We start from the raw sequence: 56,146 nt of genomic DNA, 5'->3' as shown, positions 1-56,146 counted from the left end.
CCCTGCACGATTGGCAGTCCATTGGCCGACCAGCAGCCCGACATCGCCGTCACGCCCGGAATGACCTCGGTCGGGTATCGATGCGCAAGGCGCACATGCAGGTGCATGTAGGAGCCGTAGAACAGCGGGTCGCCCTCGGAGAGGATGGCAACGGTGCGGCCCTGGTCGAGATGGTTGGCGACCCGGGTCGCCGACTCTTCGTAAAAGCCGGTGATCGCCGCCTTGTAGTCGTCGCTGTCCTTGTCGATCTCGGTGGTGACAGGGTAGACCAGCGGCAACTCGATCCAGTCCGGCCGGTGATGTGCGCCGACGATAGTGCGGGCATTGCCGTTGGCACCGCGCTTGGAGAAATGCGCCACCACATCGGCTTCAGCCAGCGCACGCACTGCCTTCAGCGTCATCAGTTCGGGATCGCCGGGGCCGGTGCCGACGCCGATCAGGCGGCCTTTTGCCGGCGCGCTCACAGGCCCGGCCTCGCCAGCGAATTCAGCGCCGCAGCGGTCATGGCGCTGCCGCCCAGCCGGCCACGAACGATCGCGAACGGCACGCCGTAGGAATGCTCGGCCAGCGCATCCTTGGATTCGGCGGCGCCGACAAATCCAACCGGCATGCCGATGATGGCCGCCGGTTTCGGCGCGCCGTCGCGCAGCTTCTCCAGCAGGTAGAACAGCGCCGTCGGCGCATTTCCGATCGCCACCACCGCACCCGCGAGCCGGTCGGTCCACAGGTCGATGGCCGCAGCCGAACGCGTGTTGCCGATCGCCTTGGCGATGTCGGCAGTGCGCGGATCGCGCAGCGTGCAGATCACGTCGTTGCCGGCTGGCAGGCGGGCGCGGGTGACGCCATGCGACACCATTTCGGCATCGCACAGGATCGGCGCACCGGCCTTGAGCGCGTCACGCGCGGCACTGGCGAAATCGGGCGAGAACACGAAATGCCTTGCCGCCTCGACCTGGCCGCAGGCGTGGATCATGCGGATGGCGATGTCGGCCTCGGCCTCCGAGAAGCGCGACAGGTCGGCCTCGGCGCGGATGATGGCAAAGGAACGCTCGTAGATGGCGTTGCCGTCATGGATGTAGTCGTAGGCGGCCATACTCAATCCGTACCCAATCTCGCGAAGGCGTCGGTGATCGCCGCGTCACCCAGCCGGGCGAGGCAGGCGGCCACGGTTTCATTGCCGTGCCTGGTGCTGCCGGCCAGCGCGGCGACGCGGCCAAGGCCGCGTGCGGCTTCATATCGCGGGCTGTATCGGTGCGGAAGAGCCTTCGCCGTCCCGTCCACGACAAGTCCGGCTCCGTTTTCGCCGCCGACCAGCGTAAGCGCTGCCGTCGCCGGGTGGGCGCAGCCCTTGGCGCAGCCGGAAACATGCAAGGTGAAAGAGCCGTCGAGCAGAGCGGCGTGATTGGACGCAACCGTTTCGGCGATCTCGCGCGTCACGATCCGGCCGGAGGCGCAGGCGGGCTCGCCCGGGCAAGCCGCGATATGCAGGCGCGGATCGCCTGCTTCGGTCACGAAGCCGAGTCGATTGGCGGCCTGCTGCAAACCGACACGATCTTGTTCGCCAAGCCTCAGGAACAGCAGGGTGCGTCGCGGCGCAGGGCGGATTTCGTCAGCGCCGCGTGCATGTGCTTCCAGGCAGAGTTTTGCGATCGTTTCCGCAGGCATCGAGCCGAAGGGCAGGGCGAAGCCGACGGCGTGGGCGTCGTTGGTCAGGGCAAGGATTCCGGTGGGGGCAGAATCGCTTCGACGGCTTTGCTGATGTGCCGGTGCAACGCCTTCGGCGGGCAGGAATGCGGCGCCCAAGTCGCGTGCACGGCCTTCCTGCCCGATGGCGGCAATGGCCTGAAGGATCGTCAGAACCCTATCGCATGCGTCTGCGTCATCCAGCAAAGCCAGCGGCCGTGCGGTGGCCGCGGTGCCGCCAATGGCAAGATGCCATCTCGCTTTGCTGTCGTTCCGCGTCGCGACGAGCCGGATGTCGGCCAGAATAGCGTCCAGGCCGATGGCACCGCCGCCGTCGACGACAACAGAGACTTTCGGGCCGAGCCTTTCGGCCAGGTCGGTTTTTTGGATCGCCTTGCGCAGAGCTTCCGCGAGCGGGCGTGGATCGGCAATCTCCTGCACATCCAGCCCAGCCAAGGGGCCGGTCTCGACCGGAACGCCCGTTCGCACGGCGATGTCCAGTGCATTCACATCGGCTGCGAGTTTTCCGGCGCTTGCAGCAGTCAGGCCACGGATCTGGATGGAGCCGCGCGCGGTGACTTCCATGATGCCGTTGCCGTGCCGCGTGGCGGATTCCGAGAGTCCGATCAGTGCCTTGGGAGAAAGTCCTCCAGCAACAGGGTTGAGCCGCACCAGCAGCCCGTCGCCGGTCTGCATCGGCGTCGACAGAGCGGGGCAGGCGCCGCGGCGCTGGAAGGCGTTCATTCCGCCGCCTCCGCTCCCTTCGGCGCATTGCCCCGGGCTTCGGCGATCAGGGCGGCCAGATCGTCGTCGACCGAATTGCGCAGCGGGTGCCACAGTCCCCGCCGTCGGGCCGACTGGAAGCGCTCGGCGATGAAGCTGGCGGCTTGCGGGTTTTCGGCCAGCAGGAATGCCCGCACCGCATCGTCCCCGAGATAGGCGTCGTGCACGGCGCCGATCAGGTTGCCGGCGATGGCCTGCGTCGTCTCGGCAAAGCCGATCAGGCGGTCGACCGTTTCAGCGAATTCCGAGGCGCCGCGCGGTCCGTGCCGCATCTGGCCCTCGATGAACCGGCGGTTGATGGCGCGGGCCCGCACCACACGGGTAACGGCTTCCGACACCGAGCGCGGCCTGGGTTTGGCGGGATCCGTGGTGTCGAGGACGATGACGTCCGCGCTCTTGCCGAGCGCTGCGACGGCAGCGGAGAAGCCGCCGATGAACGCGACATCGGCGGAGCCTTCAAGGATGTCGCGGCCGGGGTCATCGCCGGTATGCACAAGCAGGTCGGCTTCCGCGATGCGACCGGCAAATGCCCCCGGCGCGGCAGAACCTTCGCCTTCGGCGCCGCCATAGGCGTGCGAGGCGGCTTCCAGATAGGCTCGACCGAGTTCCTCGCGGCTTTCCCATTCTCCGCCGGCAAGCATCGCCTCCAGCCCGGCACCGTAGGTGCCAGGCGAGGAGCCGAAGATGCGCGGCTCGACCCGACCTGCCGCGCGTGTCGCCGCGGCAAGCGGGTTTTCGCTATCGTCCTCATCGCGCTGCGCCACCGCGCGTGCCGCAGCGTCGATCAGGGCGATCTGGGTGGGGAACATGTCGCGGAACAGGCCGGAAATACGCCAGGTGACGTCGACACGTGGCCGTCCGAGCGTGGCCGGTGGCAACACTTCGATCCCGGTGACGCGACCGGTGGCGGCGTCCCACTGCGGGCGGCAGCCCATCAGCGCCAGGCCCTGCGCGATCTCCTCGCCCCCGGTGCGCAGGGAGGCAGACCCCCACAGGTCGATGACCAGGGCGCGCGGCCAGTCGCCATGACCCTGCATGTAGCTGACCACGATCTCGTCGGCGGCCGCCTTGCCGAGATCGAAGGCGGTCGGCGTCGGCATGGTCCGCGGGTCGGCGGTGAACAGGTTGCGGCCGGTGGGCAGGACGTCTATGCGGCCGCGGGCAGGCGCACCCGCCGGGCCGGCGGCGACATGGCGGCCATCGAGGGCCGCGAGCAGCGCCGCCTTTTCGTTGGTTGCGCTTTGCAGGCGCAATGCGTCGGTTTCGCCGTCCTCGGAGCGGCCATAGACGTGCAGCCCGTCCTTGACCGCGAAGTCCTTGAGGTCACACAGCCAGGCGTCGATGCGGCGCAGCGCTTCATCGGGCGCATCGGTCTTGGCGACGCCGGCCTCCGCTGCGAGGCCGGTTTTTGCGGCCGTTTCGACGATCAGCCTGGCCAACCGGTCGCGGCGGCGGCGGTCGAGCCCGTCGGCCTGGGCGTATTCATCAACCAGCCGTTCGAGCTCCTGCTGGTGATCGTCCAGGCCGGCACCGGTCAACGGCGGCGGCAGATGACCGAGTGTGACCGCCGCGACGCGGCGCTTGGCTTGCGCAGCTTCGCCGGGATTGGAAACGATGAACGGGTAGATCACCGGCAGTCCGCCGGTGACGATTTCTGGAAAGCAATTCGGGCCGAGGGCGACGGTCTTGCCGGGTAGCCACTCCAGCGTGCCATGCGCTCCGACATGAATGATCGCGTGTGCGCCGAGTGATTTCTGCAGCCACAGGCCGAAGGCAACCAGTTCGTGACGCGGCGGCAGCGTCGGATCGTGATAGTCGGCGCGACGGTCCGCGGAGCGGCCACGATCGGGTGCCAGCGCCACGGTGACATTGCCGAAGGTCGCTGCGCGGAACGGGAAAGGGGATCCGCCGGCTTCGCCCCAGGCGTCGGATACGGTCTGGCGCGCATCTGCCGGCAGGTCACTGGAAAGCGCAGCGTAGTCGTCGGCCGCCAGGCGCTGGCCTGCCTGTCCCAGAAGGTCGAGCAGCCGGCGTGGGGATTCAGGAATCTTCTCAACGAAATAGCCGGCATCGTTAAGGTCGTGCAGCATGGCGAGCACGGAGGAGGGTACGTCGAGACCGACGGCGTAACCGGTACGGCCTGGCGCACTCGGATAGTCGGGAACAAGGATGACAAGACGCCGTTCGGCCGGGGCCGCCTGCTGGAGCCTTATATGCGCTGCGATACGGTCGGCGACACGCTCGACACGATCGGGCTCCGGTCTGTTGGCGAAAGCACGAAAGGCGAGTGCGGTGTCCGCCTCCAGTTCGGCCTTGAAGGAAATGGCGCCGGCCAAGATGCGGCCATCCAGCTCCGGCAGCACGACATGCATGGCGAGATCGGCCGGGGCCAGGCCGCGCTGGTTGGTCTCCCACGCATCGCGCCGTGTGGTGGCGACGATGACCTGGAACACCGGCACGCCGGCGCGGTCGAACAGGGTCTCGGCGCCTGGCTCTGCGCTGGACGCAAACGCAGTGGCGGTAACGATGGCGGCAGGATTGAGCATCCTGAATGCCGCTTCAACAAACGCAACGGCGTTTTGGTCCTTCAATGAAGAGACGAAGATCGGCACCGGAGCGAGATTTTGGCGGTAGAGTGCGTCACATAAGGCGTCTATCGGTGCCACATCGGCCGCCAGCAGCATCGAACGGTAGAAGATTATTGGTACGACGGGAGCGAATTTATGGTCGCCTCCGTTGTGCCGGATCCGAAACCCCTCCAGCCTACCGACAATCTCCCCCGTTAAGGGGGAGACTGCGGTGAGAGGGAGGGGGTTGGAGGCCGAGACGTAAAATCCGGCCTTGGGCACTTCGACCGGTTGGCTCACGGCGACATTGCGGCCGCAATGTCCGGCGAGGCGTTGGACCAGTGCCGTCATGTTGGCCGGCCCGCCCTGACGAAAATAGGCGAGCAGGGCGGCAAGCTCGTCCGCAGGCAGGGTGGAAGCTTCGGTGAGGCGCGGATCCTCGTCGTGGGACTCGCCGGGCAGCAGCGCGAGCTTGATGCCTTTGGCGCGGGCAGTCGCGGCAAGCTGGTCGCAACCGTAGCGCCACCAGTCGTAGCCGCCGAGGATACGCACCAGGATCACCTTGGCATGCTGTGCGACGCTGTCGATCCAGAGATCGACCGACATGGGATGGCGAAGGTCGCGAAGCGCTGCCAGCCGCATCGAGGGCAGGCTGCCGGCATCCGCCTGCCAGGCGGACGCCAATCCGGCCAGATCGCTGTCGGTGAAAGACAGCGCCACCATCTCCGCCGGCTGCTGGCGCAGGTCGACCGGCTCGGCGATATCGTCGAGCGAGGCGGAGGTGGTGGTCAGTATGTGCAACGTTTATCCTACCAGGATCTTCTCGATGGCCGGGCGGTCGAGGCCCTTCAGCCCGATCACCACCAGCCGCGATCGGCGGTCGTCTTCGGCCGTCCAGGCGCGATCATAATAGTGGTTCACGCGCGGTCCAACCGCCTGCAGCAGAAGCCGCATCGGCTTGGCGTCGACTTCGACGAACCCCTTCACACGCAGCACGTTTTCCTTGTCTGCCGCTTCCGCGACACGCCGGGCGAGATCTTCCGGATTGGCGACGGCAGGAATCTCGACCACGAACGTGTCGAAGTCATCATGCTCGTGGTCGCCCATGCCGTCATGATGGCTCTTGCGGTTCTCTATATCGTCTTCGACGGCGAGGCCGAGCCCAAGCAGCACAGAGGGATCGACCTTGCCCTGAGCCGTCGGCACCACCTTGACCGCGCGTGAGATGTGCTCGCTGAGCACGGCGTTGGCGCGTGCAGCACCTGCCTCGTCCAGCAGGTCGTTCTTGGACAGGATGATCAGGTCGGCGCAGGCAACCTGGTCTTCGAACACTTCTTCGACCGGGTCGTCATGGTCGAGTGAGTCGTCTGCGGCGCGCTGAGCGGCCAGCGCATCCATGTCGGAGGCGACGCGACCTTCGGCCAGCGCGGGGCCGTCGACCACGGCGACGACGCCGTCAACGGTGACGCGGTTCTTCACGCTCGGCCATTGGAAGGCCTGCACGAGCGGCTTTGGCAGCGCGAGGCCGGAAGTTTCGATCAGGATGTGATCAACCTTCGGTGTGCGTGCAAGGATCTGGTCGAGCGCCGGCACGAAATCGTCGGCGACCGTGCAGCAGATGCAGCCATTGGCGAGTTCAACGATGTTTTCTTCCGGACAGCTGTCGACGCCGCAGCCTTTGAGGATCTCGCCGTCGACACCGACATCGCCGAATTCATTGACGATCAGCGCCAGCCGCTTGCCCTTTGCGTTTTCGAGGATGTTGCGGATGAGTGTCGTCTTGCCGGCGCCGAGGAAGCCGGTGACGACGGTGCAAGGCACGCGGGAAACGGAGGCGGTCATGTCTGGTCCTTCAGTATTGCAAGGGGAGGGATGCGCGCGACGAGGCCGCGCTTGAGCGAATCGGGACGGCCCCGCCATGGGATCAGGCCATCCTGCGATGTTGCGAAAAGTTCCGCTCCGGTGACGAGATCGGAACCCGAGTCGATGGTCAGGTCACCGAAGACATAACTCCAGCAGCCGTCGCGCAGCAGTGCGGCCGAAAGCCGGCGCTTGCAGTTACCGAGGCACTCGACGGTGCGGACATCGATGGTCTGGCGATCGTCAGCGGCGGCGCGGGTGGCTTCGGCCAGCCGCGCGCCGGCGCGGGGATGGCTATCGGAGCCATTCTCGTCACGGCAGGACGAGCAGACGATGACAGTGACCGGGGCGGTCCCAATAGCCGCTGTCACACTCTCCGTCTCAGCTGAAAAACTGCCGTCGCGATCCAAATCAGGCTCCTTGCCCGGGACACCCGCCAGGCGTTGGGGTTCTGTTGAGACGGCAGGTCTCCTGGCTCGCGGGTCGGTGCCTTGGTGCCGCCTTCCCGGGCATTTCCCAGTGGCTATCGGCCTTGGCTCGCCGCTCACAGTTGCGGGGACAGCCGCGGAGTTGAGGCTGTTGCCCCGCACCGCATTCCCTCTTCGCTCCTCCTGGTGAAGGGAGGAGACCGTCTTTGCCGGATTTAGGCTTGGGCAGGTCACGCTGTCAACGCGTGGTTACGGCGGATCACGTCGCAACTCTGTTGCTCAAACCGTGACGCAATCCCGGCTGCGAGGTTCGATGTGCAGGTTGGCTGCCAGGAAATCGATGAAAAGCCGGGTTTTGGCCAGTGGCAGCCGGGCTGCCGGCCAGACGATGTGGACCGGGACCGCTGGTTGTTCGAAATTCTCCAGGATCACTTCGACCGCGCCGCTGTCGACGAGATCCTGGATCTGCCAGAGTGGCACGCGCCCGATACCCAGGCCGGTCGCGACCGCCGCATGGCTGGCGGCTGCGTTGTCGAGATGCAGCCGGCCGTTCACTTTGACGGTCAGCGGCTTGCTGCTGTCCAGGAATTGCCAGGCGCCGGCATCGCGATCGGTGTTGCGGAAAACGCATGGATGTTCTGCCAGTTCGCTCGGATGGCGGGGCCGGCCATGTTTGCCGAAATAGGACGGTGCGCCGAAGACGACGCGGCGCATGGCGCCGAGCCGGCGTGCCTTCAAGTCGGAATCGGGCAATTCGCCGATGCGGATGGCAAGGTCGATCCCTTCCTGGGCAAGATCGACGAAGCGGTTAGACAGGCTGAGTTCGACCTCCAGCTTGGGGTGCAACTCCATGAAACGGGCGACGACAGGGATGAGATAGCGTGGCCCGAACAGCTCTGGTCCACCGATCCTGAGCAGCCCGGAAGGCTCTGCGCTGCGATCGCCGGCTTCCACCTTCGCCTCAGCGATTTCCTGAAGTGCTGGCTTCACCCGGCGGTAGAAGTCATATCCCGCCTCGGTGGGCTGGGCCCTGTGGGTGGTGCGGCGCACGAGTTCGACGCCGACACTCTTTTCGAGAGCCGCCAGCGAGCGGCTGATCGCCTGGAGAGAGCGGCCGAGATGTCGCGCGGCGGCCGAAAGATTGCCGCGTTCGACGATGGCCAGGAAGGCTTCGACGTCACCAAACCGATCCATGGTGTTTTTCCGATTTCCGGGAGACCGTATCACGGATCGATCGTCTACCAATCGATAAGTGGGAGACCGATGTTCCGGGCATGGAGTTCGCCAAGAAAGGAAAACCGATGTCTGACATGAACAGGAAAACCGTGCTCGTGGTCGGCGCCTCCGGCCGCAGCGGTGGTTACGTCGCTGCGGAGCTTGCCCGTCGGGGTGTCATCGTGCGGGCGCTGGCGCGCACCGAAGCCGCCGGGCAGGCGGCGCGAGACAATGGCGCCTCGGAAGTCGCGAAGGGAGACCTGCGTGACGCCGACAGCCTCGACCTCGCGCTGCCCGGTGTGGACGCGGTCTACCATGTCGGTCCGCCTTTCGTGGCGGACGAACCAGCACTCGGTATCGCCATGATCGATGCAGCGAAACGGGCAGGGGTTGGCAAATTCGTATTCTCGTCGGTCATTCATCCGGCCAACGGGCTCGCCAATCATGCCAGCAAGCTATCGGTCGAAGAGGCATTGCTGCGCTCCAATCTCGACTACACCATTCTTTACCCGGCAACGCTGTTCCAGAACATTGCGCCGGCCTGGCCGGCGGTCATCCAGAACGGCGTCTTCGCCGAGCCATTCTCCAATACCGTGCGGCTGGCCCGTGTCGACTATCGTGATGTCGCCGAAGTGGCTGCCGAGGCGTTGACGGGTGACCGGCTCGCCTGTGGCTCCTTCGAGCTGGCTGCCGATGGCATGTATAATCGTGTCGAGATCACCGCCCTCATGAGCGCCGTGCTTGGACGGACGGTCGAGCCGCTGCAGCTCAGCTTCGAAGAGTGGGCAGAAATCGCCAAGCCGCCTTTCAAGGGCGCGTCGCTGGCGCAGCTGGCGCGTGTGTTCGCGTCCTACACGGAATTCGGGTCTGCCGGAAACAGCCTGACCCTGCGGGCCATTCTCGGGCGGGAGCCGCGCACGTTGCGGCAGTATTTCGAAGAGCTTTCCCGCGCGGAGCCACACCCATCGCCGTGGGCTTGATTGGTCTGCGTCAGCGACAGGCTGACCGAAATGACGGCCGCAGCGGCCGTCATACCAGTTGCAGGATTCGGTCGACCGTAGCCTCGACCGGACCACTCGAATCGATCTCGTGGTCAGCGGAGTCCCGAAGCAGGGGCTCGATCATTTCGACCAGTTCGGCAATCTTGCGGCGTTCTTCGCCGGCATGGCCATAGCCGCCGGTTGCGCGTGCCGAAACCCGTCGCATGATCGTATCGATCGGGACCGAGAGCAGCACGATACTGTCGATCAGCGGGAAAAGCTCCTCCATGTTTTCGGCGCAGCCGCTGATGAAAAGCACGCTGTCGCGGGGTTCGGAAAGCAGCCCCCGCACCTTGTCCAACTGCCAGACCCAGTCCTTGCCATCCCCGGGTGTCAGCGCGTCGTCGAGAGCAGCGTCGATCCAATGCGACCAGTCCGGCGTATCGAGGTCGTAGGCCGCGTAGCCGCGGGCGGCGAGAGCCCGGATCGTTGCCGACTTGCCGGTTCCGGACATGCCGGTGATCAGAACGCGTTTCATACGGGACCCTCGGATTGCGGGTCGGCTCAGAGGCCGAGTGCCAGAGGTTTGCGCATGTAGATGACGTCGCTTTGCGATTCCTGCTGGCTGATGACGTATCCCAGTCGCTCATAGAGAGCGACATTGGCCTCGAAGGCGATGTTGGTGTCCAGATGGACTTCGGCGCGACCGGCCTGCTGCGCCATGTGTTCGGCATGGCGGAGCAGCAGCTTGCCGAGACTTCTGCCCTGATAGGCGGGCAGCACACAGACATTCTCGATCCACAGATGATCGTCTTCCAGTCTGGTCTCGATGAGCCCGGCGATGTCCGCTCCCAGATACAGCAGCGTGAACTGATGTTTCCTCAGTGCCTCTTCGTAGTTGGCTTTCATCGGGCTCGGCTCACGTCCGATCACCGGAATCCATTTCGCGTAAGCCGCATGCATGATGTCGCGGATCAAGGCCGCATCCGCCGTGGTTGCAGTTCGAAATTGCGGGACGGGTTCATGCTGCATGGGGAAGGCTTTCGGTCTGTTGCGCGCGGCGGCTGAGATAGCAGGAGATGGCGACGATGCCACTGGCGTGTGACCCGTAGCCAGCCGCCAGAAGAAATTTTTCCCTGGCCATGTCGGAATGCGAAACACTGCTTCGTCTTATCGTCAGCGTTACCGAAAACGCATGAGACAACCAACGGAGAACCTCATGTTCCGCGCATTGTTAGTTGCCGCTGCCTTTCTCCTCGCCAGCCCGGCGTTTGCCGGGTCCGCACCCGTCGGAGACCGCGTCGAGGTCAATGGCATGAAAGTGTATTACGAGGTTTCGGGCGAGGGCGAGCCGCTGGTCGTCCTGCACGGCGCCTACATGAACATTCCGTCGATGGGAGAGATCATCCCGACACTGGCCAAGACCCACAAGGTCTATGCACTGGAATTCCAGGGACACGGCCGCACAACCGACATCGACCGGCCGATCACCTACCCCAATCTCGCTGATGATGTTGCCGGCTTCATGGACAAGGTGGGTCTTAAGAAAGCCGATGTGTTCGGCTATTCGATGGGTGCAGCCGCAGGCCTGCAACTGGCCATCCGCCATCCCGAAAAAGTCAACAAGCTGGTTGCCGCGTCGGCCGCTTATGACGCCAAGGGCTGGCAGCCCGAATTCACCGCCTTCATCCCGCAGATGAACGTCGAGATGTTCGTCAACATGCCTTTTGCTGCCGAATACAAGAAGCTTGCCGCCAACCCGGACGGTTTTCCGGCGCTGGTCGCCAAGCTGATCCAGCTCGAGAAGGAACCGATGGCGTGGGAAGCCGATGTGAAAGCGCTGAAGATGCCCGTGCTGATCATCAGCGGCGATGCCGACGTGGCGACGCTCGAGCATTCGGTTGCACTGTTCCGGCTGCTTGGCGGTGGCGCCATGGGCGATATGGGCAAGCCGCTCGCCGGGTCGCGCCTGGCTGTCATGCCGGCAACCTCGCACACGGCCGTCATCACTCAGCCGGCGCTGCTCTCAGCCTTCATGGAACCATTCCTGAAGGGCGAAACACCCAAGGGCATGTTCCAGTAAACGGGACAGAGCCTGACGGAGAAGGAGGCGCTACTAGCGCCTCCTTTGCGTTTGTCAGGCGGCTTTCACCGCGTCGGCGACATTGGCGAGCGCCGGACCGAGATCGCCGGCAGGCGTGATTTCGATGCGTTCGAGGCCGAGCCAGGCCTGCATCAATTTCAACTCCTCGAACAGTTCGGCTGCGGTTTCCGGCGGTGCTATCGGCTCAGCATAGGCGGCATGCACGCGCAGCACGCTGGCTGGCCGGTCGGCCTTGAGGTCGATACGCGCCACGATCTTCTCATCATAGAGGAAGGGCAACACGTAGTAGCCGTACTGTCGCTTGTCGGCGGGCGTGTAGATCTCGATGCGGTAGCGGAAATCGAACAGGTTCTCGGCGCGGCTGCGCTCGAACACCAGCGGATCGAAGGGGGCGAGCAGGGCGCGCGCTTCGACCTTGCGTGGCTGGCGTGCGTCCTTGTGGAGATAGGCGGGTTTGTCCCAGCCTTCGACGCGGACGGGGATCAATTCACCGTCTTCGACCAGTTCTTCCAGCCGTCCCTTGGTGTCATGCGGCGCGAGCCGGAAGTAGTCGCGCAGACAGGAATAGGTCGCCACCCCATGCGCTCGCGCCGACAGGCGCAGCAATTCGCGGTGCGCGTCCTCGGGCGAGGGGACAGGCATGTCGCGCACGGCCTGCGGCAGCACGCGTTCCGGCAGGTCATAGAGACGCTCGAAACCTCGGCGTGAATGGGTGGTGATGCGCCCGGCCCAGAACAACCACTCGAAGGCATGCTTAGCGGTGCTCCAGCCCCACCAGCCGCCATTGCCCTTGTGGCCTTCGATTTCGGAAGCGGCGATGGGGCCGCGTGCTTCGACCTCCCGGTAGATCTCCTCGATCATGGACGTGTTCTGGCAGCCCCACTTGGCGAGGCCCAGATACATTTCCTCGCCGCGCCCGGCGCGTTCCATGCGCCAGCGCATGAGGGGATAGGTCTCGACCGGCAGCAACGAAGCCTCATGTGCCCAGTACTCGAACAGCTGGCGCTTGCGGCCCGGCGTCATCGCCTCGTCAAGCATGGACATCGGGTAGGGGCCGAGACGCGAATAGAGCGGCATGTAGTGCGCGCGCACCACCGCGCTGACGGAATCGATCTGCAGAAGGCCGGTGCGCGAAAGCACACGCCCGAGGTGGCGGCGGTCGGGTGTGCCAACTGGTCGCGGGTCGGCGAAGCCCTGTGCTGCAAGTGCGATGCGGCGAGCCGTTTTGAGCGAGATCCTGTCTTTCATCCTGACGACATTTTGACTGTTGCGACGAGCCGATGCTGGCGGCGATTCCACTCATGCTAGCAGGGTTTGGCCGCCGATCCTGTCAGGAGAGAAAAGTGGAGTAAAAAGTGAAGGAAATCAAATGGGAGCTGATCGGACCAGTTTTGCTGGAAGAGGCGTCCACAGTCGCATTTTGAACAAGGTTTGACTTGCTTCGCCGAATGCGCTGCGCTAACCGTCGCCGCATTGCAGCATGGGCCCGTAAATCGGTTCAGCGGTTGAACCCACGTGCTTCCGCCCTGGGGTCTTGTGCTGTATCAGGTGGATAAGCCACCAACGGAAAGTCGCAGCATGAACGCACTCCTCAGTTCGTACCTGCCCATCGTTCTCTTCATCGGTGTGGCGCTCGTCGTAGGCCTTGCCCTTATCGTGGCACCATTCCTGGTCGCCTACCGCAATCCGGACCCGGAAAAGCTGTCGGCCTACGAGTGCGGTTTCAATTCCTTCGACGATGCCCGCATGAAATTCGACATCCGCTTCTACCTGGTGTCGATCCTGTTCATCATCTTCGATCTGGAAGTGGCCTTCCTGTTCCCGTGGGCGGTGTCCTTCGGTCAGATCGGCATGCTCGGCTTCTGGTCAATGATGGTGTTCCTCGGCGTGCTGACCATCGGCTTTGCCTATGAGTGGAAAAAAGGAGCGCTGGAATGGGATTGAGCGACAGTTCCGGCACGCTCGTCGCGCCAAAGCCGAAGGGCATTCTCGATCCGAACACCGGCAAGCCGATCGGTTCGGAGGATCCCTTCTTTCTGGACATCAACAACGAGCTTGCCGACAAGGGCTTCCTGGTCACCTCGAGCGAGGCGCTGATCACCTGGGCGCGCACCGGCTCGCTGATGTACATGACCTTCGGCCTGGCCTGCTGCGCGGTTGAGATGATCCACAGCGCCATGCCGCGCTATGACAGCGAGCGCTTCGGCATCGCGCCGCGCGCTTCACCGCGCCAGTCGGATGTGATGATCGTCGCCGGCACGCTGACCAACAAGATGGCGCCTGCACTGCGCAAGGTCTACGACCAGATGCCGGAGCCGCGCTACGTCATCTCGATGGGCTCCTGTGCCAATGGCGGCGGCTATTACCACTATTCCTATTCGGTGGTGCGCGGCTGCGATCGCGTCGTGCCGGTCGACATCTATGTTCCCGGCTGTCCGCCGACTGCTGAAGCGCTGCTCTATGGGCTGCTTCTTCTGCAGAAGAAGATACGCCGCACCGGCACGATCGAACGGTAAGCGATCATGAGTGAAGCTCTCAACAACCTTGCAGCCCATATCAAGGACAAGCTCGGCGCCACGGTGCTCGACAGCGTTCTTGCCTATGGCGAATTGACCGTGCTGGTTGGTGCTGCGGATGTGGTCAAGGCGGCAACCTTCCTGCGCGACGACGCCAAGTGCCAGTTCATCTCGATCATTGACGTGTCCGGTGCCGACTATCCGTCGCGGCCGCAGCGCTTTGATGTCGTCTATCACCTGTTGTCACCGAAGCAGAATCTGCGGATCCGTCTCAAAGCGCATGCCGATGAGGAGACGGTGGTTCCGTCCGTGACCGGTGTCTGGCCAGGTGCCGACTGGTTCGAGCGCGAGACCTACGATCTGTACGGCGTGCTGTTTTCCGGCCATCCGGACCTGCGTCGCATCCTGACGGATTACGGTTTCGACGGCCACCCGCTGCGCAAGGACTTCCCGCTCACCGGTTTCGTCGAGGTGCGTTACGACGACGAAGCCAAGCGCGTGATCTACGAGCCGGTGGAGTTGAAGCAGGAATTCCGTAGTTTTGATTTTCTCTCGCCCTGGGAAGGCACGGAATACGTGCTGCCGGGCGATGAAAAGGCGAAGCAATGACCGGCGGCGAAGCGGCTGGCGGCTCGATCATGCGCAAGGTGCTCTGGCTGGTTCTGGCCGGTGTCGCTGCGTATATCGCGGCTCAGCTCGTGAAGGCGCTCTAGGCAGCAAGGTCTGTAAATCAAATGGCTGAGACCTCAGTTCGCAACTTCAATATCAACTTCGGCCCGCAGCATCCGGCCGCGCATGGCGTTCTGCGCCTCGTGCTGGAGCTGGACGGCGAGGTGGTCGATCGCGTCGATCCGCATATCGGCTTGCTGCATCGCGGCACTGAAAAGCTGATCGAGCACAAGACTTATCTCCAGGCTGTGCCTTATCTCGACCGGCTCGACTATTGCGCCCCGATGAACCAGGAGCATGCTTTCGCGCTTGCCGCGGAAAAGCTGCTCGGGATCGAGGTGCCGAAGCGCGGCCAGTTGATCCGCGTGCTGTATTCCGAGATCGGCCGCATCATGTCGCACATCCTCAATGTGACGACGCAGGCCATGGACGTCGGTGCGCTCACCCCTCCGCTTTGGGGGTTCATCGAGCGCGAAAAGCTGATGGTGTTCTATGAGCGCGCTTCCGGTTCGCGCATGCATGCTGCTTACTTCCGTCCCGGTGGCGTGCATCAGGATCTGCCGAAGCAGCTGATCGAAGACATCGGCCGCTGGATCGATCCGTTCCTGAAGTCGATCGACGATCTCGACGCGCTGCTCACCCCCAACCGCATCTTCAAGCAGCGCAACGCCGACATCGGCGTCGTTTCGCTGGCTGATGCCTGGGCCTGGGGCTTCTCGGGCGTGATGGTGCGCGGTTCCGGCGCTGCCTGGGACCTGCGCAAGTCGCAGCCCTATGAGTGTTATTCCGAACTGGAATTCGACATTCCGATCGGCAAGAACGGCGACTGCTACGATCGTTATCTGATCCGCATGGAAGAGATGCGTCAGTCCGCACGCATCATGCGCCAGTGCGTCGATCTGCTGCTCGGCAAGGAGAGCACCGGTCCGGTGTCGAACATCGACGGCAAGGTGGTGCCGCCGAAGCGTGGAGAGATGAAGCGTTCGATGGAAGCGCTCATCCATCACTTCAAGCTGTATACCGAAGGGTATCGTGTTCCGGCCGGCGAGGTCTATGCCGCCGTCGAAGCGCCGAAGGGCGAATTCGGCGTTTTCCTGGTCTCAGACGGCACCAACAAGCCTTATCGCTGCAAGCTGCGCGCGCCTGGTTTCGCGCATCTGCAGGCCATGGATTTCCTGTGCCGCGGCCACATGCTGGCCGACGTCACCGCCATCCTCGGCTCCCTCGACATCGTGTTCGGAGAGGTGGATCGGTGAGACTTGGCGCGCTACTGGCAGTCAACGTTGCAGCGGTGCTCGCCCTGCCGTCACTGGCGGGCGCACAAGGTTCCGCTGAGTCTGTTGCTGCCTTGGTGGACGAGGGGTTCTTGCCGGTTGCAGTCGGCGATCTCATCATGGAACGGCGGATAATTCCTGCCATGGATACTGAGATATTTGTTCACGGTGATCCGCAATGCTGGGGAAGCGGGGGCGAGCCCATATTCATGGCTTCGGTATATGGCTCGCTGCGCGACTGCGACGTGGCGGATGTATCGGTTCGTTACGGAAAATTCATGCGCATGGTTCGTGGCGCGGAAGAATATGTTTGTGTCAACGACGGCGCCAGCAGGTGTTATCGCGTGTCCGAGCAGAAAACAGGTAAGCAATAGGCCATGTCAGTCCGTCGTCTCGCAGATGCAAGCGTCCAGCCAGCTTCCTTCGCCTTCAACAAGGCGAATACGGCGTCGGCCAGGAAGTGGATCGCAAAGTACCCGAAGGGCCGCGAACAATCGGCCATCATCCCGCTCCTGATGCTGGCGCAGGAGCAGGAAGGCTGGGTCACCAAGGCGGCGATCGAGTCGATCTGCGAAATGCTGGGCATGCCCTATATCCGCGGGCTGGAAGTCGCGACTTTCTATACACAGTATCAGCTGAAGCCGGTCGGTACCCGCGCTCACATCCAGGTGTGCGGCACAACGCCCTGCATGCTGCGCGGCTCCGAAGAGCTGATGGATGTCTGTCGCTCGAAGATTCATCACGACCAGTTCCACACCAATGCGGACGGCACGCTGTCGTGGGAAGAGGTCGAGTGTCTCGGCGCCTGCGTGAACGCACCGATGGTCATGATCTTCAAGGACACCTATGAGGACCTGACGCCGGAGCGGCTCGCAGAGATCATCGACGAGTTCGAAGCGGGCAAGGGGCATTCGGTGCCGGTCGGCCCTCAGAACGGCCGTTATTTCTCGGCGCCCGCCAGCGGTTTCATCGCACTGGCCGACGAGAAGGCGATCCTCAAGACCACGCGCGACAAGGCGACCAAGGCGGCCGCACGCACCGCCAAGGAAGCACCTGCTGTTGCGGCCGAGCCGGCGAAAGCCGCCGCTGTGGCACCGTCCAATGCCGCCAAGCCGAAGACGGATGCCATCGAGACCAGCCCTGCTGTGAAGACGCCATCCAAGGTCAAGGTCGCGCCGGCAGCCGAAAAGGCTGCGAGCGTCAAGGCGCCGAAGGCCAAGGTCGAAGCCAAGCCAGTGGCGGCCAAGGCAGGGACCGCAACTGCGGCGAAGACAGCGCCGGCCAAGCCTGCCAAGAAGGAAGCCGCACCTGCCAAGCCTTCGCTCGAGGACAAGAACCGCCCGAAGGGCATCGCGAAGCCGGCCGCGGTCGACGATCTCGAGCTGATCTCCGGTGTCGGTCCCAAGATCGCAAAGACGCTGCATGAACTCGGGATCTTTACCTATGCCCAGGTGGCATCGTGGAAGAAGGCCGAGCGCGAATGGGTCGATGGCTATCTTTCCTTCCACGGCCGCATCGAGCGCGAGGACTGGGTGAAGCAGGCCAAGGCGCTCGCCAAGGGTGGCGTCGAGGAATACATCCGCGTGTTCGGCAAGAAACCGGTCTGAGGGACGAAAAATGCTTCAGGACAAAGACCGCATCTTCACCAATATCTACGGCCGTTTCGACCAGTCGCTGCAAGGCGCCATGGCGCGCGGGCAGTGGGATGGCACCAAGGCTATCATCGACAAGGGCCGCGACTGGATCATCAACGAGATGAAGGCGTCCGGCCTGCGTGGTCGTGGCGGCGCTGGCTTCCCGACCGGCCTCAAATGGTCGTTCATGCCCAAGCAAAGCGATGGCCGTCCGAGTTATCTCGTCGTCAACGCCGACGAATCCGAGCCGGGAACCTGCAAGGATCGCGATATCCTGCGCCACGATCCTCACACGCTGGTCGAGGGGTGCCTGCTTGCTGGCTTCGCCATGGGCGCCGTTGCAGCCTACATCTATGTGCGCGGCGAGTTCATCCGTGAACGCGAGGCGCTGCAGCGCGCAATCGACGAGGCCTACGAAGCCAAGCTGATCGGCAAGGGCAACAAGAACGGCTATGATTTCGACGTCTATGTCCATCATGGCGCAGGCGCTTATATCTGCGGCGAAGAGACCGCGCTGCTGGAAAGCCTGGAAGGCAAGAAGGGCCAGCCGCGCTTGAAGCCGCCATTCCCGGCCAATGTCGGCCTTTATGGCTGCCCGACCACGGTCAACAACGTTGAGTCGATCGCCGTCGCGCCGACCATCCTGCGCCGCGGCGCGGCATGGTTCTCCTCGATCGGCCGCCCGAACAATGTCGGCACCAAGCTGTTCATGCTGGTCGGTCACGTCAACACGCCCTGCACGGTCGAAGAGGCCATGGGCATCACTTTCCGCGAGCTTGTCGAGAAGCATGGCGGCGGTGTGCGCGGCGGGTGGGACAATCTGCTCGCGGTCATCCCGGGCGGCGCTTCATGCCCGGTCATCAAAGGACCGGACATTCTCGATGCGCCGATGGATTTCGACGGCATGCGCGAGCTGAAATCCTCCTTTGGCACCGCTGCTGTCATCGTCATGGACAAGTCGACGGATATCGTGAAGGCGATCGCCAGGCTTGCCTACTTCTTCAAGCACGAGAGCTGCGGCCAGTGCACGCCATGCCGTGAAGGCACCGGCTGGATGTGGCGCGTGATGGAGCGGCTGGTCCGGGGCGAAGCGCAGAAGCGCGAGATCGACATGCTGCTCGATGTCACGAAGCAGATCGAGGGTCACACGATCTGCGCGCTGGGCGATGCTGCGGCATGGCCGATCCAGGGGCTGATCCGCAATTTCCGCCCGGAGATCGAGCGCCGCATCGACGAGTTTACCCGCAACGCACACCGTGCCGAGCCGGTGCTGGTGGCGGCCGAGTAAGGAACAACGCAAGAAACGGAGACCGGGGCGAACCCGGTCTTGAAGGAAACGGCTGAAAGCAGGGCATCAGGAACGAAACGGCTTAGGAGCGAGCCAATGTCGATGTTTCCCATACCCGACGCAGTGCCTGACAGGAACGAATTCGAGAAGATGACCCAGGATCTGACCAGGATGATGCCGCAGGAGATGGCCAACGCCGTCAACCTGTTCGCGCATCCGGTCGCCGGAGCCGTCGCGTTTTCCGCGCTTGGCTTCGGTCTGGCCAGCCACGCCTTTGGTGTCTGGGTCGGCGCGCTGACCGGCGCAGCCGAGATGTCGCAACGTCTGATGCAGCCGGTGCTGGACGATTTCCCGGGTGCTGCGGCGAGCTTCGCCGATCAGGACAAAACCGCGGCCGCCAAGGCTCCGGCGGCGCGCGCGCGTGCGACCACCAGCAAGCTTATCGCCGAGGCGCAGTCCGTTGCCGGGAAGGTAGCGGAACCGGTTGTCGATGCGATTGAAGAAGTTCAGGCCACAAAGGCCATCGTGGTTGAAGAGCCTGTCACTCCGGCCGCAGTGGCTGAGCTGATGCCGGAAGACTTCAGCAAGCCGGCCACCATCGAGAAGCCTGCGGCTCCGGATGATCTCAAGGCGATCACCGGTGTCGGTCCGAAGCTTGAGAAGGTTCTCAACGACCTGGGCATCTGGAGCTACGCGCAGATCGCGGCGTGGACTCCCGCCGAGGTTGCGTGGGTGGATGACTATCTCGGTTTCAAGGGCCGCGTCGAACGCGATGGCTGGTTGAAACAAGCGGCGACCCTGGTCGCCAATACGGGCAACTGAGCGAAGGAAAGGCGACGGCGATGCAGGTCCACGACACGCGCGACATGCTCGCCGTTCGCAACGCATACGAAGCGGCTCAGGCCGCCAGGAGCAATTGATGGCAAAGCTCAAGGTCGACGGGAAAGAGATCGAGGTACCCGACCACTACACGCTGCTGCAGGCAGCGGAAGCGGCGGGCGCGGAAGTGCCGCGTTTCTGCTTCCATGAGCGGCTGTCGATCGCCGGCAACTGCCGCATGTGCCTGGTCGAAGTGAAGGGCGGGCCGCCCAAGCCGCAGGCTTCCTGCGCCATGGGCGTGCGCGACCTGCGCCCTGGCCCGAACGGCGAGCCACCGGAAATGCTGACCAATTCGCCTATGGTCAAGAAGGCGCGCGAAGGCGTGATGGAGTTCCTGCTCATCAACCATCCGCTCGATTGCCCGATCTGCGATCAGGGCGGGGAGTGCGACCTGCAGGACCAGGCGATGGCCTTCGGTGTCGATTCCTCGCGCTTCCACGAGAACAAGCGTGCGGTCGAGGACAAATATATCGGCCCGCTGGTGAAGACGGTGATGAACCGCTGCATCCACTGCACGCGTTGCGTCCGCTTCACGACGGAAGTTGCCGGCATTTCCGAACTCGGCCTGATCGGTCGCGGCGAGGATGCCGAGATCACCACCTATCTCGAACAGGCGATGACCTCGGAGCTGCAGGGTAACGTCGTCGACCTGTGCCCCGTCGGTGCACTGACCTCTAAGCCCTTCGCCTTCACGGCGCGTCCGTGGGAGCTGACCAAGACGGAATCGATCGACGTCATGGACGCGGTCGGCTCGGCGATCCGCGTCGACAGCCGGGGCCGCGAAGTCATGCGTATTTTGCCGCGCGTCAACGAAGCGGTGAACGAAGAGTGGATCTCCGACAAGACCCGCTACATCTGGGACGGCCTGCGTACACAGCGCCTCGATCGGCCTTATGTTCGCAAGAACGGCAAGCTGGCTCCGGCGACTTGGGCGGAAGCCTTCGACGCCGTGAAGGGCGCCGTTGCCAAGGCTGCGCCTGAGAAGATCGGCGCCATCGCCGGCGATCTCGCTGCCGTCGAGGAAATGTATGCGCTTAAGCTGCTGGCTCAGTTGCTCGGCTCCGCCAGCATCGACTGCCGCCAGGACGGCACCGCGCTCGATCCATCGCTCGGTCGCGCCAGCTACATCTTCAACCCAACCATCGAAGGCATCGAACAGGCTGACGCCGTGTTGATCGTCGGCGCCAACCCTCGCTTCGAGGCTTCGGTTCTCAATGCCCGCATCCGCAAGCGCTGGCGCGCCGGCAATCTGCCGGTCGCCGTTATCGGCGAGGTCGGCGACACCCGTTACGACTACGAGGCGCTCGGCGCCGGCCCCGATACACTGAAGGATCTCGCCGAAGGCAATGGCAAGTTCTTCCAGACGCTGAAGAAGGCTGAACATCCGCTGATCATCGTCGGCCAGGGCGCGTTGTCGCGTTCGGATGGTGCTGCCGTGCTCGGCCAGGTCGCCAAGCTTGCCCAGGCGGTCGGCGCGGTGAAGGACGGCTGGAACGGTTTCGCGGTTCTGCATACCGCGGCAGCCCGTGTCGGCGGCCTCGATATCGGCTTCGTGCCGGGCGAGGGCGGCAAGGACACAGCCGGCATCCTGAGCGACAGCGACGTGCTGTTCCTGCTCGGCGCTGACGAACTCGACATGAGCAAGGCCTCCGGCTTTGTCGTCTATATCGGCACCCATGGTGATGCCGGTGCACACCGCGCCGACGTCATCCTGCCGGCCGCAGCCTACACGGAAAAGTCGGGCACCTACGTCAACACCGAAGGCCGCGTGCAGCAGACGAATCGCGCCGGTTTCGCGCCTGGCGACGCCCGCGAAGATTGGGCGATCCTGCGCGCGCTGTCGGATGTGCTCGGCAAGAAGCTGCCTTTCGACTCGCTGGCGCAACTGCGACAGAAGCTCTATGGCGAACATCCGCATCTTGCCCGCATCGACCAGATCGCTGCTGGCGACGCCGGTGATGTCGCCAAGGCTGCGAAGCTCGGTGGGCGCCTCACCAAGGCAGCCTTCACGTCGGCTGTGACGGATTTCTATTTGACGAACCCGATCGCACGCTCTTCCGCAGTGATGGCCGAATGCTCGGCGCTCGCAAAGAACGGCTTCAGGCAGGCAGCGGAATAAACCATGGACAGCTTCTTCTCCTTCTACGTGCTGCCAGCGCTGATCATCCTGCTGAAGTCGCTGGCACTGATCGTGCCGCTGCTCGTCATCATCGCTTTCCTGCTCTATGCCGACCGCAAGGTCTGGGCGGCTGTCCAGTTGCGGCGTGGTCCGAACGTGGTTGGCCCATGGGGACTGCTGCAGTCCTTCGCCGACCTGCTCAAATTCGTGTTCAAGGAGCCGGTCATTCCGTCCGGCGCCAACAAGGGTGTGTTCCTGCTCGCCCCACTGGTTTCGGCCGTTCTGGCGATTTCGGCCTGGGCCGTCATCCCGGTCAACGCCGGCTGGGCGATTGCCAACATCAATGTCGGCATCCTCTACGTCTTCGCCATCTCCTCGCTGGAGGTCTATGGCGTGATCATGGGCGGCTGGGCCTCGAATTCGAAATATCCGTTCCTTGGCGCACTGCGCTCGGCGGCGCAGATGGTGTCTTATGAAGTGTCGATCGGCTTCGTCATCGTCACCGTGCTGCTCTGCGTGGGTTCGCTGAACCTTAGCGATATCGTGCTGTCGCAGCAGGACGGTCTCGGCACCAAGCTCGGCATGCCCAATACCTTCCTCGACTGGCACTGGCTCAGCCTGTTCCCGATGTTCGTCATCTTCTTCATCTCGGCCTTGGCCGAGACGAACAGGCCGCCTTTTGATCTGGTCGAGGCTGAATCCGAGCTCGTCGCCGGTCACATGGTCGAATATTCGTCGACGCCGTTCCTGCTGTTCTTCCTCGGGGAATATGTGGCGATCGTGCTGATGTGCGCACTCGCCACAATCCTGTTCCTTGGCGGGTGGCTGCCGCCGTTCGACTTCGCACCCTTCACCTGGGTGCCAGGCGTGATCTGGTTCATCCTCAAGGTCTGCCTGATGTTCTTCTTCTTCTCCATAGTGAAGGCATTCGTGCCGCGTTACCGCTATGACCAGCTGATGCGGCTGGGCTGGAAGGTGTTCCTGCCGATCTCGCTGTTCATGGTCGTCGCAACCGCGGCATTCCTCAAGATTACGGGATGGGCATGATGGGTGCTCTCGCTCAAGCCGCCAAGGCGTTGCTGCTGAAGGACTTCGTCGGGGCGTTTTTCCTGTCGATGCGCCAGTTCGTGGCACCGAAGGAGACGATCAACTATCCGTACGAGAAGGGGCCGCTCAGCCCTCGCTTCCGCGGTGAACACGCGCTGCGCCGTTATCCCAACGGTGAGGAACGCTGCATCGCCTGCAAGCTGTGCGAGGCGATCTGCCCAGCTCAGGCCATCACCATCGAGGCTGGTCCGCGCCGCAACGACGGTACCCGCCGTACCGTTCGCTACGACATCGACATGGTGAAGTGCATCTATTGCGGCTTCTGCCAGGAAGCCTGCCCGGTGGACGCGATCGTCGAGGGGCCGAATTTCGAGTTCGCGACGGAGACGCGCGAAGAACTCTACTACGACAAGGAAAAGCTGCTGGCCAACGGCGATCGGTGGGAGCGCGAGATTGCGCGCAACATCTCTCTGGACGCGCCGTACCGGTGAGTTTTGACAAGTGGACGTGCCGCAACGGCTCGTCTAAGGACAACGCGGTTTCGCGACCGGAGGCGGAGCGAAACCGAACTGAATGGGGCAGGGCGTCAGCCAGGCCCAACAGGAACCCGGGGGAACCCCAATGTTGAACGGACTAGAGGCGGCTTTTTTCTACCTCTTCGCCTTTATCGCTGTGGCGTCGGCCTTCATGGTCATTTCGTCACGCAATCCCGTGCATTCGGTGCTCTTCCTCATCCTGACCTTCTTCAATGCGGCCGGGTTGTTTTTGCTCACGGGTGCCGAATTCCTGGCAATGATCCTGCTCGTCGTCTATGTCGGCGCGGTCATGGTGCTGTTCCTGTTCGTCGTCATGATGCTGGATGTCGACTTTGCGGAACTGAAGAGCGGCGCTTTGCAATATGCGCCGATCGGCGCGCTGGTGGGGCTGATCCTGGCAGCCGAACTGATCGTCGTGCTTGGCGGCTATACCTTCGCTCCGCAGCTCGCAACGACAGTGGCGCAAAAGACGCCTGACCTCGCCACCCGCACCAATACGGCGGCGCTCGGCGACATCCTCTATACGGACTACCTCTATTACTTCCAGATCGCCGGCTTGGTGCTTCTGGTGGCCATGATCGGCGCGATCGTGCTGACACTGCGCCACAAGCCGGGCGTCAAGCGCCAGTCGATCGCCGAGCAGGTCGGCCGCACGCCGGCAACGGCCATCGAAATCAAGAAAGTCGAGACGGGGAAGGGCATCTGAGATGACCGTCGGCATCGGACATTACCTCACGCTTTCGGCGATCCTGTTCACGCTCGGCGTGTTCGGCATCTTTCTGAACCGCAAGAACGTCATCGTCATCCTGATGTCGGTGGAATTGATCCTGCTCGCGGTGAACATCAATTTCGTCGCCTTCTCGGCGGCGCTGGGCGATCTCGTTGGCCAGATCTTCGCGCTGTTCGTGCTGACGGTGGCGGCGGCTGAGGCGGCGATCGGTCTTGCCATCCTGGTCGTCTTCTTCCGCAACCGCGGTTCGATCGCGGTTGAAGACGTGAACATGATGAAGGGTTGAGCGAAGCTATCATGTATCAGGCAATCGTCTTTCTCCCTCTCATCGGCTTCCTGATCGTCGGGCTGTTCGGCAATTCGCTGGGCGCCAAGGCATCGGAATACATCACTTCGGGTTTCCTGGTGATCTCGGCAGTTTTGTCCTGGGTGGCCTTCTTTACGGTCGCGCTGGGGTCGGGCGAAGCCTTCACCGTGCCCGTCTTGCGCTGGATCCAGTCCGGTGCGGTCGACGCCTCCTGGGCGCTGCGCATCGATACGCTGACCGCGGTCATGCTGGTGGTGGTCAACACCGTGTCCGCCTTGGTGCACATTTACTCGATCGGCTACATGCACCACGATCCGAACCGGCCGCGTTTCTTCGCCTATCTGTCGCTGTTCACCTTCGCCATGCTGATGCTGGTGACGTCGGACAACCTGATCCAGATGTTCTTCGGCTGGGAAGGCGTCGGTCTGGCGTCCTATCTGCTGATCGGCTTCTGGTACAAGAAACCGTCCGCAAACGCTGCCGCCATCAAGGCGTTCGTCGTCAACCGCGTCGGCGACTTTGGCTTCGCGCTGGGCATCTTCGGCGTCTACATGCTGTTCGGCTCGGTCAACCTGTCGACGATCTTCGCCAATGCGGCTTCGTTCGCGCCGGCCGGCCATGATGCTGCCGCCGCCGCGACCGCGCATGGTGAGACCGTTCTGACCTTCCTCGGCTATGCACTGGACAAGGGTGCCGCGCTCACGGTCGTCTGCCTGCTCCTGTTCATGGGTGCCATGGGCAAGTCGGCACAGGTGCCGCTGCACACCTGGCTGCCGGACGCCATGGAAGGCCCGACGCCGGTTTCGGCGCTGATCCATGCCGCGACCATGGTCACCGCCGGCGTGTTCATGCTGGCGCGCCTTTCGCCGCTGTTCGAGCTGTCGCATACGGCGCTCACCGTGGTGACCTTCATCGGCGCCATCACGGCCTTCTTCGCGGCGACGGTCGGTCTGGTCCAGAACGACATCAAGCGCGTGATCGCTTATTCGACCTGCTCGCAGCTCGGCTACATGTTCGTGGCGCTCGGCGTCGGCGCCTATGGCGCGGCGATCTTCCACCTGTTCACGCACGCCTTCTTCAAGGCGCTGCTGTTCCTGGGCTCGGGCTCGGTCATCCATGCGATGTCGGACGAGCAGGACATGCGCAACATGGGCGGCATCCGCAAGCTGATCCCCACCACCTACTGGATGATGGTGATCGGCACGCTGGCGCTGACCGGCGTCGGCATCCCGGCGACGGTTATCGGTACCGCCGGCTTCTTCTCGAAGGACGCCATCATCGAAAGCGCGTTCGTCGGCCACAACTCGGTTGCGATCTTCGCTTTCACGCTGCTGGTCATCGCGGCCTGCTTCACCTCGTTCTATTCCTGGCGACTGATCTTCATGACCTTCCATGGCAAGCCGCGCGCCAGCCATGACGTGATGCATCATGTGCATGAATCGCCGCCGGTGATGCTGATTCCGCTGTTCATCCTGGCGGTCGGCGCGATCGCCGCGGGCTTCCTGTTCCATGACTACTTCATCGGCGAAGCCTATGCCGAATTCTGGAAAGGCTCGCTGTTCACGCTGCCGGACAACCACATCCTGCATGACATGCATGGCGTGCCGACGTGGGTGAAGCTGGCGCCTTTCGTGGCGATGGTGGTTGGCTTCCTGGTTTCGTGGAAATTCTACATTTCCTCGCCCCAGATTCCGGTGACGCTGGCCCAGCGCCATCGGGGGCTTTACGCCTTCCTGCTCAACAAGTGGTACTTCGACGAGCTGTATGACTTCCTGTTCGTGCGGCCGGCCAAGCGCCTCGGCTACTTCCTGTGGAAGAAGGGCGATGGCGTGGTCATCGACGGCCTCGGGCCTGATGGCGTCTCGGCCCGCGTGGTCGACGTCACCAACCGCGTGGTCAAGCTGCAGACCGGCTATCTCTATCACTATGCCTTCGCCATGCTTATCGGCGTGGCGGCACTCGTCACCTGGATGATGCTCTGATGACCGACTGGCCAATTCTCTCCACGGTCACCTTCCTGCCGCTGGTCGGCGCGCTGCTGATCCTGTTCATTCGCGACGACAGCGATGCAGGACGCCGCAACGTGCGTGCGATCGCCCTGTGGACGACCATCATCACCTTCCTGGTGTCGCTGCCGATCTGGATCTACTTCGACAATTCCAATCCCGGCTTCCAGTTCGTGGAGAAGACGTCCTGGCTGGATAGCGGCATCTCCTATCACATGGGTGTCGACGGTATCTCGATGCTGTTCGTCATCCTGACGACCTTCCTGATGCCGCTCTGCGTCCTGGCTTCGTGGGGCTCGGTGGAGAAGCGCGTCAAGGAATACATGATCGCGTTCCTGATCCTGGAAACGCTGATGATCGGCGTGTTCTGCGCGCTGGACATCGTGCTCTTCTACGTCTTCTTCGAGGCCGGCCTGATCCCGATGTTCATCATCATCGGCGTGTGGGGCGGTAAGCGGCGCGTCTACGCCTCGTTCAAGTTCTTCCTCTACACGCTGCTCGGCTCGGTGCTGATGCTGCTGGCCATCATGGCGATGTTCTGGCAGGCCGGCACCACCGACATCCCGACGCTGCTGACGCACAACTTTCCGGCCAACATGCAGACATGGCTATGGCTGGCCTTCTTCGCGTCTTTCGCGGTGAAGATGCCGATGTGGCCGGTGCACACCTGGTTGCCGGACGCGCACGTCGAGGCGCCGACAGCCGGTTCGGTCATCCTGGCCGGTATTCTGCTGAAGATGGGCGGTTACGGCTTCCTGCGTTTCTCGCTGCCGATGTTCCCGCTGGCTTCCGAGTTCTTCGCGCCGATGGTGTTCACGCTTTCGGTGGTGGCCATCATCTACACCTCGCTGGTGGCGCTGATGCAGGAAGACATCAAGAAGCTGATCGCCTATTCGTCGGTCGCCCATATGGGCTTCGTCACCATGGGCATCTTCACGATCAACCAGGAGGGCGTGCAGGGCGCGATCTTCCAGATGCTCAGCCACGGCCTTGTATCGGGCGCGCTGTTCCTGTGCGTCGGCGTCATCTACGATCGCCTGCACACCCGCGAGATCGCGGCCTATGGCGGCCTGGTCAACACCATGCCGAAATACGCCACGGTGTTCCTGATCTTCACCATGGCCAATGTCGGCCTGCCGGGCACCAGCGGTTTCGTCGGCGAGTTCCTGACCATGCTCGGCGCCTTCAAGGTCAACACATGGGTGGCGTTCTTTGCCGCCACCGGCGTCATCCTGTCGGCCGCCTATGCGTTGTGGCTCTATCGCCGCGTCATCTTCGGGGCGCTGACCAAGGACAGCCTGAAAGGCATGCTCGACCTGTCGGCCCGCGAAAAGGTGGTGATCTACCCGCTGGTCGTCCTGGTCATCTTCTTCGGCGTCTATCCGGCGCCGGTGTTCGACGCCACGGCCGCCTCGGTCAAGTCACTCGTCACCAACGTCACCGCATCCATCGGCTCCGCGCAGACCGCGGCGGCGCACTGAGTAGAGCATCATGACCCCGGATCTTATCTCCAGCCTTTCGCTCACCACGCCGGAGCTGATCATCGCCATCGGCGCGCTGGTCCTCCTGATGGTCGGCGCCTATTCGCGCGAAGCCTCGAGCGGGGCCATCACCGGGCTTGCGGTTGCGATCCTGATCGTCGCCGGCGGCTGGATGCTGTTCGTTTCGGGGGAGGGCAATGCCTTCGGCAGCGCCTTCGTGCAGGACGCGTTCGCCCGCTTCATGAAGCTGCTGTCGCTCGTCGGTTCGGCGGTCACGCTGATCATGTCGGTGCGCTTCGCCAAGGCCGAGCGTTTCGACAAGTTCGAGTATCCGGTGCTGATCCTGCTGTGCACGCTCGGCATGATGTTGATGATTTCGGCCAATGGCATGATCGCGCTCTACCTCGGTCTCGAGCTGCAGTCGCTGGCGATCTACGTGCTCGCCGCCATCAACCGCGACAATGTCCGCTCGACCGAAGCTGGCCTGAAATATTTCGTGCTCGGCGCGCTGTCGTCCGGCATGCTGCTCTACGGCATCAGCCTGGTTTACGGCTATACCGGCAACGTGTCCTTTGAAGCCATTGCCTCGGCACTGGGGCAGGGCGAGCGCCAGCTCGGCCTGGTGTTCGGCCTGGTCTTCGTGCTGGCCGGTCTCGCCTTCAAGATTTCGGCGGTTCCGTTCCATATGTGGACGCCGGACGTCTATGAAGGCGCTCCGACCCCGATCACGGCCTTCCTGGCCGCTGCCCCGAAGATGGCTGCAATGGCGCTCATCGTTCGCGTGACGATGGGGGCATTCGAGCCGATCGCCAAGGACTGGCAGCAGATCATCGTCTTCATTTCGATCGCGTCGATGGCGCTTGGTGCCTTCGCGGCCATCGGCCAGACCAACATCAAGCGCCTGATGGCCTATTCGTCGATCGGCCACATGGGCTATGCACTGGTCGGTCTCGCCGCCAATTCCGAAGCCGGCGTGCGTGGCGTTGTCATTTACATGCTGATCTACCTGGTGATGACGCTCGGCACCTTCGCCTTCATCCTCGCCATGCGTCGCAACAATGAGAATGTCGAAAAGATCAGCGATCTGGCCGGCCTCTCTTCGACCAATCCGGCCATGGCCACCGTCCTGACCATCCTAATGTTCTCGCTGGCCGGCATTCCGCCGCTCGCGGGCTTCTGGGGGAAGTGGTACGTGTTCCTCGCCGCCATCAACGCCAATCTCTATGCGCTGGCGATCATCGGCGTTCTGTCCTCGGTGGTGGGCGCGTTCTACTACCTGCGCATCATCAAGCTGATGTGGTTCGATGAGCCCGTCGGCGGTTTCCAGCCGATGGCTGGCGAACTGCGCCTGGTGCTTGGCGTTTCCGGTGCCTTCGTGCTGTTCTATGTGCTGATCGGTGGCTCGATCAGCACATACGCTGAAGCCGCAGCGAAGACGTTCTTTTGATGGGATTTGCGCTGGCGCCGACTGCGGCTTCCCAGGGCTTTCGCCTCGAAGCGCATGACAGCGTCGGCTCCACAAATGCGCTGGCGCTGGAGCACGCCCGTGCTGGCGATCCCGGCAAGCTCTGGGTTGTTTCCAGGAAACAGGAAAGCGGACGCGGCCGACGCGGCCGCGCCTGGGCGACGCTCGAAGGCAATCTCGCCGCTACGCTGCTTTTGGTTGTCGAAGGTGAACTGCGCACCGCCGCTACGCTCGGCTTCGTCGCCGGGCTGGCGCTGGCCGATGCGCTTGATGCCGTCGTGCCCAAGGGGCGTATCGCTGTCGCGCTCGACGGTGCGAGTGCCGGACGTAACCGTTTCGAACTGAAGTGGCCAAACGATGTTCTGGCTTCCGGCGCCAAGCTTTCCGGCATCCTGCTGGAATCGACGTTGCTGGACGGTGGTCGGTTTGCAGTGGCGATCGGTATCGGCGTCAATGTTGCCGCGCATCCCGAGGGGGTGCCTTATCCGGCCACATCGCTGAGAGCTCTGGGAGCGACTTGCGATGCGGAGACGCTGTTCCTGGCACTGTCTGATGCCTGGAGCGAAAACGCTGGACTGTGGGCCGACGGACGCGGTCTTGACGCGATACGCCAGCGCTGGCTCGAGCGGGCTGCAGGGCTGGGCGGTGAAGTTGCCGTCAGGATCGACGGCGATGTCGTGCGCGGCACATTCGAGACCATTGACGAGGACTGTCGTTTTGTGATCCGCGAAAGTGGAGGACGCATGATAACGGTTGCGGCCGGTGACGTGCATTTTGGCGCGGTGGCTTCAGCCTCAGCACAATAGAACTCCGCGGCGCGGCCTGCGCGCATGCTGGAGCGAAAAGGAGAAATTGGATGGCGAAAGCGGATAACGCCGAACTCGTGTTCGTGCCGCTGGGCGGTGTCGGCGAAATCGGCATGAATTTCGCCCTCTACGGTTTTGGCCCGGCCAACAACCGTGAGTGGATCGTCATCGACGTTGGCGTCACCTTTCCAGATCCTGCCCATCCAGGTGTCGACCTGATCCTGCCGGACACTCGCTTCATCGAAGACAAACTCGCCAACCTGCGCGGCATCGTCATCACACACGCGCATGAGGATCATTATGGCGCGCTACACGACATCTGGCCGAAGCTCAAAGTGCCGGTATGGATGACGCCATTCGGCGCCGGTCTTCTGGAGGCCAAGCGCCAGGGGGAGGCGGATGCGCCGAAGATACCGGTGACGATCTACCGGGCTGGCGAGAAATTCACCGTGGGTCCATTCGAGATCGAGGCGATCCCGGTTGCGCATTCGATTCCCGAGCCGATGTCGCTGGCGATCACCACGCCGGTCGGCACGGTGATCCACACCGGCGACTGGAAGATCGATCCGGCGCCGTCGATCGGACCGAAGACCGACGAAGCGCGTTTCCGTGCCTATGGCGACAAGGGTGTGCTCGCGCTGGTGTGCGATTCCACCAATGCGCTGCGGGACGGGGATTCTCCTTCCGAGCAGGAAGTGGGCGCAAGCCTGAAGACGCTGATCGAAGAAGCGAAAGGGCGTGTCGCCATTTCCACCTTCTCGTCCAATGTCGGGCGCGTGGTGGCGATCGCCCGTGCTGCGCGCGATGCAGGCCGTCAGGTTCTGGTGCTTGGCCGCTCGCTGAAGCGCGTCATCGATGTCTCCAGCGAACTTGGCTACATGGACGGGCTTCCGGAGTTCATCGGGGAGGAGGACTATGGCTTCATCCCACGCGAGAACCTCGTCATCATCTGCACCGGCAGCCAGGGTGAGCCGCTGGCGGCTCTCGCCAAGCTGTCGCGTGACGAAATGAAGTCGGTTGGGCTGACCGCCGGCGACACGGTGATCTTCTCGTCCCGCACCATTCCCGGCAATGAGAAGGCGATCCTGGAGATCAAGAATCGCCTGATCGACCTCGGCATGAAGATCATCGAGGACGGCGACGCGCTGGTGCATGTGTCTGGCCATCCGCGCCGCAGCGAGTTGAAGCGTATGTATGAATGGGTGCGGCCTGAGATCGGTGTGCCGGTGCATGGCGAGGCCGCGCATCTGGTGGCTCAGGGTTCGCTGATGTCGATGTCGGGAATCCGCCAGGTGGCGCAGGTGCGCGACGGCGACATGCTGCGGCTCTATCCTGGAGCAGCCGAAGTTGTCGATCAGGTGCCGTATGGCCGCGTTTACAAGGACGGCAAGCTGGTCGGCACCGACGAGGCGATGGGCATCCGCGAGCGGCGCAAGCTTTCCTTTGCCGGCCATGTCGCGGTCAATGTCGTGCTGGACGACAAGTATGAACTCGCCGGCGATCCCGACCTCGTTGCCATAGGGGTTGCGGAGGCTGACGCTGCTGGCGAGCTGCTGGAAGACATCATGCTCGACGCGGCTGTCGGCGCGGTCGACTCCATTCCGCGCCAGCGTCGGAAAGACCTCGACCTGGTCCAGGAGTCCGTGCGCCGTGCCGTGCGGGCTGCCGCCAATGAGACCTGGGGCAAGAAGCCGCTGGTGACGGTGTTTGTGACGCGCTGAAAACAAAGTAGGCAATTGGCAGGCGGTATCCGACACTGATGGCTGTATGTCAGCTGCTTTGGAGTTTCCATGCTGGGACGACTGAACCACGTAGCAATTGCTGTACCGGATCTGGCTGCGGCCAGCGCCGTTTATCGCGACACGCTGGGTGCCAGGACAACGCAGCCACAGGCGCTGCCTGAGCATGGTGTGACGGTGGTGTTCATTGACCTTGGCAACACCAAGGTCGAGCTGCTTGAACCGCTTGGCGAGAATTCGCCCATTGCCGCCTTCCTGGAAAAGAACCCATCCGGTGGCATGCATCATGTCTGCTACGAGGTCGACGACATCCTGGCAGCGCGCGACCGGCTGAAGGCCGGCGGAGCACGCGTGCTGGGTGATGGCAACCCGAAAATCGGCGCGCATGGCAAGCCTGTGCTGTTCCTGCATCCGAAGGATTTCGCCGGCACGCTGGTGGAGCTGGAACAGGCATGACCGGGGGAACCATCACCACCTGGGACTGGATCTCGATGGTCGCGGTCTATTTCGTGGTCTGGTGGATCACATTGTTCGCCATCTTGCCGTTCAGTTTCCGCCGGCAGGACGAAGAGAACGAGGTCGTGCTGGGAACCACGGCGAGCGCGCCGAAGAAACCCAGATTTCTCTACATCATCATCTGGACGTCGATCTGGGCCTTCATTGTGCTGGGAGGCTATTACGGCGTGACCATCGGGCTTGGCTGGACCGTCGACGACATTCCGCAGATCCTGCCCAAGTTCGATTGAGTGCTTAGCCGGGAGATCCCGGTTGGTTCCAGGACAACAGTGCTTCCCGTTCGGCGCGTGATCTGGCCATGCTGGCGCGCGCGGCCGCGACGACCGATGCCGACGAATTCTCGGGAAGGCCCGCACCGAAAGGTGGTTCCGGGGCGTATTCCAGCGAGAGTTGGATCGTCTCGGCTTCCTCTCGGCCGATGAGTTCGGCGATGACCGTCAGCCCGAAGTCGATACCTGATGTTACGCCGCCTGCCGTAATCAGCGCACCGTCTTTGACGACGCGCGCCTTGGTTGGAATTGCGCCGAAAACCGGAAGAAAGTCCATTGCATTCCAGTGCGTCGTCGCACGCCGACCCGAGAGGAGACCGGCCCGGCCGAGAACGAGGGCCCCGGTGCAGACCGATGTCACAAACCGTGCCGCGGCTGCCTTGCTGCGGACGAAGGCGAGCGTTTCCTCGTCCGTCAGCAGGGGATTGACGCCTGAGCCGCCGGGAACGCAGAGAACGTCGAAATCCGGAGCGTCAGCGAATGTCGTATCCGGTTTCAACCAGAGCCCGGTTGTAGCACGCAAGGGCTGCAGGTCCTTCCAGACGAGGTGAACCTCCGCGTCCTTTGCGGAAGCGAACACTTCATAGGGGCCGGTCAGGTCGAGCTGCTGGACCCGTGGAAAGCACAAAATCCCGAAGCGCAATGCCATTTGTCCTCCTGGAGCGGTCGATGGTTTTCAGGGAGACTGGACCGGGACCGTCTCGTGGTTGCGGCTGTCTCAACCGGAAACGCCACACGCTTTCCGGGCTGCTCGTATTGACGATTTGATCGTAGTTCGGGAAAACTGGCGCGTGTGCCAATTATCGCTCGTTTCATGCCAAATCTTGTTGCCCATCGTGTGGAAATCCTGGCCTTCCCGAACGCCCAGATCCTGGATGTGACAGGGCCGGCTCAGGTTTTCGCGACGGCGAACGACTTGATGCCTGCCGGGGCACCCAAGCCTTATGAGATCGTGGTGACGGCAGCGGCGGCGGAAGTCACCACAAGCTCCGGCATAACGTTGCGGGCCGCGCCTTTGTCGCTGCAATTCCCATATCCTGCGACCTTGATTGTCGCCGGGGGATATGGCGTCAACAATGCTGCGCGGGACGTTGTGCTCGTCGATTGGGTCAAACAGCGTTCCGCATCGGCGAAACGAACCGCGTCGGTGTGCAGCGGTGCCTTTCTGCTTGCCGAAGCTGGGCTTCTCGATGGCCGCCGCGCTGTCACGCATTGGCAGCGCGGCGACGAGTTTGCCGCACGCTTTCCGGCGGTCGAGCTCGAGCGCGATCCCATTTTTGTGCGCGATGATGCGGTCTGGACGTCTGCCGGCATCACGGCGGGTATCGATCTGGCCCTGGCGATGGTCGAACACGACCAGGGGCATCGACTGGCGCTGGCAGTCGCGCGGCAACTGGTCGTCTTCCTGAAGCGCCCCGGGGGCCAGAAGCAATTCAGTTCGGTGCTTGCATTCCAGGAGGCGGACGAGATGTTCGAAAGCCTGCATGGCTGGATTGCCGCCAACCTCCATCGCGATCTGTCGCTGGCCTCATTGGCCGACCAGGCCGGCATGAGCCTGCGGTCATTTTCGCGACACTACCGCCAACGCACCGGACATACGCCTGCGCGTGCGGTTGAAACGATCCGGTTCGAGACTGCGCGGCAATTCCTGGAGGACGGAGCAAGTGTAGCTCGCACCGTCAGGCGATGCGGTTTCGGTTCGCCGGAAACGATGCGCCGCGCCTTCCTGCGAAATCTTGGCATCGGTCCGAATGCATATCGCGAGCGTTTCCACGGGTAGATATTCGGCTAAGTGGAATGCTGCGCCGCAGCATCAAATTCTCGGCCGATGGTTTCGAACCGGCGCCTGCTATCGCAGCAGTGCTGAAACCGGTGAAAATGACATCGTCGTGACGGTTGTATGACTGCGTCCCGATCAATGTGGAGGAGCGACGGAGCGGGTGGTTTTGTTTCGCTTTGGGGTAGATGAACCTGAGTAAAACAGGAAGGAAAAGGCAGGATATTTTACCGCCAAAAGGACGATGCCGGACCTGATCGTGTTTGATGTTCTACCTTACTGGAAAACTGCAATCTGCTGATTGCACAAAAAAAATGCAAGGCACGAAGCCTTGCAATTTAAACGCGTCCGATCTGCTTTCCGTTTCCGGCGGCTGCGAGTTACCGCGCCTAGATCGCATCCTCCCAAGACTTTGACCGCGCAGGAGAACAGGTCTTTAACCCGTCCTCTCGGTTATGTTGTCACAGTAGAACAGCGCGCATGAAAATGTCACGTTAAATTTTACGTCTAAACGTACTTTCCTGTGCTGCATTGCACAATAAAACGGCTTGGCTTGCTTAAGGAAAGAACAGCGATTACCAGCGCGCACTTGCCACGGACGCGCGGGTTTCCATTCCGCCATGAAATGGCTATGAAGCCCTTGCATTGAAGCCTTCCATGCGTCGATTCCGGCGCGGCCTTCCTCATTTACGGACCAGCCCATGCGTTTGTCGCGCTACTTCCTGCCCATCCTGAAAGAGAACCCCCGCGAGGCCGAGATCGTCTCGCATCGCCTGATGTTGCGTGCCGGCATGATCCGCCAGCAGGGGCAGGGCTCCTTCACGATGCTGCCACTGGGCAAGCGCGTGCTCGACAAGGTCTGTGCCATCATCCGGGAAGAACAGAACCGTGCCGGCGCTCTGGAAATCCTGATGCCCACCATCCAGTCGGCGGAGCTGTGGCGTGAGAGCGGCCGCTATGACGCCTATGGCAAGGAGATGCTGCGGATCAAGGATCGCCAGGACCGCGAGTTGCTCTACGGCCCGACCAACGAGGAGATGGTGACGGAAGTCTTCCGTTCCTACGTCAAGTCTTACAAGGACCTGCCGCTCAACCTCTACCACATCCAGTGGAAGTTCCGTGACGAAGTGCGCCCGCGCTTCGGGGTCATGCGTGGCCGCGAATTCCTGATGAAGGACGCCTATACGTTCGACCTCAACTACGAGGGCGCCAAGGCTGCTTACTACCGGATGTTCGTGTCCTATCTGCGCACCTTTACCCGCATGGGCCTGAAGGCGATCCCGATGCGCGCCGATACCGGCCCGATCGGCGGCGACCTTTCCCACGAATTCATCATTCTGGCGGAGACCGGCGAGAGCCAGGTGTATTGCCACAAGGATTTCCTGTCGCTGCCGGTACCGGGCGAAAACATCAACTATGACAATGATGCCGAAATCGCCGGCATCGTGCAGGAGTGGACGACGCCTTACGCGGCGACCGACGAGATGCATGACGAAGCCGCCTGGGACAAGATCGGCGATGGCGAGCGTCTCTCCGCGCGCGGCATCGAAGTCGGCCACATATTCCATTTCGGCGAGAAGTATTCGAAGCCGATGGGCGCCAAGGTGCAAGGCCCCGACGGCAAGGAACATTTTGTCTCGATGGGTTCCTACGGCATCGGCCCGACGCGCCTGATCGCTGCCATCATCGAGGCGAGCCATGACGATGCCGGCATCATCTGGCCGGAAAGCATCGCGCCCTTCGACATCGCGCTCATCAACATGAAGGCCGGTGACGCCGATTGCGACCGCGTTTGCGACGAGCTCTATGCCACGCTGACGGCGGCCGGCAAGGATGTGCTCTATGACGATACCGACCAGCGGCCAGGCGGCAAGTTCGCCACCGCCGACCTGATCGGTCTGCCCTGGCAGGTGATCGTCGGGCCACGCGGCGTTGCCGCCGGCGAGGTCGAGATCAAGAACCGCAAGAGCGGCGAACGCGAAACCGTGCCGCTGGCGACTGCCCTCCAGCGCCTGGGTGTTGCTGCATGAGCCAGACGGCGGCAGCCAAGCCGGCCGGCGCTGGACCTTTTTCGGGTTTCGAGCGCATGGTGGCCTGGCGCTATCTGCGCTCCCGCCGCAAGGAGACGGTGATCTCGGTCATCGCCTCGATCTCCTTCCTCGGCATCATGCTGGGCGTTGCGACGCTGATCGTGGTGATGGCGGTGATGAACGGTTTCCGGGCGGAGCTGCTGTCGCGCATCCTCGGCATCAACGGACATCTCATCGTCACGCCGGTGGATCTGCCGCTGGAAGACTATGCCGAGCTTGCCAAGCGCATCAACGGCGTGCCTGGCGTCAAATATGCCATTCCGCTGGTCGAAGGCCAGGTGCTGGCTCAGGGCAATGTCGGCTCCGGTGGCGGCGCTCTGGTGCGCGGCGTCCGTGGCGAAGATCTCGGCAAGATCACGCTGGTTGCCAACAACATCAAGCAGGGCTCGATCGTTGGTTTCGATACCGCCGGCGGCGTCGCCATCGGCCGTCGCATGGCGGAGAATCTCGGCCTGGTGCTGGGCGACACCATCACCCTGATCTCGCCCGATGGCGATGTCAGTCCGCTCGGCACGACGCCGCGCCTGAAAGGCTATCCGGTGACGGCGATCTTCGAGGTCGGGATGTCGGAGTACGATACCTCGATCGTCTATATGCCGTTCTCCGAAGCGCAGATGTACTTCAACTCGGAGGGCAAGGCGCAGAGCCTCGAAGTTTATCTCGACAACCCTGACAATGTCGAAGCGATCAAGCCAAAGGTGGAGGAAGCGGCGCAGCGGCAAATCTATCTGACCGACTGGCGGCAGCGTAACCAGACCTTCTTCTCGGCGCTGCAGGTAGAACGCAACGTCATGTTCATGATCCTGACACTGATCGTGCTGGTGGCGGCGCTCAATATCATCTCCGGCCTTGTCATGTTGGTGAAGGACAAGGGACACGACATTGCGATCCTGCGCACCATGGGGGCGACGCGTGGCGCTGTCCTGCGCATCTTCCTGATGACTGGTGCAGCCATCGGCGTGGTTGGCACCGTCGCCGGCGTGCTGCTCGGCGTCCTGATCTGCCTCAACGTCGAACGCATCCGTGAATTCTTCTCGTGGCTGTCAGGGACCGTCCTGTTCAACCCCGAGCTTTATTTCCTCAGTCAGTTGCCGGCCAAGATGGATGCCGGCGAGACATTCTCGGTCATTGTCATGGCACTGGTCCTCTCCTTTATCGCAACGCTGTTCCCGGCCTGGCGGGCTGCACGGCTCGATCCTGTCGAAGCGCTGAGGTACGAGTGATGGCCGAACCCGTGTTGGAGCTGAAAAGCGTCGAGCGGCACTATGTGCAGGGACCACGCAAGCTCACCATCCTGAATGGTGCCGACTTCACGTTGCACCGCGGCGAGATGGTGGCGATGGTGGCGCCGTCCGGTACCGGCAAGTCGACGCTCCTGCACACCGCGGGCCTGCTCGAACGGCCTGACGGTGGCGATGTCATCCTGTCTGGCAGGGCTTGTGGACGGCTGTCGGACGACGAACGCACGGCGATCCGCCGTAACGACATCGGCTTCGTCTACCAGTTCCATCACTTGCTGCCGGAATTCTCGGCGCTTGAAAACATCATGATGCCGCAGCTGATCCGTGGCCTGTCGAAACCTGAAGCTTCCAAGCGCGCGGCTCAGTTGCTGGACTACATGCAGATCGGCAAGCGTGCTCAGCATCGGCCGGCGGAACTGTCCGGTGGCGAGCAGCAGCGCGTCGCGATCGCACGCGCCGTGGCCAATGCTCCCTTGGTGCTTCTGGCCGACGAGCCGACAGGCAATCTCGACCCGGCAACGGCATCTTATGTCTTCGACGCGCTCGAGGCGCTGGTGAGGCAGTCCGGGCTGGCCGCCATGATCGCCACGCATAACCACGAGCTCGCCGCCCGCATGGACCGGCGTGTGACACTGGCCGAAGGCAAGGTTGTGCCGCTGTAAGGAAGGTTTCCATGCGCTCCTATGGCATCGCCCCGATCCGTCTGATTGCTCTCCAACGCCTGGATGCAGCAGCATGAGCCACACGGCGGCAGCCAAGCGGGCGGGCGCTGGGCCTTTCTCGGGTTTCGAGCGCATGGTGGCGTGGCGCTATCTGCGTTCGCGGCGCCAGGAGACGGTGATTTCGGTCATCGCCTCGATCTCTTTCATCGGTATCATGTTGGGCGTGGCGACGCTGATCGTCGTGATGGCGGTGATGAACGGGTTCCGGGCGGAACTGCTGTCGCGCATCCTTGGCACCAACGGACATCTCATCGTCTCGCCGGTGGATCTGCCGCTGGAGGATTATGCCGAACTGGCCAAGCGCATCACCGGCGTGCCTGGCGTCAAATATGCCATTCCGCTGGTCGAAGGCCAGGTGTTGGCGAAGGGCAATGTCGGCTCAGGCGGCGGGGCACTCGTGCGCGGCATTCGCGGCGAGGATCTCGACAAGGTCACGCTGGTGGCCAGCAACATCAAGCAGGGTTCGATCGCAGGGTTCGACACCGCCGGCGGCGTCGCCATCGGCCGCCGCATGGCCGAGAATCTCGGCCTGGCGCTGGGCGACATCATCACGCTGATCTCGCCTGACGGCGATGTCAGCCCGCTTGGCACCACGCCACGCGTAAAAGGTTATCCAGTGACGGCGATCTTCGAGGTCGGCATGTCACAATATGATGCCTCGATCGTGTACATGCCGTTCTCCGAGGCACAGATGTACTTCAATTCGGAGGGCAAGGCGCAGAGCCTCGAGGTTTATCTCGACAGTCCCGATGATGTCGAAGCAATCAAGCCCAAGGTGGAGGAGGCCGCGCAGCGGCAGGTCTACCTGAGCGACTGGCGCCAACGCAACGAGACCTTCTTCTCGGCGCTGCAGGTCCAGCGCAACGTCATGTTCATGATCGTGACGATGATCGTGCTGGTGGCGGCGCTCAACATCATCTCCGGTCTGATCATGCTGGTGCAGGACAAGGGGCAGGATATCGCCATCCTTCGCACCATGGGCGCGACGCGTGGCGCTGTCCTGCGCATCTTCCTGATGACGGGTTCCGCGATCGGCGTGGCCGGCACCGCTGCGGGCGTGCTGCTCGGGGTTCTCATCTGCTTCAATGTCGAGCGCATCCGTCAGTTCTTCTCGTGGCTGTCAGGGACCGTCCTGTTCAATCCCGAGCTCTATTTCCTCAACCAGTTGCCCGCCAAGATGGAAGCAGGCGAGACGCTCTCCGTCGTCGTCATGGCGCTTGTGCTTTCGTTCCTGGCGACACTGCTGCCTGCCTGGCGAGCGGCGCGGCTCGATCCCGTCGAGGCGCTAAGGTACGAGTAGTCGCTGAGCTGACGTCGGTCGAAGGCAAGGTCGTATCGCCCCAAGGCTGCCGGCGCGTCTTTCGCGTCCTGCGTCTGCAGCCTTTTCATCGGGGCTGGCATGTCGAGCCCTGTGAATTCCCGGCATAACCGGGCACCCGTCCGATCTCATCAACCTTTCCTTAACCCTGGGTTCAGGCACCACCCGGAATCGTCCGACGGTGCTGTTTTGTTCCGTTGACTTTAGAACAAAGTTAGAACAAATTACGTACATATTAACAACAGGAGCCAGCCATGACCGATCTGATCCAGGACGTTGCCTCTCTTGTCTGCATGAGCGCCTTCCTTGTCTCGATGGCGATGTGGATCGGCGCGATGTGAGGAAACGCCACGGCCAGCGGCTGTGGCAGAATGGATAAAGGCCGACGCTGCGGTCGGCCGTAAGCACAGTCCGGCCCTGAATGGGCATGAGACAACTCTTCAAATCAGCCTCGATGAAGCCTCGGCGCGATGTGTCGCTCGCACACTTGCGAAGATCGCAACGCGCCCTGTGTTTTGCAAAGTTCCAAGGAGCGCGAGGCTGGGCGGGGGAAAATTGTAGTCTCGTACGGAGACCACTGACGTGTCGCCCTGACGTTGCCCAGCCTTCAGCCTGCCTTGCGTCGCAACTCGACACTGGGCCTCTCGGCGGGCCCGAATACGGTTTCGAAACCGGCTTTCAGGGCAAGGTCGAGATCAGCCATCGTCACGGGCAAGCCGAGATCGACCAGCGAGGTGACGCCATGGTCGGTGACGCCGCAGGGAACGATGCCGCCAAAATGCGACAGGTCAGGTTCGACGTTGATGGCGATGCCGTGGAATGAGACCCATTTGCGCAGGCGGATGCCGATCGCCGCGATCTTGTCTTCCGCCGGACTGCCGTCCAGCGAGACCGGTCTGTCTGGCCGCACCACCCAAACACCGACGCGATCCTCACGCCGCTCTCCCTTCACGTTGAAGGCGGCGAGGGTCGCGATGATCCATTGTTCAAGCGCTGCTACGAAGGCGCGCACGTCCTCGCGTCGCCGCTTGAGGTCCAGCATCACATAGGCAACCCGCTGGCCTGGGCCATGATAGGTGTATTCGCCGCCACGGCCCGCCTTGAACACCGGAAAACGACCCGGGTCGATCAGATCGCTCGGCTGCGCGCTGGTGCCGGCGGTGTAGAGCGGCGGATGTTCGACCAGCCAGACCATCTCTCCCGCCGTGCCTGCGCGAATCGCTTCGGCGCGCGTCTCCATGACGGCGAGCGCGTGCGCATAATCGACCAGACCCGGTTCAATGCGCCACTCCACTGGCGCAGAGCCGGCAAAGGGCAGGAACGTCGTGGCTATCTGGCTGCGTTCGGTCATGGCGCTCACGGAAAGGCTGGTCTTCATATGGCGTCAATCCGGGCCGGCGTCCAGTTCCGGCGATTGTCCCAGCCGACGTCGCGAACTTCGTTACGAATGGAAACCGGCTATTCGATATGGTCAGATAACAGAATGAACCGACACAATACGTCCGACAAAGAACCGCTATTTCGAAGCGTCAATACGCGAGCGCGCAATGTGCGTCACAACTTTGGTGGCGAATATTGATGGTCACGCCAACGCGATGGCAACATGGACAGTCGAGGCTCGATGCATGCAGGAAAGCGCCGAGGGCGAGACTACACGCCCTTGTTTCGCTTTCTTCTCGCGCGCGTCGGCAAGACTTGGACTGACGTGCATCGCGAAGCCGTCTCACGGCTTGACAGCGAGGAGCCCATCTTCTGGCTGGTGGCGCGCAACGAGATGGAGAAGCGCCCCTTCGTGGTGTTGGGTGAGAACTCATATTACAGCGGCTTGTATGTAGACGAGAACAATCGCCTTGCGATCGTCGATTCGACATTGTCCGTCGAGCAGATGGAACCAACGTGTTCCTGCTGCACCCATACGTTCAATGGGAAACCATTCACGCGACCATACAGAGGCAGTTGAGCGGGCGAGCGGCACCAACCGAGCCGGGATGCACCGGCTTTTGGTTTCGCGTGAAGGCTCTGAAGAGGGCCGTGATGCACCTGCATCAGCATTTCTTATCGGGCCGCCCGCTTCAGCGAGGCCGCTTCAGCTTTCCGGAACGATAGCAGAAACCCTTCGTTGGTTCAGGAGATCGCTACTCAGCGATCTCAAAACCAGGAGGAAGAACATGACTAAACTGCTTTGTGCGAGCGCGTTGGCGCTGACGATGATGACCGGAGCTAGCCTGGCCGCCGGCGACAAGGGAACCTCGGCATTTGATAATCCCGAGAAGATGGCGCCGTTCTATTCCGACAAAGACATGAAGACGCTGAAGTCCGATGCCGATTTCAAAGCGGCCTGGATGGCATTGACCGATGACGAGCGGGCCGGAATGACAAAGGATTGCGGTGATGAAGTCATCGCCAAAGAGCACGACAATTTCTGTAAAATGACCAAGGAGCTCGGCGGCGCCAACTAGATCCAGGCCATCGCCTTCGAGTTCTTATCGCCGCAAGACTCTCGGCGACGCGGTCGGCTGCAACACTTCCGTACGGAACAACCAGCCGATCGCCCTTGTCCAGACGACCTCTCCCTCATCGCCGATGGCATGGAGGGAGTAAATGTGGCCAGGAATGGCCCCAATGTGGACCATCCTTCAGCTGGAAGGCTCAGAAATGCTGAGTTCTCGGAGGGAGAATGGTGCGGTCGAGAAGACTCGAACTTCCACGGGTTGCCCCACAGCGACCTCAACGCTGCGCGTCTACCAATTCCGCCACGACCGCACGTGGTAGGAGCCGGAGTGGACCGGCCCGCGGCGTGTAGCAAATCGTTTCCGGTGAAACAAGGCCATCTCGAGCAATAATCGCACTTCCGGCAAAGAGTTTTTGCCAACCGGACCTGGCCGCTCGCAGAAGCCTGGATTGGCACACTTTTCCGGCGTTCAAACGGCTTCAATCCGGCGGCGTCTTGTTCTACACCGGCACTGACCCTTTCCCTTCAAACCGGTCGCGGGGAAATCATGCAAGGTGAACAGCGCAACGAGGCCGAGCCGGTTCACGCCGAAATATACGGCGAGGACGGCGTCATCCGTGCGCCTTTCGTTGCCCATATTGGTGCGGCCATTGCCGACCGCGACATCCTCGCACTGAAGCGGGAAGTGGGCGATCTGCACCAGTCGGAACTGGGCGATCTGCTGGAAGCCTTGCTGCCCGAACAGCGACGGGCGCTGGTCGAACTGCTCGGCTCCGATTTCGACTTTTCGTCATTGACCGAGGTCGACGAGGCGATCCGCCTCGATATCGTCGACAACCTGCCCAACGCGCAGATCGCGCAGGCGGTTCAGGAGCTCGATTCGGACGACGCCGTCTACATCCTGGAGGATCTCGACCAGGAGGACCAGGACGAGATCCTGTCGCAGCTTCCTTTCACCGAGCGCATCCGGCTGAGGCGCGCGCTCGATTATCCGGAAGAAAGCGCCGGCCGGCGCATGCAGACCGAATTCGTCGCCGTGCCGCCGTTCTGGACGGTCGGTCAGACAATCGACTACATGCGCGAAGACAAGGATCTGCCGGACCGCTTTTCCGAAATCTTCGTCATCGACGCGACCTTCAAGCTTCTTGGCGCCGTCGGGCTCGACCAGGTTCTGCGCGCCAAGCGTGCGGTGAAGGTCGAGGAGATCATGCATGAGACCCGCCACGCCATTCCGGCGACAATGGACCAGGAAGAGGCGGCACGCGAGTTCGAGCAATACGACCTGCTGTCTGCCGCCGTCGTCGATGAGAACGAACGTCTGGTCGGCGTGCTGACCATTGACGACGTGGTCGACGTCATCCAGCAGGAGGCCGAGGAAGACCTTCTGCGCATGGGGGGCGTCGGCGACGAAGAATTGTCCGATACGGTGGCGGCAACCTCGCGTTCGCGCGTGCCTTGGCTGCTGGTCAATCTCTGTACCGCTTTCCTCTCCGCATCCGTCATCAGCATGTTCGGTGCCACGATCGAGGAGATGGTGGCGTTGGCCGCCTTGATGCCGATCGTTGCTTCGCTTGGCGGCAACGCCGGCACGCAAACCATGACGGTGACTGTCAGGGCGCTCGCGACGCGCGATCTCGACATCTACAATGCGGGCCGTGTCATCCGGCGTGAGGTGCTGGTCGGGCTGCTCAACGGCGCCATCATTGCGACCCTGCTTGGACTCGTTGCTGGCACCTGGTTCCAGAATGTAGACCTCGGACTCGTCATTGCGGCTGCAATGATCGTCAACATGCTGGCCGCCTCTCTGGGCGGGATTCTGATTCCGCTTTGTCTCGACAAGCTCGGTGCCGATCCCGCGATCTCGTCGTCGATTTTCACAACCATGATCACCGATGTGATCGGCTTCCTGGCTTTCCTGAGTTTCGCCAGCTGGTGGCTGCATCTGGGGTGAACGGGTCGCGAGCCTGCGAATTGTCGCTTGCCTGCGCCCGCCGACGCGCGATTGGAAAACGCGTGGGCGGTGCGGTCAGTTACGGAAACGATTGAGGTTTTTTGCCTGCAATTGACTTTTACGTAAATGCCGTGCGAAGCTTCTCCTGAACCCGCATGCCGTTCGATTCTTGCGTCATCCGATGCGGGAAGGGGCACGACGGACAACGGCGTATTTGAAGCCTCTGCGCCCGGAGTGACGATGCGGGAATATTACACGATCACCGAATTGACGCGTGAATTCGACATCTCGACGCGCACGTTGCGTTTCTACGAGGACGAGGGGTTGGTCGCGCCGGTGCGACGCGGTCGTACGCGCCTGTTTCGTCCCTCCGATCGCCATCTCATCCGCCAGATCATGCGCGGCAAGCGGCTGGGCTTCGCGATCGCCGAGATTCGCGAGATTATCCAGATGTACAAGGAGCCGCCCGGCGAGGTCGGCCAGCTCAAGCTGATGATCAAGCGGATCGAGGAGAAGCGCGATTCCCTGCGCCAGAAGCGTCGCGACCTTGAAGAGACCCTGGCTGAACTGGATCAGGCCGAGGAGTCTTGCGTGGAACGGCTGGTGGAGCTGGGCGTCAGCACCTGAGGCCGTTGATTCGGCTCATCCTTTGGTACCCCCTGACTGTCGCGCTTTTTAATTGCGCTCCTATCGCTGGGTCTGTCATGATTTGACGATTGTACGAGCTGGGGGGCTCGAGAGTGGATATGGACGTCAAAGGGCTCGATCGTGCCCTCGACAAGGTCGTTGAAGCGACATTCGATCCTTCGCTATGGCAAGGGGTGGTCGACGGTATCGCCCAGGCGACGGGCTCGCATGGCGTCAACATCATTCCGGTGGCTGAGCGGGCACCCAGTCTGATCGTATCGACCGAGAGCCTTTCCGGCGCGTTCGAGGACTATTTCAACAACGGCTGGTACGCGAAGGAATGGCGATTGCGCGGCGTGCCCTTCCTGCTGCGCCACGGCACAGCCTGCGACCCGCAGTACACGTCGCGTGAGGATTTCGACTACCATCCCTATTATCGCTTCCACGCCAAGCACGGCATCGGGCGCTCGTGCATGGTGGCCTTCTCGCGACCTGAGGATATGCTGGTCATGACGCTGCATCGCAAACTCACCGACGATTTCTTCAGTGACGAGGAGGTCTCGGTCCTGCGTGCGATGCGCGATCGGCTCACGATGGCGTCAACGCTGATGCGCAGCGCCATGCAGCACCGGGTTGCCGGCATGATGGATGCCTTCGAGATGGCGGATGTGGCCGCCATCTTCTTCAACCGCTTTGGCAAGGTGACGAGCGCGAACGGCGCCGCCTCTCGGTTGCTGGGGGCTGAACTGCAGATCAGCAAAGGTGAGCTGCGCTCGCGCCGCGCCGAAGAGACAAGGCATATTCGCGAGCGCATGCGCTCCGTGCTCAGCGAATCATGGTTGCGGCCCGATGGCGTTGATGGCCCGATCCTGATCGCACGCGAGGGCAAACGGCCGTTGGCCATGCGCGTCCAGCGGCTGGGCGGTAACCTGCCGGACTTTTTCTCGCCGTCCGTCGGTGTCTGCCTGCTGGAGGATCCTGAACGGCGCAGCGCGACCGAGCCGCAGCTTTTGCGCCAGGCCTTCGGGCTGACACGCACCGAGGCTGAAGTTGCCGTGCTGCTCAGGCAAGGCCTTCGGTTGCGGCAGATTGCCGAGCAGAAATCGATTTCTTACGAAACGGCGCGTGCACATCTGCGCTCGATCTTTGCCAAGACAGGCGCCAGCCGGCAGGCAGACCTCATCGTGCTGACAGGAAATCTCGGCATTGTCGGCTAGCGCATGACCCCGAAAATCGAAATCGATTTTCGAAAGGGTGCGGCGTGCACCACCCGTCATGCCCCAAATCAAAGTGCTACAGCGTCGTTTGCGCGTTCGAAACGACGCCTTGCGCTCCAGCTGTCATCGGCGCTTCGTTTGCCGATGGTGCTTTCCCGACCTCCGCGCTCAGCATGCGTCGGCCCTGGAGCGCTTTAGGCCCTACCAGTTTTGATCGCGCTAGCTCAGAGCGGGAAGCAGCCACTCCAGGGTTGCTGTAACCGCTGCTCCTGCCGAAAACACGATCAAAGCAAATTTGTAGAAAGGTGAGGGGGAAGAGCCGTACCCCCGGATTTCATGTCCAAGATTACTCACAGTGATACTCCCCAACATCACTCAGCGGTGTCAGGCTAACACCGATGCGTTACCAGAAAGTACCGGTAGAAAGCCGTGCAAAGCTTGCGGTCGGGGCAGGGCTAGGATGTTCTCTTCAGGCTGGAAATCTCGGGGACCGAACTGCAGCGCAGCATGGGCCGTTTTCGCTCTGTGCAGCGGCCACGCGAAACAGTTTATCCGCTCGTCTACGGATACTGTGGTTCGGCGACTGGTCGCTAACTGCTCGGAAAAACTGGTACGCCCAAGGGGAATCGAACCCCTGTTACCGCCGTGAAAGGGCGGTGTCCTGACCGCTAGACGATGGGCGCAGCCAAGGCCGGCTTATAGTGGCGTTGCGTGCGGTGGGCAACCCGTCAAAATCGGGTTTTTGCATTTTTTTCCAACCTTTTCGAAGAGGGCCCGATCCGGCTGGATTCTTCGCTACTTGTGCTGCGACCTGCCCGGGATGTCGTTGGAAATCGGCCTGGTGCAGCCAAGGCCAGGTCGCTGGCATCGTTCGCGCCGTATTGTTGCCGCCTTGTTGCAGGCAGCGAGGGCGCGCGATCTTTTTGAGACGATCGCCTATCCGCCATCATCACGAAGATGCGCGCGGAGATCGATGAAGCAACCGGTTGAGTGTAGTTATGTCATTGTTTCCGCAGACGATTATCGATTTTTGGAATGCTCCTTTCGCAAATGGCGATGTCCTTCATAGGGACGATGCGTTTCTGCTGACGACGAATCCGGCCCTGGAGGACGATGAAAGGGTCACGGTTCTGGAATTGGCGTCAGGCAAGGTTCTGGCTGCAATGTCGCCAAGGATGGCGACTACGGCTGGCCTTGAGCGTAAGCAAAGCCTGTCCGTGCAAGTGCTTCAGCAGAAGCTCGCCAGGGCGGGAATCAGCCTCCACGGTGCCGACTATCTTTTCTACTTCGGCGAATCGGAGCGGGCGGCACTGATGCAGGAGAACACCGAGACCGTACGGCAATTGTCACAACGCGACGAAGCTCTCTTCTCCGCCTTCGCGGCGGCGGCCTCGCCGCAGGATCTCGACGACGCCTTTGTCGAACTCGACCATTGGGCGGTGTTCGGTTCCTTCGAGCAGGACCGCCTGGTCAGCGCCGCCAGCGCGTATCCCTGGGCTGCTTATGTTGGGAATGGCGCGCCGTTGGCGGATATCGGCGTGTTGACGCTGGCGGACTTTCGCGGGCGAGGGCATGCGCGCAAGGCAGTGCGCGCGCTTGCCAGATACGCTTATGAGCAGGGCTACCATCCGCAATATCGCTGCCAGACCGACAATACGGGTTCCATCGCACTGGCCAAGGCCGCAGGCTTGACGCTGTTCGGAAAATGGCAGGTGATCTCTCCCGACTGCTCAGTAGAGTGATTTGTGGCGGGCGTGTTATTCTCTCCGGCTGGAGAGGATGACATGGCGTTCGCGATCAAGGCCGAAATCGCCGATCCGCAGGCGGAGCACTTTGTGTTCGGCGCGCAAAAGACGATGTATGGCGGAAAGGCCATCGCAGCCGGTGACACTATCTTTTTGTTCGCAAGCGAGAACGAGGGAGGGGAAGGCCTCGTCGCGCGTGGCATCGTCGTTTCGGTGGAAGCGGTTCCCAGGCAGCCGGATATCGAACGGCAGACACCACGCGTCAGCTTAACCGTCAGGCGTACCGCGCTCGCCAGCCGGCCACTTGGCCGTAACGAACTCAGGCATATGACCGACTGGCAGGACGGGCGGCCCGGAACCGAGCTCAATTTCAAATTCTACCGGCAGGCCACGAACAAGATCGTTGGCCTCTCGGAGAGTGCCGCGGCGTTTCTCAAGGATTTCTTCTAAGCGCGACGGGACACGCTCCAAGCCGGCCTAGCCGCGGCGGCGGCAGCGCCAGTTCCAGTCGCGCTCGGGGCCAACGTCGACGTGCACGGATTCGGTGTGGCAGTAGGTGCCAACGCCACCGCGCCCGGGCAGCGAGCGCACATAGGTCGCTAGGTCCCACTTGCTGACGCCGGCGATCTGGATGTCAGCAGCCGCGCAATACATATGCAGCGAGTTCTTGGCGCCGCGCGCACGCACGTTGCGTGCCTGATCGCGATAGCCGGAAGTCACGATCAGTTTCTTGCGGTAGTGACCTTCGATCTGCTTCAGCACGCGCACCAGCGAGGGCTTGAGGCAGGCGACGTCCACGCTTTCGGTCTGCTTCAGCAGGCCGTTTGGTGCGAGGCGCGCCATGCCGGCGGCGGACGCAACCTGGTATGGGCCGTCATCGTCCTCGTTCAGATCCACGTCGCTGTCATCATAAGTGCCGGAACGGCGGGTGATCTCGAACAGTGCTGTCTTGCGCACGCCGGGCAGATTGTTGAAGGCGGACGAACTGTCAGCTGAGGCGAGCATCGCCTGCTTCTGGCCGGTCTCGACCGAAGCCAGCGTGATGATCGGCTTTGCCGGCTTGTCTTCGGGGATGATCGCCTGTTTGGCTTCGGCTTGCTCGGTCGGCACGATCGGTTTCGGCTTCTCGGCAACCGGGGCAGCCTTGGCCGGCGACGAGCCGAACAACGAAGCGAGGAAGCCCTTCTTTTCGGGTTTAGCAGGGGCCGCCGGCATTTCACCCGCGGTCACGTAGACCGGGTGGTTCATCTCCGGCGTTGCGGCGCTGGCAGCCTGTGTCGCCGGGGCTGCCTGATCAACCGCGCGCTGGCTTGTCGCGATGCCTTGCTGCGGCAGTACGATGGTGGTTCCGGATGCAACCTGTTGAGCGGCAGTCGCCGTCTCCTGAGCCGTCTGCCCGGGCGCGACCAGTTGCTGCGGTGTGGTGCCTGCGATCTCTTGCGCATCGGCCGGCGCTGTCAAAGGGAAGGCGGGCGTGCCGGGCTTTGCCGTCGGCAGATACGCGATCTGCTCAGGCAGGGCAGTGTCGCCCTCGGCAGTCATCAGCGTTTGCGGTGTCGTCGCTGCGAGGGCCGGATCGGCCGTGTTGGGCGCAGCGGGCGCGGTTGGGTTTGTACCGGCCGGTGAGGCCGCATAATTCTGATTGGCAACGCCGAGATCGGGCGCGCCGGTCGAGGTGCAGGAAGCCAGCAGCAACGCGCACAACGCCGCCACGACGGCGCGGCGTTCTCCCTTCGCGAAGCGCGAGCTGTTTGCCCTCAAATCCAAATTCCCCCTCGCTAGCCGATCCGAACCGTCATCTCAGGCGCCGTGACGCCGCCGAATGATCGAGTTTCCGCAATCGGAAACGAGACCTGTGACAAATCCGCAAGCTTCCTTCTGAAATCGTGCGAGCCTGCGTGATTTGCGTCAAAATGATGATTGACGTGACCATTTCGCCCGCTTTGGCGAACAGGTCAACTCACCGCATATTACAGATTGTTACACTCGCACCTTAACGTAGTCGCCGGGGGCGTCGCCCAGCGTTTCCATGGTCTTGCCAGGTATCCGGGCAGGCACGCGTGCTGCCTCCTTGGCTTCGATCCAGCGTTGCCAGTGCGGCCACCAGGAACCCGGGTTCTCGGTGGCGGCAGCGATCCAGTCCTCGAATCGTCCAACCGGCCTGCCGCCGGTCCAATGCTGGTATTTGCCGAGGGAGGGTGGATTGACCACGCCGGCGATGTGGCCGGAACCCGCCATTACATAGTCGACATCACCGCCGAAATATTGGCAGCCGAGGAAGACCGAACGCGCCGGCGCGATGTGATCTTCCTTGGAAGCCAGATTGTAGACAGGAATTGTGATGTCGGAGAGCGATACCGTGCGCCCGGCCAGTTCCATCTGGCCGCGCGAAAGGTTGTTCTCCAGGTAGCAGTTGCGCAGATAGAAAGAGTGGTTGGCCGCCGCCATGCGTGTGGAATCGGCATTCCAGTAGAGCAGATCGAAGGGAAGCGGCTCCTTGCCCCGCATGTAGTTGTTGACGACATACGGCCAGATCAGGTCGCCCGAGCGAAGCATGTTGAAAGCGGTCGCCATCTTCGTGCCATCGAGGAAACCTTTGCCACGCATGGCGATTTCGAGCGCGGCAATCTGTTCCTCGTCGACGAACACCTTGAGGTCGCCGGCGTAGGTGAAGTCGACCTGGGTGGTGAAGAAGGTGACCGATTTGACGCGGTCGTCGCCTTCCTGTGCCAAGAGGGCAAGCGCTGCAGCGAGCAGTGTACCGCCGACGCAATAGCCAATGGCGTTGACGCTGCGCTCGCCGGTCGCCTGCTCGACGACGTCGAGGCCATATTGCAGCCCTTCGCGGATATAGGCTTCCCAGTTCTTGGTGCCGTGACGTTCGTCCGGATTGATCCAGGAAATGACGAAGACAGTGTGACCCTGTTCGACCGCCCAGCGGATGAACGACTTTTCCGGATTGAGGTCGAGGATATAGAACTTGTTGATCCATGGCGGGCAGATCAGCAGTGGCCGCTTCAAAACAGTATCGGTCGCCGGGCTGTACTGGATGATCTCGGCCACGTCGGAACGACCGACCACCTTGCCCGGTGTGACCGCGATGTTGCGGCCGATCTCGAATTTCGAATAGTCGGCCTGGCGCAGCTTCAGGTCGCCCTTGCCGGCGGCAATGTCCTCGGCAAACATCTTCATGCCGCGCACCAGGTTCTCGCCATGCGACGAAACGGTTTCGCGGAACAGCTCTGGGTTGGTGAGGATGAAATTGGACGGCGAAATCGCGTTCGACACCTGCTTCACGTAGAAACCGGCCTTGTGACGCGTATGTTCGTCGAGCCCTTCGGCATGTTCGACCAGGTCGGCCGCCCAGCGCGAGGTGACCAGATAGGCCTGCTTGAGGAAGTCGAAGAAGGCGTTCTTGCCCCATTCCGGGTCCTGGAAGCGCTTGTCGCCTCGTTCGGGCTTGATGTTCGTGGCTTCGTCTTCGACGCCTCCGATGCGATGGATGGCGCTGGCCCAGACATTCATATAACCCGCGAACAGCCTCGTCTGTGCCTCGAGGGCCCGCTTGGGGTCGGCAAGCCAATACTCGGTGAGCTTGGAGAAGGTCTTGACCATGTCGGCCATCGGCTCGGCGACGCTGTCACGAACCTCACCACGTTCGCGCGGTTCCGCCCAGGCCGAGGCGGCTTTGCCTGCCTGTTCAATGACGCGCGCGAGATTGAGCGCGAACCGCTCGGGGTCCTTTACCAGATACTGGTCGACGGGTGGCGGTTCATGGGCGTCCGTCTTGCCTGCATCGGGTCTGTCGGCCATGGTTTGCGCGGTTCCTCCCTAGCCATTTCTTGACATAGTATCATGCAAGGTCGAATAGGAGCCAAGATGCTTTTGCTCTCCCATAATGGGAAAGTGAGCTTTAATGGCCATTGCGGGAAAGTAGTATGACAATTCGTTTTGGTCAGCTTCCGGTTGTCGCCTCCCAGCGGTGGTCGCTGGCACTTGTCGTTGCGGGCGGCCTGGCGCTTGCCGGTTGTGCGAGCCAGAGCAGCGGGCCGTCCACGGCCGTGCAGTCCGGCGGTTCGGTGACCGGGCCGAAGGATACCGGCTCATTCCCCAATCTGAACATCAAGCCCCAGAACGCGGCGACGCAATTCACCGAAGACGAGAAGAACGCCAAGCTGGCGCAACTGGCGGCCGCCAAGTCCAATGTGCAGGCGCATCCGGGTGATCCGGCCGCCGTGGCCGATGCCGCCGAGCTCGACAAGCTCAAGGCCAGCCACGCCAAGGATGCGCTGAAGCAGATCGGGGCCAAGTGTGACCCCGCTCTCGACCCGAATTGCAAATAAGGCTATAGCGCGCCGCCAAGCGCCTCTCGATCGGAACGAACATGGAAGAGTTTCACAAAGTCCGCCGTCTTCCGCCTTACGTCTTCGAACAGGTCAATCGCCTGAAGGCCAGTGCGCGGTCACGCGGCGCCGACATCATCGATCTCGGCATGGGCAATCCCGATCTTCCAACTCCGAAGGCCATCGTCGACAAGCTGTGCGAAGTGGTGCGCGATCCGCGCACACATCGCTATTCGTCGTCGCGCGGCATACCCGGCCTGCGCCGCGCCCAGGCCAATTATTACGGCCGCCGTTTCGGCGTGAAGCTCAATCCCGACACCCAGGTGGTAGCGACACTGGGCTCCAAGGAGGGCTTCGCCAACATGGCGCAGGCCATCACCGCGCCCGGCGATGTGGTCTTGTGTCCGGATCCGACCTATCCGATCCACGCCTTCGGCTTCATCATGTCGGGCGGTGTTATCCGCTCGTTGCAAGCCGAACCGAATGACGGCTTCATTCCGGCGCTGGAACGTGGCGTGCGCCATTCCATTCCGAAGCCGCTGGCGCTGATCCTCAACTATCCGTCGAACCCGACGGCGTATGTCGCCACACTCGACTTCTATAAGGACGTCGTGGCTTTCGCGAAGAAGAACGACATCATCATCCTGTCGGATCTCGCCTATTCGGAGATCTATTTCGACGGCAACCCGCCCCCCTCGGTGCTGCAGGTACCGGGCGCGATCGATGTCACCGTCGAATTCACTTCCATGTCGAAGACGTTCTCCATGCCCGGTTGGCGCATGGGCTTCGCCGTCGGCAACGAGCGCCTCATCGCGGCGCTGACGCGTGTGAAATCCTATCTCGACTACGGTGCCTTCACGCCGATCCAGGTGGCGGCGACCGCGGCTCTCAACGGTGACGGTTCCGACATAGAGGAAGTGCGCGATATCTATCACAAGCGCCGTGATGTGATGGTCGATGCTTTCAGCCGCGCAGGCTGGGACATCCCGGCGCCGGCGGCGACGATGTTCGCCTGGGCGCCGATCCCCGAGCAGTTCAAGCATCTCGGCTCACTCGAGTATTCAAAGCTGTTGATCGAGCACGCGGATGTGGCGGTGGCGCCTGGTATCGGCTTTGGCGAGCATGGCGACGATTATGTACGCCTGGCGCTGGTCGAGAACGAGCACCGCATCCGGCAGGCGGCCCGAAACATCAAGAAGTTCCTGACGACCACCGCCAAGCAGCCCAACAATGTGGTGCCCCTGGCGGCGCATCGCTGAACTGCCTCAGACAATCCTGAAAGACCGAGAAAGAGGGGCCGTCCATCATGGCTGAATCCTTGCGTGTTGGAATTGCCGGCCTCGGCACCGTCGGTGCCTCGGTGGTGCGCGTGCTCACCGAAAAGGCCGCGGAACTCACCCGCCAGTGTGGTCGTACCATTACGGTCACCGCTGTCTCCGCGCGCAACCGTGACAAGGACCGCGGCGTCGACCTCTCCAAGGTGTCCTGGTTCGACAATCCGATCGATCTTGCCCGTTCGAACGAAATCGATGTCTTCATCGAGCTGATCGGCGGCGACGAGGGGCCGGCGCGTGAAAGCGTCAAGGCTGCGCTTGAAGCCGGTCGCCATGTGGTGACCGCCAACAAGGCGCTTCTCGCCAAGCACGGTGTGGCGCTGGCTGAAATCGCCGAGAAGAAAGGCGTGCTGCTGAACTACGAGGCGGCGGTGGCCGGAGGTATTCCGGTCATCAAGACCATGCGCGAGGCGATGGCCGGCAATTCCGTCAATCGCGTCTTCGGCATCCTCAACGGCACCTGCAACTACATTCTGACCCGGATGGAGGCCGAAGGCCTGTCCTTCGAGGCGTGCCTGAAGGACGCGCAGCGCCTTGGTTACGCCGAGGCTGACCCGACCTTCGACATTGAAGGCAATGATACGGCCCATAAGCTTGCCATCCTGACCAGCCTGGCCTTCGGCCACAAGATCGCTGCCGACGATATCTACCTGGAAGGTATTTCAAACATCACGCAAGCCGACATTCGCGCTGCCGCAGAGCTCGGCTATCGCATCAAGCTGCTCGGCGTGGCGCAGCGTACCGAAAGCGGTATCGAGCAGCGCGTGCATCCGACCATGGTGCCGACCGCTTCGGTGATCGCGCAGGTGCATGGTGTCACCAATGCCGTGGCGATCGAGACCGACATCCTTGGCGAATTGCTGCTGTCCGGGCCTGGTGCGGGCGGCAACGCGACGGCCTCTGCCGTCGTTGGCGACATCGCCGACATCGCCAAGAGCCAGCCCGGATTCCAGCACGGGCCGGTGTTCGGCCGTCCCGCCAAGGAGTTGAAGCCCTACAAGAAAGCGCAGATGCGCAGCCATGCCGGTGGCTACTTCATTCGTCTCACCGTGCATGATCGCGTTGGCGTGTTCGCATCGGTGGCCAAGCGCATGGCAGACAACGACATTTCGTTGGAATCGATCGTTCAGCACGCCGTCGGGCCGGAGGCCATCGACAAGAAGACCGTCATCCTGGTCACGCATGAAACCACGGAAGCCGCGGTACGCAAGGCTGTGGAGGCGATCACCAAGGACGGCCACCTGACCGACAAGGCGCAAGTGATCCGCATCGAGCGCGCCGGCTAAACGCCCCTAGAGCGTTTTGTAGCCAGGTGGAGCCACTTGGCTACAAAAATGCAGCGAAAACAAAACTTAGAGTGTTTCCGCGTTTCCGTGAAAGACGGAAACGCTCCAGCTTCAAATCCAGCGGCGCACGCGCTTGGCGTAATCATGATATTTCTTGCCGAATTTGCCGGCGAGGGTCTTTTCTTCACGCTGGATCACCAGCTTGCTGGTTACAAGCCCCGCGACGAAAGCAAGCGGGATCAGCCAGACATTGCCGGTGATCAGACCGATGCCGACGACCAATGTCGCCAGCGACAGATAGATCGGGTTGCGGCTGAGCCCGAAGGGACCACCGGTCAACAGGTGGCTCGGGGTTGCGGCTGGATTCAATGGTGTCTTTGCCCTGAACATCATGCGGATGGCGGCGAACCATAAAGCGACCGCGCCCAGCGCAGCCAGCCAGCCAAAGCCGAACAGGATGTCGCCGAGGACATCGCCGAACCAGGGCAGGGGATAGAGAATACCCAGACCCACCCCCACGACCAGCGCGACCAGGAAGATGATGGGCGGCAGCGGAAAAGGCAGGCGTGCGGGTTCGGTCATTGCGGGTCCCCTGGGCTCATGGCGTCCTCTGTCTGGACCGTGCAGGTGCTGGCGAGATCGTTGACGCGCGCCCTGGCCGAAGCCGATTGGTCGCCTTTCATGATTCCGGCCAGCAGTCCGTCCTTCTCGGACGCTGTGAGCATGCAACCACAATAGCGCACACAGAAGGCGGCGTCGCGGCCGGCGTCCTGGCATGCGGCCTGACAGGCTTTCGGGAAGCTGATCTTCGGATCCTGCTCCGGAGCAGGCCACACCTGTGCGAACAGCCAGACACAGCCGATAAGCACCGGTTGGTGGATGAGGTAGAAAGCCAGGCTATGGCGGCCGATGAAGCCGAGGGGCCGATCAAGCGTCTGGCCGAGTGAGACGTTTGCCAGCCGCTGGAAGAACCCGGTTGCCTTGGCCAACTTGGCCAGCCCAATGCCAATCAGCACCGCTCCGAACCAGGGAAACAGCGGCACGTAGTCGTTCGAACGCGGGTCGATGGAGGAGAGACCGACCCATAGCAGTGCCGGATGATCGAAAGCAGGCGAGCGCAGATAGAACGGAGCCGCGATCAC

Annotated in this window: 53 protein-coding genes, 2 tRNA genes and 1 riboswitch (2 of these 56 only partly in view); of the genes, 37 read left to right on the top strand and 18 right to left on the bottom strand. The window is 62.2% G+C overall.

Annotated features, from left to right (window positions below; translation table 11 throughout):
• From AC3WTO_RS10905 to AC3WTO_RS10875, 7 genes are all read right to left on the bottom strand, one after another.
• Positions 1-464 carry the 5' portion of a precorrin-2 C(20)-methyltransferase gene (locus AC3WTO_RS10905; RefSeq protein ID WP_492460719.1) on the bottom strand. The gene continues 286 nt to the left of window position 1, outside the view, so only the first 464 of its 750 coding nucleotides appear in the window; the start codon lies at positions 462-464; the stop codon falls past the left edge of the window.
• Positions 461-1,093 carry a precorrin-8X methylmutase gene (locus AC3WTO_RS10900; protein ID WP_492460718.1) on the bottom strand — a complete coding sequence of 211 codons (633 nt, stop codon included), beginning with the start codon at positions 1,091-1,093 and terminating at the stop codon, positions 461-463. Before AC3WTO_RS10900 ends, AC3WTO_RS10905 begins: the two co-directional genes overlap by 4 nt.
• A gap of 2 nt (positions 1,094-1,095) precedes the next feature.
• Positions 1,096-2,427, bottom strand: coding sequence for a precorrin-3B synthase (cobG, locus tag AC3WTO_RS10895; RefSeq protein WP_492460717.1), 1,332 nt, complete (start codon positions 2,425-2,427; stop codon positions 1,096-1,098).
• On the bottom strand, positions 2,424-5,834 hold the full coding sequence (gene cobN / locus AC3WTO_RS10890; RefSeq protein WP_492460716.1) for a cobaltochelatase subunit CobN: 3,411 nt from the start codon (positions 5,832-5,834) through the stop codon (positions 2,424-2,426). The genes cobG and cobN overlap by 4 nt, the downstream gene beginning before the upstream one ends.
• A gap of 3 nt (positions 5,835-5,837) precedes the next feature.
• Entirely contained in the window at positions 5,838-6,875 is a 1,038-nt protein-coding gene (gene cobW, locus AC3WTO_RS10885) for a cobalamin biosynthesis protein CobW (protein ID WP_492460715.1), read from the bottom strand.
• Positions 6,872-7,303 carry a DUF1636 family protein gene (locus tag AC3WTO_RS10880; protein WP_492460714.1) on the bottom strand — a complete coding sequence of 144 codons (432 nt, stop codon included), beginning with the start codon at positions 7,301-7,303 and terminating at the stop codon, positions 6,872-6,874. The genes cobW and AC3WTO_RS10880 overlap by 4 nt, the downstream gene beginning before the upstream one ends.
• 34 nt (positions 7,304-7,337) lie before the next feature.
• A riboswitch (cobalamin riboswitch) is annotated at positions 7,338-7,541 on the bottom strand.
• 59 nt (positions 7,542-7,600) lie between these two features.
• Positions 7,601-8,515: a LysR family transcriptional regulator gene (locus tag AC3WTO_RS10875; RefSeq protein ID WP_492460713.1), complete on the bottom strand. Its 915-nt coding sequence runs from the start codon at positions 8,513-8,515 to the stop codon at positions 7,601-7,603.
• 107 nt (positions 8,516-8,622) lie between these two features.
• On the opposite strand from AC3WTO_RS10875, the gene AC3WTO_RS10870 reads away from it, so the two are divergent.
• Positions 8,623-9,516, top strand: a complete 894-nt coding sequence (locus tag AC3WTO_RS10870) for an NmrA family NAD(P)-binding protein (RefSeq protein ID WP_492460712.1) — start codon at positions 8,623-8,625, stop codon at positions 9,514-9,516.
• Positions 9,517-9,565: 49 nt separating this feature from the next.
• On the opposite strand, the gene AC3WTO_RS10865 is transcribed toward AC3WTO_RS10870, so the two are convergent.
• Positions 9,566-10,054, bottom strand: coding sequence for an AAA family ATPase (locus tag AC3WTO_RS10865; protein WP_492460711.1), 489 nt, complete (start codon positions 10,052-10,054; stop codon positions 9,566-9,568).
• 26 nt (positions 10,055-10,080) lie between these two features.
• Complete coding sequence (locus AC3WTO_RS10860; protein ID WP_492460710.1) at positions 10,081-10,548, bottom strand: GNAT family N-acetyltransferase; 468 nt, start codon at positions 10,546-10,548, stop codon at positions 10,081-10,083.
• Between the two features lie 187 nt (positions 10,549-10,735).
• Between AC3WTO_RS10860 and AC3WTO_RS10855 the strand changes: the two genes are divergently transcribed.
• Positions 10,736-11,599 (top strand): alpha/beta fold hydrolase, encoded by an 864-nt coding sequence (locus tag AC3WTO_RS10855; RefSeq protein ID WP_492460709.1) that lies wholly within the window; start codon positions 10,736-10,738, stop codon positions 11,597-11,599.
• A 54-nt stretch (positions 11,600-11,653) separates the two neighbouring features.
• Here the strand turns inward: AC3WTO_RS10855 and AC3WTO_RS10850 are convergent, their stop codons facing one another.
• Entirely contained in the window at positions 11,654-12,868 is a 1,215-nt protein-coding gene (locus tag AC3WTO_RS10850; protein ID WP_492460708.1) for a winged helix-turn-helix domain-containing protein, read from the bottom strand.
• Between the two features lie 330 nt (positions 12,869-13,198).
• On the opposite strand from AC3WTO_RS10850, the gene AC3WTO_RS10845 reads away from it, so the two are divergent.
• From AC3WTO_RS10845 to AC3WTO_RS10750, 20 genes are all read left to right on the top strand, one after another.
• The gene (locus tag AC3WTO_RS10845) at positions 13,199-13,564 is read left to right on the top strand and encodes an NADH-quinone oxidoreductase subunit A (protein WP_129414490.1); all 366 of its coding nucleotides are present in this window, start codon (positions 13,199-13,201) and stop codon (positions 13,562-13,564) included.
• The gene (locus AC3WTO_RS10840) at positions 13,555-14,136 is read left to right on the top strand and encodes a NuoB/complex I 20 kDa subunit family protein (protein ID WP_492460707.1); all 582 of its coding nucleotides are present in this window, start codon (positions 13,555-13,557) and stop codon (positions 14,134-14,136) included. Before AC3WTO_RS10845 ends, AC3WTO_RS10840 begins: the two co-directional genes overlap by 10 nt.
• A gap of 6 nt (positions 14,137-14,142) precedes the next feature.
• On the top strand, positions 14,143-14,745 hold the full coding sequence (locus AC3WTO_RS10835) for an NADH-quinone oxidoreductase subunit C (RefSeq protein WP_492460706.1): 603 nt from the start codon (positions 14,143-14,145) through the stop codon (positions 14,743-14,745).
• A gap of 125 nt (positions 14,746-14,870) precedes the next feature.
• The gene (locus tag AC3WTO_RS10830) at positions 14,871-16,061 is read left to right on the top strand and encodes an NADH-quinone oxidoreductase subunit D (protein ID WP_448113027.1); all 1,191 of its coding nucleotides are present in this window, start codon (positions 14,871-14,873) and stop codon (positions 16,059-16,061) included.
• Positions 16,058-16,453, top strand: a complete 396-nt coding sequence (locus AC3WTO_RS10825) for a hypothetical protein (protein WP_492460705.1) — start codon at positions 16,058-16,060, stop codon at positions 16,451-16,453. Before AC3WTO_RS10830 ends, AC3WTO_RS10825 begins: the two co-directional genes overlap by 4 nt.
• A 3-nt stretch (positions 16,454-16,456) precedes the next feature.
• Positions 16,457-17,686 (top strand): NADH-quinone oxidoreductase subunit E, encoded by a 1,230-nt coding sequence (locus AC3WTO_RS10820; RefSeq protein ID WP_492460704.1) that lies wholly within the window; start codon positions 16,457-16,459, stop codon positions 17,684-17,686.
• Between the two features lie 10 nt (positions 17,687-17,696).
• Positions 17,697-19,001, top strand: coding sequence for an NADH-quinone oxidoreductase subunit NuoF (gene nuoF / locus AC3WTO_RS10815; protein ID WP_054308106.1), 1,305 nt, complete (start codon positions 17,697-17,699; stop codon positions 18,999-19,001).
• A 96-nt stretch (positions 19,002-19,097) separates the two neighbouring features.
• The gene (locus tag AC3WTO_RS10810; RefSeq protein ID WP_492460703.1) at positions 19,098-19,823 is read left to right on the top strand and encodes a helix-hairpin-helix domain-containing protein; all 726 of its coding nucleotides are present in this window, start codon (positions 19,098-19,100) and stop codon (positions 19,821-19,823) included.
• A 97-nt stretch (positions 19,824-19,920) separates the two neighbouring features.
• A complete protein-coding gene (nuoG, locus tag AC3WTO_RS10805; RefSeq protein ID WP_492460702.1) occupies positions 19,921-21,999 on the top strand; it encodes an NADH-quinone oxidoreductase subunit NuoG in 2,079 nt (692 codons plus the stop codon).
• Between the two features lie 3 nt (positions 22,000-22,002).
• The gene (nuoH, locus tag AC3WTO_RS10800) at positions 22,003-23,046 is read left to right on the top strand and encodes an NADH-quinone oxidoreductase subunit NuoH (RefSeq protein WP_492460701.1); all 1,044 of its coding nucleotides are present in this window, start codon (positions 22,003-22,005) and stop codon (positions 23,044-23,046) included.
• Positions 23,046-23,537, top strand: a complete 492-nt coding sequence (nuoI, locus tag AC3WTO_RS10795; RefSeq protein ID WP_492460866.1) for an NADH-quinone oxidoreductase subunit NuoI — start codon at positions 23,046-23,048, stop codon at positions 23,535-23,537. Before nuoH ends, nuoI begins: the two co-directional genes overlap by 1 nt.
• 130 nt (positions 23,538-23,667) lie before the next feature.
• The gene (locus AC3WTO_RS10790) at positions 23,668-24,288 is read left to right on the top strand and encodes an NADH-quinone oxidoreductase subunit J (protein WP_492460700.1); all 621 of its coding nucleotides are present in this window, start codon (positions 23,668-23,670) and stop codon (positions 24,286-24,288) included.
• Between the two features lies 1 nt (position 24,289).
• Complete coding sequence (gene nuoK / locus AC3WTO_RS10785) at positions 24,290-24,598, top strand: NADH-quinone oxidoreductase subunit NuoK (RefSeq protein ID WP_492460698.1); 309 nt, start codon at positions 24,290-24,292, stop codon at positions 24,596-24,598.
• Positions 24,599-24,609: 11 nt separating this feature from the next.
• Positions 24,610-26,601 (top strand): NADH-quinone oxidoreductase subunit L, encoded by a 1,992-nt coding sequence (nuoL, locus tag AC3WTO_RS10780; protein ID WP_492460697.1) that lies wholly within the window; start codon positions 24,610-24,612, stop codon positions 26,599-26,601.
• Positions 26,601-28,106, top strand: a complete 1,506-nt coding sequence (locus AC3WTO_RS10775) for an NADH-quinone oxidoreductase subunit M (protein WP_492460696.1) — start codon at positions 26,601-26,603, stop codon at positions 28,104-28,106. The genes nuoL and AC3WTO_RS10775 overlap by 1 nt, the downstream gene beginning before the upstream one ends.
• A 10-nt stretch (positions 28,107-28,116) precedes the next feature.
• A complete protein-coding gene (gene nuoN / locus AC3WTO_RS10770; protein ID WP_492460695.1) occupies positions 28,117-29,553 on the top strand; it encodes an NADH-quinone oxidoreductase subunit NuoN in 1,437 nt (478 codons plus the stop codon).
• The gene (locus AC3WTO_RS10765) at positions 29,553-30,377 is read left to right on the top strand and encodes a biotin--[acetyl-CoA-carboxylase] ligase (protein ID WP_492460694.1); all 825 of its coding nucleotides are present in this window, start codon (positions 29,553-29,555) and stop codon (positions 30,375-30,377) included. Before nuoN ends, AC3WTO_RS10765 begins: the two co-directional genes overlap by 1 nt.
• 50 nt (positions 30,378-30,427) lie before the next feature.
• The gene (locus AC3WTO_RS10760) at positions 30,428-32,098 is read left to right on the top strand and encodes a ribonuclease J (RefSeq protein ID WP_492460693.1); all 1,671 of its coding nucleotides are present in this window, start codon (positions 30,428-30,430) and stop codon (positions 32,096-32,098) included.
• 69 nt (positions 32,099-32,167) lie between these two features.
• A complete protein-coding gene (mce, locus tag AC3WTO_RS10755) occupies positions 32,168-32,572 on the top strand; it encodes a methylmalonyl-CoA epimerase (RefSeq protein WP_492460692.1) in 405 nt (134 codons plus the stop codon).
• The gene (locus AC3WTO_RS10750) at positions 32,569-32,862 is read left to right on the top strand and encodes a DUF1467 family protein (RefSeq protein WP_492460691.1); all 294 of its coding nucleotides are present in this window, start codon (positions 32,569-32,571) and stop codon (positions 32,860-32,862) included. The genes mce and AC3WTO_RS10750 overlap by 4 nt, the downstream gene beginning before the upstream one ends.
• Before the next feature lie 4 nt (positions 32,863-32,866).
• On the opposite strand, the gene AC3WTO_RS10745 is transcribed toward AC3WTO_RS10750, so the two are convergent.
• Complete coding sequence (locus tag AC3WTO_RS10745; protein ID WP_492460690.1) at positions 32,867-33,550, bottom strand: DJ-1/PfpI family protein; 684 nt, start codon at positions 33,548-33,550, stop codon at positions 32,867-32,869.
• A 165-nt stretch (positions 33,551-33,715) separates the two neighbouring features.
• Between AC3WTO_RS10745 and AC3WTO_RS10740 the strand changes: the two genes are divergently transcribed.
• The 5 genes from AC3WTO_RS10740 to AC3WTO_RS10720 all read left to right on the top strand — a co-directional run bounded on the left by AC3WTO_RS10740 (position 33,716) and on the right by AC3WTO_RS10720 (position 40,031).
• Positions 33,716-34,681: a GlxA family transcriptional regulator gene (locus AC3WTO_RS10740; RefSeq protein ID WP_492460689.1), complete on the top strand. Its 966-nt coding sequence runs from the start codon at positions 33,716-33,718 to the stop codon at positions 34,679-34,681.
• Between the two features lie 698 nt (positions 34,682-35,379).
• Positions 35,380-36,708, top strand: coding sequence for a proline--tRNA ligase (proS, locus tag AC3WTO_RS10735; RefSeq protein ID WP_492460688.1), 1,329 nt, complete (start codon positions 35,380-35,382; stop codon positions 36,706-36,708).
• On the top strand, positions 36,705-37,991 hold the full coding sequence (locus AC3WTO_RS10730; protein WP_492460687.1) for a lipoprotein-releasing ABC transporter permease subunit: 1,287 nt from the start codon (positions 36,705-36,707) through the stop codon (positions 37,989-37,991). The genes proS and AC3WTO_RS10730 overlap by 4 nt, the downstream gene beginning before the upstream one ends.
• Positions 37,991-38,671, top strand: coding sequence for an ABC transporter ATP-binding protein (locus tag AC3WTO_RS10725; protein ID WP_492460686.1), 681 nt, complete (start codon positions 37,991-37,993; stop codon positions 38,669-38,671). Before AC3WTO_RS10730 ends, AC3WTO_RS10725 begins: the two co-directional genes overlap by 1 nt.
• A 73-nt stretch (positions 38,672-38,744) precedes the next feature.
• Complete coding sequence (locus AC3WTO_RS10720) at positions 38,745-40,031, top strand: lipoprotein-releasing ABC transporter permease subunit (protein ID WP_492460685.1); 1,287 nt, start codon at positions 38,745-38,747, stop codon at positions 40,029-40,031.
• 625 nt (positions 40,032-40,656) lie between these two features.
• On the opposite strand, the gene lipB is transcribed toward AC3WTO_RS10720, so the two are convergent.
• Positions 40,657-41,400: a lipoyl(octanoyl) transferase LipB gene (lipB, locus tag AC3WTO_RS10715; RefSeq protein WP_492460864.1), complete on the bottom strand. Its 744-nt coding sequence runs from the start codon at positions 41,398-41,400 to the stop codon at positions 40,657-40,659.
• Between the two features lie 270 nt (positions 41,401-41,670).
• On the opposite strand from lipB, the gene AC3WTO_RS10710 reads away from it, so the two are divergent.
• Both AC3WTO_RS10710 and AC3WTO_RS10705 read left to right on the top strand, forming a co-directional pair.
• Entirely contained in the window at positions 41,671-42,009 is a 339-nt protein-coding gene (locus AC3WTO_RS10710; protein WP_492460684.1) for a hypothetical protein, read from the top strand.
• A gap of 208 nt (positions 42,010-42,217) precedes the next feature.
• Complete coding sequence (locus AC3WTO_RS10705) at positions 42,218-42,508, top strand: hypothetical protein (RefSeq protein ID WP_492460683.1); 291 nt, start codon at positions 42,218-42,220, stop codon at positions 42,506-42,508.
• A 219-nt stretch (positions 42,509-42,727) separates the two neighbouring features.
• Here AC3WTO_RS10705 and AC3WTO_RS10700 read toward each other — a convergent pair.
• Positions 42,728-42,812: transfer RNA gene (locus AC3WTO_RS10700), tRNA-Leu, on the bottom strand.
• A 236-nt stretch (positions 42,813-43,048) separates the two neighbouring features.
• Here AC3WTO_RS10700 and mgtE point away from each other — a divergent pair.
• The 3 genes from mgtE (at position 43,049) to AC3WTO_RS10685 (ending at position 46,296) form a co-directional block, all read left to right on the top strand.
• Positions 43,049-44,452 carry a magnesium transporter gene (gene mgtE, locus AC3WTO_RS10695; protein WP_492460682.1) on the top strand — a complete coding sequence of 468 codons (1,404 nt, stop codon included), beginning with the start codon at positions 43,049-43,051 and terminating at the stop codon, positions 44,450-44,452.
• 240 nt (positions 44,453-44,692) lie between these two features.
• Complete coding sequence (locus AC3WTO_RS10690; RefSeq protein ID WP_492460681.1) at positions 44,693-45,079, top strand: MerR family transcriptional regulator; 387 nt, start codon at positions 44,693-44,695, stop codon at positions 45,077-45,079.
• A gap of 119 nt (positions 45,080-45,198) precedes the next feature.
• A complete protein-coding gene (locus AC3WTO_RS10685; protein WP_492460679.1) occupies positions 45,199-46,296 on the top strand; it encodes a helix-turn-helix transcriptional regulator in 1,098 nt (365 codons plus the stop codon).
• A 608-nt stretch (positions 46,297-46,904) separates the two neighbouring features.
• Here the strand turns inward: AC3WTO_RS10685 and AC3WTO_RS10680 are convergent.
• Positions 46,905-46,979: transfer RNA gene (locus AC3WTO_RS10680), tRNA-Glu, on the bottom strand.
• Positions 46,980-47,513: 534 nt separating this feature from the next.
• Between AC3WTO_RS10680 and AC3WTO_RS10675 the strand changes: the two genes are divergently transcribed.
• A complete protein-coding gene (locus tag AC3WTO_RS10675; RefSeq protein ID WP_492460678.1) occupies positions 47,514-48,038 on the top strand; it encodes a GNAT family N-acetyltransferase in 525 nt (174 codons plus the stop codon).
• A 42-nt stretch (positions 48,039-48,080) separates the two neighbouring features.
• Positions 48,081-48,491: a hypothetical protein gene (locus AC3WTO_RS10670; RefSeq protein ID WP_492460676.1), complete on the top strand. Its 411-nt coding sequence runs from the start codon at positions 48,081-48,083 to the stop codon at positions 48,489-48,491.
• Between the two features lie 27 nt (positions 48,492-48,518).
• Here the strand turns inward: AC3WTO_RS10670 and AC3WTO_RS10665 are convergent, their stop codons facing one another.
• Positions 48,519-49,808, bottom strand: a complete 1,290-nt coding sequence (locus AC3WTO_RS10665) for a YcbK family protein (protein ID WP_492460675.1) — start codon at positions 49,806-49,808, stop codon at positions 48,519-48,521.
• Between the two features lie 213 nt (positions 49,809-50,021).
• Positions 50,022-51,854, bottom strand: coding sequence for a class I poly(R)-hydroxyalkanoic acid synthase (gene phaC, locus AC3WTO_RS10660; RefSeq protein WP_492460674.1), 1,833 nt, complete (start codon positions 51,852-51,854; stop codon positions 50,022-50,024).
• A gap of 125 nt (positions 51,855-51,979) precedes the next feature.
• Between phaC and AC3WTO_RS10655 the strand changes: the two genes are divergently transcribed.
• Genes AC3WTO_RS10655 through AC3WTO_RS10645 form a run of 3 tightly spaced genes read left to right on the top strand, consistent with a single transcriptional unit; the run spans position 51,980 to position 55,004 of the window.
• Positions 51,980-52,384: a hypothetical protein gene (locus tag AC3WTO_RS10655; RefSeq protein ID WP_492460673.1), complete on the top strand. Its 405-nt coding sequence runs from the start codon at positions 51,980-51,982 to the stop codon at positions 52,382-52,384.
• A 41-nt stretch (positions 52,385-52,425) separates the two neighbouring features.
• Positions 52,426-53,643 carry an LL-diaminopimelate aminotransferase gene (locus AC3WTO_RS10650; protein WP_492460672.1) on the top strand — a complete coding sequence of 406 codons (1,218 nt, stop codon included), beginning with the start codon at positions 52,426-52,428 and terminating at the stop codon, positions 53,641-53,643.
• A gap of 47 nt (positions 53,644-53,690) precedes the next feature.
• Positions 53,691-55,004, top strand: coding sequence for a homoserine dehydrogenase (locus AC3WTO_RS10645; RefSeq protein ID WP_492460671.1), 1,314 nt, complete (start codon positions 53,691-53,693; stop codon positions 55,002-55,004).
• 111 nt (positions 55,005-55,115) lie between these two features.
• Here the strand turns inward: AC3WTO_RS10645 and AC3WTO_RS10640 are convergent, their stop codons facing one another.
• Together AC3WTO_RS10640 and AC3WTO_RS10635 are read right to left on the bottom strand one after the other, a co-directional pair.
• A complete protein-coding gene (locus tag AC3WTO_RS10640) occupies positions 55,116-55,586 on the bottom strand; it encodes a methyltransferase family protein (RefSeq protein WP_492460670.1) in 471 nt (156 codons plus the stop codon).
• Positions 55,583-56,146, bottom strand: the 3' portion of a protein-coding gene (locus tag AC3WTO_RS10635) for an acetyltransferase domain-containing protein (protein WP_492460669.1). Its footprint extends 429 nt past the window's final position; the window shows 564 of its 993 coding nt (coding positions 430-993); its start codon lies off the right edge, out of view — the gene reads right to left on this strand; its stop codon occupies positions 55,583-55,585. Before AC3WTO_RS10635 ends, AC3WTO_RS10640 begins: the two co-directional genes overlap by 4 nt.

Source organism: Mesorhizobium sp. EU05-FHT14A09 (genome assembly GCF_058790995.1).
This window is presented reverse-complemented; position numbering and strand designations above follow the sequence as displayed.

Excerpts from the sequence above, each read along its gene's own strand:
- AC3WTO_RS10830 (WP_448113027.1), top strand. The coding sequence starts at position 14,871 with ATGGCTGAGACCTCAGTTCGCAACTTCAATATCAACTTCGGCCCGCAG.
- AC3WTO_RS10740 (WP_492460689.1), top strand. The coding sequence starts at position 33,716 with ATGCCAAATCTTGTTGCCCATCGTGTGGAAATCCTGGCCTTCCCGAAC.
- AC3WTO_RS10865 (WP_492460711.1), bottom strand. The coding sequence starts at position 10,054 with ATGAAACGCGTTCTGATCACCGGCATGTCCGGAACCGGCAAGTCGGCA.
- AC3WTO_RS10820 (WP_492460704.1), top strand. The coding sequence starts at position 16,457 with ATGTCAGTCCGTCGTCTCGCAGATGCAAGCGTCCAGCCAGCTTCCTTC.
- AC3WTO_RS10730 (WP_492460687.1), top strand. The coding sequence starts at position 36,705 with ATGAGCCAGACGGCGGCAGCCAAGCCGGCCGGCGCTGGACCTTTTTCG.
- AC3WTO_RS10775 (WP_492460696.1), top strand. The coding sequence starts at position 26,601 with ATGACCGACTGGCCAATTCTCTCCACGGTCACCTTCCTGCCGCTGGTC.
- cobG (WP_492460717.1), bottom strand. The coding sequence starts at position 2,427 with ATGAACGCCTTCCAGCGCCGCGGCGCCTGCCCCGCTCTGTCGACGCCG.
- AC3WTO_RS10690 (WP_492460681.1), top strand. The coding sequence starts at position 44,693 with ATGCGGGAATATTACACGATCACCGAATTGACGCGTGAATTCGACATC.
- nuoL (WP_492460697.1), top strand. The coding sequence starts at position 24,610 with ATGTATCAGGCAATCGTCTTTCTCCCTCTCATCGGCTTCCTGATCGTC.
- AC3WTO_RS10640 (WP_492460670.1), bottom strand. The coding sequence starts at position 55,586 with ATGACCGAACCCGCACGCCTGCCTTTTCCGCTGCCGCCCATCATCTTC.
- AC3WTO_RS10710 (WP_492460684.1), top strand. The coding sequence starts at position 41,671 with ATGCATGCAGGAAAGCGCCGAGGGCGAGACTACACGCCCTTGTTTCGC.
- AC3WTO_RS10855 (WP_492460709.1), top strand. The coding sequence starts at position 10,736 with ATGTTCCGCGCATTGTTAGTTGCCGCTGCCTTTCTCCTCGCCAGCCCG.
- AC3WTO_RS10790 (WP_492460700.1), top strand. The coding sequence starts at position 23,668 with ATGTTGAACGGACTAGAGGCGGCTTTTTTCTACCTCTTCGCCTTTATC.
- AC3WTO_RS10650 (WP_492460672.1), top strand. The coding sequence starts at position 52,426 with ATGGAAGAGTTTCACAAAGTCCGCCGTCTTCCGCCTTACGTCTTCGAA.
- proS (WP_492460688.1), top strand. The coding sequence starts at position 35,380 with ATGCGTTTGTCGCGCTACTTCCTGCCCATCCTGAAAGAGAACCCCCGC.
- AC3WTO_RS10840 (WP_492460707.1), top strand. The coding sequence starts at position 13,555 with ATGGGATTGAGCGACAGTTCCGGCACGCTCGTCGCGCCAAAGCCGAAG.
- AC3WTO_RS10745 (WP_492460690.1), bottom strand. The coding sequence starts at position 33,550 with ATGGCATTGCGCTTCGGGATTTTGTGCTTTCCACGGGTCCAGCAGCTC.
- AC3WTO_RS10655 (WP_492460673.1), top strand. The coding sequence starts at position 51,980 with ATGACAATTCGTTTTGGTCAGCTTCCGGTTGTCGCCTCCCAGCGGTGG.
- AC3WTO_RS10685 (WP_492460679.1), top strand. The coding sequence starts at position 45,199 with ATGGACGTCAAAGGGCTCGATCGTGCCCTCGACAAGGTCGTTGAAGCG.
- AC3WTO_RS10645 (WP_492460671.1), top strand. The coding sequence starts at position 53,691 with ATGGCTGAATCCTTGCGTGTTGGAATTGCCGGCCTCGGCACCGTCGGT.
- AC3WTO_RS10900 (WP_492460718.1), bottom strand. The coding sequence starts at position 1,093 with ATGGCCGCCTACGACTACATCCATGACGGCAACGCCATCTACGAGCGT.
- AC3WTO_RS10760 (WP_492460693.1), top strand. The coding sequence starts at position 30,428 with ATGGCGAAAGCGGATAACGCCGAACTCGTGTTCGTGCCGCTGGGCGGT.
- AC3WTO_RS10860 (WP_492460710.1), bottom strand. The coding sequence starts at position 10,548 with ATGCAGCATGAACCCGTCCCGCAATTTCGAACTGCAACCACGGCGGAT.
- AC3WTO_RS10765 (WP_492460694.1), top strand. The coding sequence starts at position 29,553 with ATGGGATTTGCGCTGGCGCCGACTGCGGCTTCCCAGGGCTTTCGCCTC.
- AC3WTO_RS10810 (WP_492460703.1), top strand. The coding sequence starts at position 19,098 with ATGTCGATGTTTCCCATACCCGACGCAGTGCCTGACAGGAACGAATTC.
- AC3WTO_RS10850 (WP_492460708.1), bottom strand. The coding sequence starts at position 12,868 with ATGAAAGACAGGATCTCGCTCAAAACGGCTCGCCGCATCGCACTTGCA.
- mgtE (WP_492460682.1), top strand. The coding sequence starts at position 43,049 with ATGCAAGGTGAACAGCGCAACGAGGCCGAGCCGGTTCACGCCGAAATA.
- cobW (WP_492460715.1), bottom strand. The coding sequence starts at position 6,875 with ATGACCGCCTCCGTTTCCCGCGTGCCTTGCACCGTCGTCACCGGCTTC.
- phaC (WP_492460674.1), bottom strand. The coding sequence starts at position 51,854 with ATGGCCGACAGACCCGATGCAGGCAAGACGGACGCCCATGAACCGCCA.
- AC3WTO_RS10670 (WP_492460676.1), top strand. The coding sequence starts at position 48,081 with ATGGCGTTCGCGATCAAGGCCGAAATCGCCGATCCGCAGGCGGAGCAC.
- nuoK (WP_492460698.1), top strand. The coding sequence starts at position 24,290 with ATGACCGTCGGCATCGGACATTACCTCACGCTTTCGGCGATCCTGTTC.
- AC3WTO_RS10750 (WP_492460691.1), top strand. The coding sequence starts at position 32,569 with ATGACCGGGGGAACCATCACCACCTGGGACTGGATCTCGATGGTCGCG.
- AC3WTO_RS10870 (WP_492460712.1), top strand. The coding sequence starts at position 8,623 with ATGTCTGACATGAACAGGAAAACCGTGCTCGTGGTCGGCGCCTCCGGC.
- AC3WTO_RS10835 (WP_492460706.1), top strand. The coding sequence starts at position 14,143 with ATGAGTGAAGCTCTCAACAACCTTGCAGCCCATATCAAGGACAAGCTC.
- AC3WTO_RS10720 (WP_492460685.1), top strand. The coding sequence starts at position 38,745 with ATGAGCCACACGGCGGCAGCCAAGCGGGCGGGCGCTGGGCCTTTCTCG.
- mce (WP_492460692.1), top strand. The coding sequence starts at position 32,168 with ATGCTGGGACGACTGAACCACGTAGCAATTGCTGTACCGGATCTGGCT.
- nuoN (WP_492460695.1), top strand. The coding sequence starts at position 28,117 with ATGACCCCGGATCTTATCTCCAGCCTTTCGCTCACCACGCCGGAGCTG.
- AC3WTO_RS10845 (WP_129414490.1), top strand. The coding sequence starts at position 13,199 with ATGAACGCACTCCTCAGTTCGTACCTGCCCATCGTTCTCTTCATCGGT.
- AC3WTO_RS10875 (WP_492460713.1), bottom strand. The coding sequence starts at position 8,515 with ATGGATCGGTTTGGTGACGTCGAAGCCTTCCTGGCCATCGTCGAACGC.
- lipB (WP_492460864.1), bottom strand. The coding sequence starts at position 41,400 with ATGACCGAACGCAGCCAGATAGCCACGACGTTCCTGCCCTTTGCCGGC.
- AC3WTO_RS10705 (WP_492460683.1), top strand. The coding sequence starts at position 42,218 with ATGACTAAACTGCTTTGTGCGAGCGCGTTGGCGCTGACGATGATGACC.
- nuoI (WP_492460866.1), top strand. The coding sequence starts at position 23,046 with ATGGGTGCTCTCGCTCAAGCCGCCAAGGCGTTGCTGCTGAAGGACTTC.
- nuoF (WP_054308106.1), top strand. The coding sequence starts at position 17,697 with ATGCTTCAGGACAAAGACCGCATCTTCACCAATATCTACGGCCGTTTC.
- nuoH (WP_492460701.1), top strand. The coding sequence starts at position 22,003 with ATGGACAGCTTCTTCTCCTTCTACGTGCTGCCAGCGCTGATCATCCTG.
- nuoG (WP_492460702.1), top strand. The coding sequence starts at position 19,921 with ATGGCAAAGCTCAAGGTCGACGGGAAAGAGATCGAGGTACCCGACCAC.
- AC3WTO_RS10725 (WP_492460686.1), top strand. The coding sequence starts at position 37,991 with ATGGCCGAACCCGTGTTGGAGCTGAAAAGCGTCGAGCGGCACTATGTG.